Here is a 57,671-nt window from a genome sequence, read left to right on the forward strand (position 1 = left end):
CAAGCCTGTAGTGGACTTTCACCACCGAGTATTCGCCCATGCAGGGCGCACAAAGAAAAGGGAATAACAAAAGATGTTACTCCCTTTTTAATATTAAGATAGTAAAGCGCGGTCACTTGCCATTTTTGTACCTCTAATACGCTGGAATTCATTTAATAAATTTTCAATCGTTAAGTTATGTTTTTCTTCCTCGTCGACCTCTAATATGATTTGCCCTTTATCCATCATGATTAAGCGATTTCCAAGATCCAGAGCCTGTTGCATATTATGTGTCACCATTAAAGTTGTAAGGTTGTATTTTTCAACTATTTTCTTTGTTAAAGTTGTAATCAGTTCTGCACGTGCAGGGTCTAAAGCAGCTGTATGCTCATCAAGTAGCAATATCGCTGGTTCAGTAAAAGTTGCCATTAACAAAGACAATGCCTGCCTCTCCCCCCCAGATAGGAGACCAACCTTCGCGGATAACCGATTTTCTAGCCCTAAATGAAGAGATTCCAATACTTCCTTAAAATATTCTCTCCTTTTTTTAGTTACCCCTTTTCTTAAAGTTCTTCGTTTATTTCGAGAATACGCCATTGCAAGATTTTCTTCAATTGTCATATTTGGTGCAGTTCCAGCCATCGGATCCTGGAATACTCGACCAATAAACTTTGCCCGTCTATTTTCAGTCATATTGGTAACATCATTATCTTGAATGACAACTTTACCAACGTCAGGAGTAAGTACTCCTGAAATGACATTCATCAATGTAGATTTACCTGCCCCGTTACTTCCAATAATCGTTACAAAATCACCTTGCTTTAATGATAAATTAGTCCAATCTAATGCAACTTTCTCATCTTGTGTACCTTCATTAAAAATTTTATGAATCTGATTTAAGTGCAGCATTTGCCTCACCCTTTCTATCTGAAGGTACTGAAATCCGCTCCATATTCTCTATTAGTCGTTTTGAACGTCTCTTCTTTTCTTTTGATGCCTCGATAATCTTTGGCATCACAAGTGCTAAAATAACAATAGTTGCCGTTATTAATTTCATATCTCCTGGCTGGAGGAAATCAACCCTTAATGCAAGTGTTACAACAATGCGATAGATGATGGCTCCACCTATTACCGCAAGCGTTGTTCTTGCAATTGTTTTCGTACCAAATAGCGCTTCGCCAATAATGACAGATGCTAAACCAATAATGATCATTCCAATCCCCATAGCAACATCGGCAAATCCACCTTGTTGCGCAATCAGGGATCCAGAAAAAGCAACCATTGCATTTGAAAGACCAAGACCTACAATGACAGTCATATTGGTATTAGCAGATAGACTACGGATCATTCGTTTATTATCCCCCGTTGCCCGTATTGCAAGACCTACCTCAGTTTGAAGAAAGCGATCAGTTAAAAACTTGATAAGGAAGGTTACGAAAATCATAAAAAGTAAGATACCCCATGTCGTAGGAAGCATATCCTCCAACCCAATCGCAATCAAAAATCGATTGAAAAATGAGTCAATCCCGCTCGAACTCGACACATCACTTACCTTAGTAAAAGCAGTATCGATATTAAGAAGTGATACATTTGATCTACCCATAATCCTAAGATTAATCGAGTAAAGTGCAATCATCATCAAAATTCCAGAAAGCAACGCATTAATTTTACCAAATGTATGGATAAATCCAGTAATACATCCTGCCGCAAAACCTGCAAATAAAGCACAAACAGTTGCTATAAATGGGTTAACCCCGCTTGCGATCATGATTGCAGAAACAGCTGCACCGGTTACGAAGCTTCCGTCCACTGTTAAGTCTGGAAAATCAAGCACACGGAAGGACAGGTAAACTCCAATTGCCATAATTGCATAAATGATGCCTGATTCAAATGCCCCAAATATAGCTGTAAACAATGAGAACCATCCTCTCTTTATTCGCCTTCAAAAAACTCCGCAATCTCTTCCCATTCTGATTTGATTTCTACACCTTGTTCTTTCGCGGCTTTTTTATTTATTACTAGTTGTAAACTATCAGGAAGTTCTACTGGTATCTCAGAAGGTTTCTTCTCGCCTTTGAGAATTGCAGCCGCCATTAAACCAGATTGATAGCCAATATCAAAATAATCAAAACCACTTGCGGCAATTGCACCTTTTTTCATAGAATCAAGCTCACCCACAAAAAGCGGAATCTTTTTGCTATTTGCAACCCCTATGACTGATTCTAATGCTGTTACGACTGTATTATCAGTTGGAATATAAATTGCATCGACTCGACCAACTAAAGATTCAGCCGCTTGTTTTACTTCAGCTGTCGTTGAAACCGATACCTCTACTAATGAGGCACCATTTGCTTTCGCCAATTCATCAACTTGTTTGACCTGTACTTCTGAATTTTGTTCACCAGAGTTATAGATTACCCCTATATTTTTGGCACCGATCTCTTGTGTAATAAAGTCAATTGTCTTTTTCGTTGCATCGGGATGATTGTCAGTCGTTCCAGTAATATTTTCACCAGGCTTGTCAAATGCTTCTACTAAGCCAGCGCCAATTGGATCTGTAACAGATGTGAAAATAATTGGAATGTCTTCTGTTTCATTTAACGCTGCAACCGCACTCGGAGTAGCATTAGCGAAGATAAGGTCAACCTTGTCTCCTACGAAGTTTTTTGCGATCGTAGAAGTATTATTCATATCTCCTCCAGCATTTTCAATCGAAAATTCAACATTGTCTCCTTCTTTAAATCCTTCATCTTCAAGCGCCTTTATAAACCCTTCTGTTGCTGCATCTAATGATGGATGTGGAGCATATTGAGTAAGTCCAATCAGATATTGTTTCTCCTCTCCATCCTTTGAAGCATTATTTGAAGCATCCTTTCCACATCCAGCTAATACGATGAAGCTAGCCAATACTAGTGATAGAGCTTTTACAGATTTCTTCATGCAGATCCCCCTTTTAATATTTTTAATTGAAACCGGCAGATCATCTTTGATATGCCAGGTATAGAAACCAACCATATGTACTTTATATAATAAATACTATCTCCACCGTGAATATATCGTTATAGTATCACCTACCCAATAATAGAGTCAATAATATTCCAAAGATTTAATATATTTAGATAAATATTTGTCTATTATATTATTCTTTACAACAAAAAGCTACATAAAATAAGCAAGCAACATTTTATTATGCTGCTTGCTTATCCATTTGACGATTAAAAAGTACTTGCAATTTTAATCAATTGATTTTTTGCACTGTCCATCATTGCATCCAATAATTCTTTCACACTTGGTAAATCCTTTATCAGTCCGGAAATTTGACCTGCGTTCAGAAAGCCTTGATCACCTTTGCCCTCTAAAGCACCAATCCTATGAAAGTCTTCTGAAGTAAGCTGGGAAAATTCATCTATTGAAATGCCACTTTTTTCATACTTTAATAATGACTGAGCATACTCAGTATTCATTATCCTCCGTATTCTACCAACCGAACGACCCACAATAACCGTGTCGTGATCAAGTGCTGAAATAAGGGTACGTTTGTATTCATCATGAAATGGAGCTTCTTTCGTTACGATAAATCTTGTCCCCATTTGTACACCACTTGCACCTAAGGCAAGCACCGCAGCTAGTCCACGGCCATCACCAATCCCACCTGCTGCAACAACAGGGATTTGGACATTATCAACAATTTGTGGAATAAGTGTTAAGGTTGTTGTTTCTAAATTAGAAATAATACCTGCCGCTTCATAACCTTCAGCAACAATAATGTCTGCACCCACTTGTTCGCATTTTATTGCTTGTTTTACAGATGCAACAACTGTCATCACTTTTATCTTATTTTTATGAAGAATTGGGATATAAGGAGTTGGATTTCCAGCAGATAAAGATACTATTTTCACATCGTGTTTTATTATTAATTCAAGTAATTGTTCTACATTTTGGGAAACATTAATCGCAATATTAACCGCAAATGGTCCCTTCGTTCGTGTTTTTGTATCGATAATAATCTCTTCAACCTCATCAGGAGACATTGTTCCTGCACCAATTGTTCCAAGACCACCAGCATTTGAAATTGCCGATGTTAAAATTGAATTACTAATATTCCCCATACCGCCTTGAATAATTGGATATTTAATTTTTAGCATATTTGTTAATCGGTTCAGCTTATCCACCTCTTTACATATCAATCATAAATGGATGGTTCAAAACATTGTAATCATCATCTTTGTTCTTTATTTCATTTCCTTCTTTAAACACTTGCTCAAAAAAACTAGATGCAGGTTTGGCTAATTCCTTATAATAATCCGCAAAGAGAGTTGCAGCATGGCCTCCTAACCAGTGGCTAGGTAAAAGCTCTTCTGGTAATCCAGGATCTACAAATAAAAATTTACGGTATTCATGAACTAGCTTAGCCCGTTCAACAAAACATTCAGCCTCTGTCATCTGTCCCTTTTGGATTTTATTTTTAGCAATGATGTATTTCTGACTATAATCACTAATGAAATTCTGATATTTTGCATTAATCTCCTGTAAATCCCAACTTTTCTGAACTAATTTCGAATTTTCATGTGGGCCGCTATATTCAGCGACAAAAAAATCGACATACTGTGCGATATCATATTTTTCGATTAAATCATACACTTGTTTATCCAGATTATTTGCAGACACCCAACAGCTATTTGAAATAGTTCCAAAGCCACTCCAAACTAGTTCTTTTCGTAATTCGTCTCTTACATTACGAATTTCTTCTGGAATTGTATACAAGAGAATTCTCCATTTGCCATCCCATTTTTCTGGCTTAAGCTTGAAAATACGATTTGCAGCTTCATCTATTCTCTTCTGGCCTCGTTCTGTTAATGAATAGTAGCTTTTATTCCCATTTTTTTCTGCTTGGACCCAACCTTGTTTATTCATTCTTGAAATTGCTGCCCTTACAGATTGATCATTATGACCAAATTCATTTAATAACCGTATTAAGCTCCCAATCCATATTTTACTTCCATAATGGGAGATGTAGTCGCCATATAAAGTAAAAATCATTGATCTAGTATTCACTTTAGCAATCCTCATTTCACTATATATCTATTTCGAGAAAAAAACGTTATATATATTCTACTAGAGAATGCTAAACTTTCAAAATACTTTTTCGACAACATTACATATTTTTAATTATCGTTGCAATTCCTTGCCCAACACCAACGCACATTGTGGCAAGACCAAAGTGAACTTTTTGTCTCTTCATTGCATGAATGAGCGTTGTTAATATTCTTGCTCCACTTGCCCCTAATGGATGACCTAATGCGATTGAACCACCATTAATATTGACTCTCTCGATATCTAAATCTAGTTCACGAATACACGCAATAGATTGTGAAGCAAAGGCTTCGTTTAATTCGATTAAGCCAATATCTGTTAAAGATACCCTTGTTCGTTCCAGCACTTTTCTCGTTGCAAATATTGGACCAATTCCCATCATTGAAGGTTCAACACCTGCTACAGCAGATCCAACATATTCGACAAGTGGCTCAACACCAAGCTGAATAGCCTTTTCTTCGCTCATAATTAATAATGCAGAAGCTCCATCATTCACACCTGAAGCATTTCCAGCTGTAACTGTTCCATTTGCAAAAATAGGTTTCAATTTTGTGAGTTTCTCCAGTGTAGTATCAGGTCGAACATGTTCGTCCTTAACCACTGTCGTTACATTTCCATTCCGATCTAAGTAAGTAACTGGTACAATTTCAGTCTCAAAAAAACCCGATTCAATTGCCTTTTTTGCACGCATTTGACTTAAGAGTGCAAATTCATCTTGTTCATTCCTACTTATCTGATAAAAGTTTGCGACATTTTCAGCTGTTTCTGGCATACCATCCGTCCCATACATTTCTTCTATTCTATCATTTATAAATCGCCAGCCAATTGTTGTGTCATACATTTGCATATTTCCTCTTGGGAATTCTGAACTTGGTTTCCCCATTACTAACGGCGCTCTTGTCATACTTTCTGTTCCACCTGCAATGAAGATATCCCCTTCACCAGCTATGATACATCTTGCAGCATAATTAACTGCATCCAATCCTGATCCACATAGTCGATTAATTGTTGTTCCAGACACTTCAACTGGTAGTCCAGCCAATAAGCTAGACATACGTGCCACATTTCGATTATCCTCACCAGCCTGGTTTGCATTGCCAAAGACTACATCTTCTATATCAGCGCCCTTTATCAAAGGGTTTCGCCTTATCAAAGCCTTGATTACCATCGAACCTAAATCATCTGGACGGATATTTTTCAAGACTCCATTATATTTACCTATTGGTGTTCTTACCGCATCGACAATTACTACTTTCTTCATATTTTAAATACCCCACTTTACTCTTACTTGGAATAATCATAAACTCCTCTACCGGTTTTTCTACCTAACCGACCTGCTTTGACATATTGTTCTAATAGTGGGGCGGGTCGAAATTTTTCCCCTAGCTTTTCATGAAGATATTTTAAATTATTCAGTCTTGTGTCCAACCCAACCAAATCCCCTAGTTCAAAAGGTCCCATCGGATAATTCAATCCAAGCTTAATTGCCTTATCTATATCTTCCGCGGTAGCGACACCCTCCTGTAGCATATAGAATGCCTCATTGCCAACAAGGGCACTTATTCGACTCGTAACAAATCCCGGAAATTCATTAACAAGCACTGTTTCTTTCCCCATGTTTTCCGCTACTTTTTTTACAATTTCTACGGTTTCTTGACTTGTTTCAAGGCCGCGAATTATTTCGACTAGAGGCATTTTATGAACAGGATTAAAAAAGTGCATAGCGATTACTTTATCAGGTCTTTTTGTAAAGGAACCAATTTCCGTTGGACTCATTGTCGAGGTATTAGTTGCAAAGACACAGTCAGTTGGAGCATGTTGTTCAATAATTTGAAATATATTTTTTTTCGTTTCGATGACTTCTGGAACTGCCTCGATAATTAATTGAGCGTCATCGATGTTTTGTGCAAGAAAATTTGAGTATAATAATCGATTTCTGGCTTTTTCCATACCCATAGTTGTTAGCTTTGTCTTAGTAACAGCTTTGTCGAAAAGACTCTCTATTTCTATTCTTGCATGATTTAATTGTTTTTCATTAATATCAATGAGAGTTGTCATGTACCCACCAATAGCACTTACATAGGCAATGCCTCTTCCCATTACTCCAGAACCAATTACAACTATTTTTTCGATCAAACAATCCCCTCCTAAATTTGAAATGGAATGAGGGTTGACATTGAAGTCAACCCTAATAAACAACATATTTTCTACAACACTAATACCCCTTAAATACCGGTTTCCTTTTTTCCATAAATGCCTGAATTCCTTCTTTATGATCATTAGTGAGACCCGCAAGTCGTTGGCCTTCTGCATCTTTTTCAAGAAATTCTTCAAAGGTTACATCCCAGCTTGCTTTTAAATTTCTCTTAATTAATCCAATAGCCTTTGTTGGCATATTTGCAAGTTTACTTGCGAATGCTTCAACACCTTCGCTCCATTCAGTAGCAGGGATTATCTTCGTGACAAGTCCTAGATCAAATGCTTCTTGTGCTGTTATCTTATCTCCAAACACTGCTAGTTCAAGTGCTTTTGCATGTCCAACCATCTTCGTCAAATAATATAGATTACCAGCATCAGGAATAAGTCCAACATGAACAAACGACTGAACAAAGCTTGCATGATCAGAAGCGATTCGAAAGTCACACGCTAGTGAAAGACTCATACCAGCGCCTGCTGCAACTCCATTTACTGCTGCGACAATTGGCTTTTCACAATGATCCAGTTCCTTAAGCATGGGATTATATCTCTGCCTTAGAACATCTCCAAGATCCATATCATCTGTTACCCCAGCCAAATCCTCACCTGAGCAAAATGCGCGACCTTGTCCTGTGATAACGAGTGTTCTGACTGTTTCATCTTTACTAGATTGTTTTATCGCAAATTTTACTTCTCTATTTAACTGTTCAGTAAATGCATTTAATCGTTCTGGTCTATTAAGAGTTATCCAGGCAATCTTGTTTTTGACCTCATACTTTATCGTTTCAAACAAGTAATTAACCTCCCCAATTAACTGCTTTACTCTTCAATTTCTTCACCAATCATTAAAGTAATGATATCTCCAGCAAATGACATCACATCTTTACCTGATGCTTTCCCTTCATCCGTTCTCATTGCTGCTTGCAATGCTTTATGACTGTCATAATACATTTCACACATTAAATAATACTCACCCTCACCACCCATTGGACTACCTAAAATCTTTGTTACTTCCATTTTCCTTAGACCAGGTATTTTCGCTGTAATAGGCGCATGTGTATTAAAATAATGTTCATTAAATGCCTCTTTATCTTCAGGATGTTTATACAACGCGATTAGTTTTACCATTAACTCAATCTCCTTTTACTTTGTTATTTTTCACATCATTGTTGATACTGGTTTCATTGCTTCAAATGGATTTTTGCACGTTTTACAATACAAAATACTTCTGCAAGCAGTTGGCCCAAAGATATTCTCCATTGTTGTATAACTTGAATTACAGTAGGGGCAATCCACCTGCCACCTTCCAGATTCATTCACTAGCTTAGGGGGTGGCGCAATTCCGAACTCTTTTAATCGTTCCCTTCCCTCTTCAGTAACACGTTCTGAAGTCCATGGAGGAGAAAAATCAAATTGAACATTAAATTGCTTCGTTCGGTCTAGATGATCAATCGATTTCAAAATATTCTTCTTAATAATATCTAGTGCTGGGCAACCAAGAAACGTCGGTAATAAATGTATGTCAACACGATCATTAGTAATTACAAGCTTTTCAAGCATACCAAGCTCTATAATTGAGATTGAATCGATTTCAGGATCCTTCACATTTTGAAGCTCTATCATGATTTTTTCCTTTAAAATCTCATTTGACATAAAAATCCTTCCTTATTGAAAATTCACCAAACCGCATTTGGGTCAATCTGATATACTTCGCTAAGCGTTTCGAGGGCATTTTTCAAATCAACGGTATGCTCACCATTTCTCCCGTTGCCATTTTTTAATCCAAACTTTTTTGGAAATACAAGATTCATACTTTCAAAGATTGGTTTAATAGAATTAATCCATCTTTTCTTCAATACCTCCTCTGATTCGATTAATCCCAATTCAACCATTTCCCTTTCTTTTGGACCTAAACTTAACATCCCGCCAAAGTCATCGGTTACAATCTTAATTGCCGCTTCCATTCTTGTTCGTGCTTCTCCACTTGCTGATATTAATTGCGTAAACCAAGTCCTCCAATGAAGTAGATGATAATAAAGCTCCATCTTTACCTTTATAGCAATATCAGAAAGTGGTTTATAGCATGATGTTTTAAGCGAATCTATCCGAATTTTCTTAGCTTCTGTATAAAAAAAATTCCGCACTACTGCAAATGCCCAGTCATATTGTGGTTCAACCAGATAATGACCAGGTCCATTTACTAATTCCAAAACAACCGCATTACGTCTTTCCTCATATGGACGTCCATGAGCAAGATCATCCATTTTGCCTACTCCTAAGTCTTCTAATAATTGATAATACATCGCTGCATGCCCCATTAAATCTTGGCTAATTGATGAAAAAGCAACATCTTCTTCTATATGTGGTGCAAGCCCAAGCCATTCTGAACCTCGATATGAAAGAATGAAATCATCATCTGCTAATTGGAATAATAACTCTGTTAACACAGTATGAAATCTATTTTGACTTATGAAGCTAGTGTTATTGCTACTAGTCATTGCTTGGCTTTCCTCCCCATGATAGAATTTCCTTCTCATCTAACATTTCTTGTTCGTACTTTCGCCATTTCTTCTTTAAATAGCCATAGCCCTTTGTATTACGATAATCTTTATTATCAAGCCTCTTTAAGGATTGTCGTTCCTCTACACTCATCTTTCGAATATCACTTCGCTTTACAACCCATAAGTCGGCAACTGGTTCCCGCCTCATAAAATTTTCTTGGGCCATAATCAATGCCAATTCTTGATTTGGTGCCAATAAAGAAAATTGATATTGTAGAGGAGAAGTGTCGCTTCTTTTACTAAATACCTCAAATTCCTGAAAAAATCCGCTATCCTTCAATAAACTCCCCCCCATTATTAACTTAAAGCTTCATGCACCCATTTATTCGTTTCATAAGTAATTTGTCGTAACCGTAATCTCTGTTTTGATTTAGGCCCATTATTTTTAATGATTTGCTTAAATTTGCCCCAATCAGGCTGTTGATAAATCCACTGCCTTTTTTCGTTATCAAAATACATCGTTTTATCTGGCAATTTCAACCCAAGTGAGAGCAACCTCGGTATATATTTCGTAAAAAAGTCCTGGCGCAGCTGTTCATTAGTCTTTGAGCGGATGTTATATTTTATCGTAATATCTTGTTTTGATGTCCCTGTTGTTGATGCATCACCTGGACCGAAAAACATTAGTAATGATTCCCACCAACGATCTATTGATTGTTGCAGCATTTCCTTTTGTGCTGCTGTTCCTTCCACTAATGTCATAATAATTGATTCCCCATGCTGGGCATGGAACACTTCCTCAGCACAAATTCGTTTTAACGCTCTTGCATATGGCCCATATGAAGCATGTAACATATTTGTCTGCGTAATAATAGCTGCCCCGTCTACAAGCCAACCAATAATACCTGCATCAGCCCACGATGGTGCCTCCATGTGGAAGACATTATGAAACTTCAAATCCCCATTGAATAAATCTTGAAAAATATCTTCCCTCGTTTTACCAAGTGGTTTCATTAAGTCCTCTGTAACCCGCAGTAGTAATTGGCCATGCCCCATCTCGTCCTGTACTTTTGCCATAATCCCAAGCTTTCTCTTTAAGCTTGGGGCTTTTGGTACCCACTCTTTTTCTGGCAGCGCTCCCATAATTTCACTAATTCCATGCATTGAAATTAACTTAATTAATGTGAATCGATATTCATCAGGCATCCAGTCATCGGCTTCAATTTTTTCACCGTTCTCAATACGTTTCATAAAATGCAGATGCTTTTCATGTTCAGTTAATAAATCAAACGAAAATACCTCAGACAATATATCCACCCCTCTATCCATATAACGTTTATTTTTCGTCCAACTTATTTCGAGTCATATATTTAAAACAAAGATAACGTGTTAATAGTAAAAAGTCAATTCATTTTCTGAAATTTTTTTATTTTCTTTTAAGAAAATAGTACATCTATAATTTTCGTGCTACAAAAAAAATTAGCAAAATATGCTGAAAAATGTTAATATAACATTTTAAAATAATTGTAATTCATAATTAATGAGGTGTATTTATTGAAGCAGGTCGATCAGTGGTCATCAAAGATTAGTTTTATTTTAGCAGCAGCGGGATCTGCGATAGGGTTAGGTGCAATTTGGAAATTCCCCTATGTAACGGGTACGAGTGGTGGAGGAATATTTTTTCTTATTTTTCTATTATTTACAGTATTAGTAGGATTACCACTCTTATTAGCTGAGTTCGTAATTGGAAGAAACACTCAGAAAGATGCTATTCAAGCATATAAAGAATTAGCACCAAACTCCTCTTGGCATTTAATAGGGCGTCTTGGAATTATTACTTGCTTTATTTTATTGTCATTTTATAGTGTTGTTGGAGGATGGATACTAATCTATCTAGTGAATGGGATAACAGGAAAACTTAGTGGACTGACTGAAGGGGAATATGTTCAGCTTTTCGAGGATACCATATCCAACCCATTTCTTGTCATTGGTGCACAACTAATTTTCTTAATGATTACAATCATTGTAGTAGGTAAAGGTGTAAAGGCAGGGATTGAACGAGCAAGTAAAATAATGATGCCAGCACTTTTTATACTCTTCATTATTTTAATCATCCGTTCAGTCACTCTTGATGGTTCACTTACGGGAATTAGCTTTTTTCTAAAGCCAGATTTTTCGAAGCTCACATCAGAAACGATTCTGTTTGCAATGGGTCAATCCTTTTTTGCTTTAAGTGTTGGAGTTTCAGTTATGGTCACATATAGCTCGTATCTCTCAAAAAAGGAAAATCTAGTTCAATCAGCAGTTTCAATCGTATCATTAAACATCCTAGTTGCTTTTCTCGCTGGTTTAGCTATTTTCCCTGCGGTATTCTCATTTGGCCTTAAGCCGGATGCTGGACCTGTATTGTTATTTAATGTTTTACCTACAGTATTTGATCAAATGCCACTAGGAATTTTGTTTTTTATCGCCTTTTTAGTACTATTCCTTTTTGCGACATTAACATCGGCATTTTCAATGTTGGAAATCATTGTTGCTCCCCTAGCAAAAGGAAGTGAACAAGGGCGCAAGAAGTTCTCTTGGATGTTCGGATTATTAATATTTCTAGTCGGTATTCCTTCTACTCTCTCATATGGGGTTCTGAGTGATATAACAATATTTGGAAAATCAATCTTTGATGCAGCAGATTTTCTTGTCAGTAATATTTTAATGCCTCTAGGCGCATTTTTAATTGCCATTTTCGTTCCATTAAAAATTTCCAAAGAAAAACTCCTGTCTGAGTTAAAATCAGGAAGTAATCTTTCAACAAAATTGTTTATTATCTGGTTTTTATTAATTCGTTTCTTTGTACCATTTATAATTTTTGTCGTCTTTCTAGATAGTTTAGGATTAATTTAAACAAAAAGAAGAGCCAGCAAGTTATTTTGCTGGCTTTTCCCTATTCATTCTCTTTTTGTAATTCATTAATCGTTGCCAAAATTCTTGTAATCCGTTTGTCATTTAATTCTTCGACTTTAAATGTAACATTTTTATATTCGATCGTTGGTTTTAAATCATCAGTAGGAATATATCCTACTTGTCCGATAACAAAGCCACTTAAAGTGTCATACTCCTCAGTAGGTAATTCAATATCAAGAATTACCTCGACATCATGTAAATTAGTAGTACCATCAATTGAATACGTATTTTCTTTGATTTCAATAATTTCTTCATCTTCTAGCTCATGCTCATCATATTCATCAAAAATATTCCCTACTATTTCTTCAATTAAATCTTCAATTGTAATAATTCCGTCTGTTCCGCCATATTCATCAAGTACGATTGCCATATGAATATTATTTTTTTGCAGCTCTTTGAACAATTCATCCGTTGGTTTTGATTCAAGTACAAAATATGGATCGCGTAGTAATTCCTTTAGGTTGAAAGAATTTTCATCACAGTTTTCAATAAATTGAATTAATTCCTTCGTATGTAAGATACCAACGATTCGATCAATATTTTCTTCATATACAGGAAATCTCGTATATTTTTCAATATTTACTAGCCTTACTGTATCTTTCAATGTGTAATTTATTGGGATCGCAACTATATTCGTACGATGGGTCATGATCTCCGATACAGTCTTATTGTCAAATTCAAATATATTATTGATCATAATCTTTTCAGCTTCTTGGATCGTTCCTTTTTCTTTCCCAACATCCACCATCATCCGAATTTCTTCTTCTGTTACATTTTCTTCTTCAGCATTTGGATCAATACCAAATAGACGTACAATTAGATTTGTTGACAATGTTAACAACTTAACAAATGGATATGTGATTTTTGATAAATACGTAAGTGGTGCAGCCGCAAACATCGAAATGGCCTCGGCTTTCTGAAGTGCGAGACGTTTTGGAACAAGTTCTCCGATGACTAACGTAAAATAAGATAAGATTAATGTAATAATGACGACAGAAATCGTCTCTAAAATATCCTTTGCAAGCGGTAATCCTAAGTTATACAAGGCATTTGCTAATTGACCAGCAAAACTACCTGCAGCAAAAGCACTAGCTAAAAAGCCTGCAAGTGTTATTCCAATTTGGATCGTAGCTAAAAATTGACTAGGCTCATTTAAAAGTTGATATAACATTTTCGCCTTTTTATTACCAGCATCCGCCATCATTTTAATTTTATTATCATTAAGTGAAACCATAGCCATTTCTGATGCAGCAAAAAATGCATTTAACACTAACAACAAAATAAGTATTACTATTTCTATTCCCACAAATTCCTACCTCCAATTGTAGAGGGCTATATCAATATCCTTCATAAAATCCCCTTTACAAACGGTTATTATACCATACCAAATCAGGTAAAAGTATTCTACATTTAATGATTGACATAAATGAATTTGCATTTTATAATTTATCTCAAAGCCAATTATCTTGATTTTAAGATTATTATTTTCAAATATTATTTATTGGAGGAGATTTTTAATGGTAAAAACAAAATGGACAGTAGATGCTTCACACAGTAGTATTGATTTTTCAGTAAAACATATGATGATTGCAAATGTAAAAGGAACATTTCACAACTTCGATGCAGTCATTGAAGCAGATCCTACAGATTTAACATCTGCTAATATCAAATTTTCAGTTGATCTAGCAAGTATCGATACCCGGAATGAGGATCGTGACGGACACTTACGTTCAGCTGACTTCTTTGATGTAGAAAACCATCCAACAATGACTTTCACATCAACCTCAATCGGCAAAACTGATGATGAAGAATATAATGTGACTGGTGATTTAACCATTCACGGTACTACAAAACAAGAAACGTTCAAAGTTACATTTGAAGGCCAAGGAAAAGATCCTTGGGGAAATGAAAAGGTTGGCTTCAGTGCTGAAGGATCAATTAGCCGTGGGGATTACGGTTTAGTTTGGAACTCTGCACTTGAAACTGGTGGAGTCTTAGTTGGAGATAAAGTTAAAATTTCACTTCAAATTGAAGCTCAAAAAGCATAAAAAAATAAAAATGGGAGTTGTTCATTGTGAACATGCTCCCATTATCTTATTTACGCAAACTTCTTTATCACATTATCAATTACCATTTGATCTTGTTTTGTTAATTTCTTTTGTATGATTGGAGAAGCAGGATTACATTTTGAAAGCTCCGAAGATAAGATTTCAAGATAAAATGGATTTGATTTTCGATTTCCGCCCAGATATCCTCTCAATATTTTTAATCTCTTGCTGTCACCAGTCATTTGACCCTCATAATCCCATTGGATTTGATTCTCATACAAGTTATCAAGTCTTGCCTTTAAACTAATCGCTTCTGATGCTGCTTCTTCTGGTGTACTGAAATAAGTATCTGCCCTTCTCATACCTTTTTTTCTGACACCGTCCCCAGCTTTTGCTTGATAAAAAACGACTTTCATAAAATCATCCTCCCACGTTCCTCCATTAGGTGAGTATAAACACCGGAAGACAAAGATTTTAACTCCTATATAGTAGTATACCCTTAATTACCAACTACTACCACTCTATTTTGGAATAGCTGCGATTACTTATTCTATGGGCCTTCTTTTTCATTTTACAAATGACTCCACTCTTGCTATTTATACGTTAGAATGGTAGAGTTAGAACTTAAGGATAAAAAATGACAAGTGAGTTGATAAAATTGAAAAGTAAATTTCAAGTTAACGACAAAGTAATCATAAAAACTTCGGGTGAAACTGTAACAATAACAAAATCAAGTTATATTACAAATATGAAAAGATATTCATATACTGTTAAGGAATATCCAAGTACTTTTTATTTTGAGGATGAAATTAAACCGTCAAATTAATTAAATAATATATTTACGATTTTATCTTCAATGGCTTTGCCGTCTGAACCATCGATTAAGTTATTGAGGATAATTGAAAATACTAAGACATCCCCATTACGGGTCGTAATATAGCCCGATAATGAGCTTACTGTCCGAATACTGCCTGTTTTTGCAAGTACTTTTCCGTTCATTTCACTAGACTTAAGTCGATTCCTCATGGTTCCGCCTATGTTCTTATCCCCATTACCGGCTATTGGCATGGACTTCAAATAAGAGGGAAACCACTCTTCTTTCTGAATTGTATATAATAAATATGAAATATCATTTGCTGATATTAAATTAACATGGGAGATTCCTGAACCATCTCTAATAACCATTTGATCAGGATTAACCCCTAATTTTGAAAGCTCATTCTTCATCACCTCTATACCTTTATCCCAGCTTCCTTCTCCTTTATTAACTTTACCCATTTCCTTCACCAATGTTTCCCCATGTCCATTATTACTTAGCTTCATGAACGGAATCATAAGCTCAGAAAGTGTAATCGAGTGATGTGATACAAGTGACTCTGCACTTTCTGGTGTTTTTCCACTTCCTTCTTCCCCTATTAAAATAATTCCTTCATCTATTAGCGATTGTTTAAATAAATCCAACGCATAGCCAGTTGGTTCCCATACAGATATCCATTCAGAGGTGCGATTGGAATTAATAGGAATAGTTCCCATGATTGTAATCGTATTTGATCCATGTTCCCGATATATTTCGAGCTCTTTAACACCTTCTGAGGAAATTGTTTTTGCTTGATTAATTATTTTTACATAATTATTTTTTGGTTGAATCGTAATGGTAGGTTCCTTGTTGATTTCATTACCAGGAGATATAGTGATGATAACCGTCCCAGAATCATAGTCCTTATTTGGTGATGCCGTTAATGCTGAGACCGCCGAACCGTAATACGTCGTCTCATCTACCCATGTTAAATCAATTGAATATCGTTCATCATCATACCATGTATCATCAGCAATTAAATTTCCAATGATCATTTCAATCCCGCTATCCTTTATTTTTTTCGCTAACTGTTCAAAATCTGATATTAACAAAGTAGGATCACCTTTACCTTTTAAATATAGATTACCCTCTAGTTTTTTATCATTTACATTTCCGTCTGTTAATACCTCTGTTTCAAAGGTGTATGTCTCTCCTAATGAAGAAAGCGCTGTTGCAGCAGTAAGTAATTTCAAATTCGAAGCTGGTCGTAGTCTTGTATGACCATTATGTTCGAACAATAGCTCTCCAGTAGTTGCCGATCTAATACTTATACCCGCTATTGCTCCCTCTAATGCTGGTTCACTTCTTATTAATTGATTTAACTTTTGAAATACTTCTTTTCCCTCACCTATTGCAAGTACCGTATTTCTCTCAACATGTATGTAAGGAATAAATGCAAACATAAATAGAATAGTTATTCCAATGAATGCTTTAACAATCTTAGTAATTTCTTGTACCCTCCTCTATTAATAGTAAATGGAAAAATTGAACCATTATCATATTGTATACAGAGGATATTAGGAATATTATCCCTTTTAATAAAAAGAAAAAAGCATCCGAAAGAATGCTTTTCACTTTAATTAAAAATAAACGATATAAATTATAACTGCTAATAGAATTCGATAAATTGCAAATGGTAGAAGTTTCACTTTATCAATAAGCTTCAAGAAAAAGCGAATACAGATTAGTGCAAATACAAAGGCACTAATAAAACCAGCAATAAAAAATGGCAAAGCATCCATAGTAAAGTACTCTAAATTTTTAATAAAAGAAATTCCACTTGCACCAGCCATAATTGGAACTGCCATAATAAATGTAAAATCAGCTGCAGCTCTATGACTAAGGCCGACTAATACCCCACCAGAAATAGTTGCACCAGATCTTGAGAATCCTGGCCATAAAGAAAAACATTGAATAAGGCCAACTGTGAATGCTTGTTTGTATGTAATCTCATCAACTGCTTGAGCATGATCATTTTTGGCACTATATCGATCAGCAATAATCATTAAGATAGCCCCTACAACTAACCCGATTAAAACATATTTCGTATCAAATAAGTATTCATCAATTGTATCCTCAAATAATACTCCTAAAACACCTGCCGGAAGTAATCCAACGATAATATGTGTTAATTTCAGTCGCTTTTTACCGACAGGTACAATTTTATTTCGACGCAAGCCTAATAAATCAATAAAACGATCTTTGAATACAACAACTACCGCTAATATAGACCCAAGCTGAATCATAACCATGAACGTATTTGCTACGTATTTACTACCTAAGAACTTTTCGGAATGGAGCCAAATATCATCTACAATAATCATATGACCAGTAGATGATACAGGAGCAAATTCTGTTAACCCCTCAACCATTCCTAAAATAATCGCCTTAATAATTGTTAATAGTTCCATCTATTTGATAAACTCCTTCTATTTCGAATTATGCTTTTTTTCTTTTACTTTTATAAAATAAAACGATGAAAATAATTACTGCCGCTGCGATTATTGCATAGGTGATATTCGAATAAATATCCATATAATGAACAATTGTCGTCCAATTCTCTCCAACTGCTGCCCCTACTACAACAAGAATGATATTCCATATCAAAGTTCCTATTGTTGTAAATAATAGAAAGAGACCAAAATTCATATTTGACATACCAGCAGGGATTGAGATCAGACTTCTAATGAGCGGAATCATTCGGCAAAAGAATACAGTCCAATAACCATATTTGTCAAACCAAGCATCTGCTTTATGGATGTCTTCCTTCGTCACCCTTAAAATATGACCCCAGCGGTCAATGATCTTCTCTAATCTTTCTACATCAAGGAGCCTCCCAATTCCGTATAAAATAATGGCACCAACAACCGATCCGAAAGTTGCAGCAATGATTACACCAGGAATTGTTAAATTTGTAGTTGTTGTCATAACCCCACCGAATGTCAGAATAACTTCAGATGGGATAGGTGGGAACACATTTTCTAAGGCAATCATTAAGAAGATCCCGAAATAGCCAAATTGCTCCATAAAGTCCGTAATCCAATTATCCATTATTTACCTCCAAGATCCTTTAGCTAACTTGTTAGCAGCATCCTTATTGTAATCTATGTTTGTCCTACTTAAAAGTATTCCATTAAAAAACTGTACTTACAATTTTGTAAGATTATCATTAAGACTGATTTCTAAACAAATCGGACAATGATCACTACCCATCATATGTGAGTGGATAGTTGAATCTTTTACATGTTTTTTAATTCGTTCAGAAACTATAAAATAATCAATTCTCCAACCGATATTTTTCTCACGTACATTCCTCATATATGACCACCACGTATATTTGTCTTTCAAATCGGGATATAAATATCGGAATGAATCCACAAAACCTGATGAGAGTAATTCTGTCATTTTCTCTCGTTCCTCATCCGTGAAGCCCGAGTTCCCTTTATTAGATTTGAAATTTTTCAAGTCAATCTCACGGTGAGCAACATTCAAATCTCCGCAGTAGATGACAGGCTTTATTTGATCTAAATCTTTTAAATAGGTTCGAATTTTATCTTCCCAGCTTAAGCGAAATTCAAGCCTCGCTAAGTCCCTTTGAGAATTTGGAGTATATACATTCACTAAGAAGAATTGTTCATATTCTAAAGTTAAGATCCTACCTTCTGCTTCATCCATTTCATCTCCGACACCATATGTAACCGAGAGTGGTTCTTCCTTTGTAAAAACAGCAGTCCCTGAGTATCCCTTCTTCAAAGCATAATTCCAGTATTGATGGTATCCAGCTAATTCTAAATCTATTTGACCTTCTTGACATTTCGTCTCCTGAATACAGACTATATCCGCATCCACCTCATTAAAATAATCCAAAAAACCTTTATTCACACACGCTCTTATACCATTCACATTCCAAGAAATAAGTTTCATTTTTTTAACTCCCTTTTTTCACTTTCCTAAATATATCATATTTACTTTCTCATAGAAAACCAGAATGGCAAATATTAAGCAAATAAACTATTAATATTCCATGCTAAAATAGGTGCTAAGGAAGTGAATAATTTATAATGATGAAAAAGATAATCATCCCATTACTTTTCATTTTAACCTTACCTACTCTTCTTAGCCTAGACCCTAAAACATATGATTCTAGATATTACGCAAAATTCACATCTCCTGAAGGCATACAATTTTTAAGTTATTCAAAAGTGTGGGAAGAGGATGGATTAAGAGAATTATATAATGAATTATTAAAAAACAAACATGGTGCTGAATTAAGTCAATTACAAGAAGTAAGAGTTATTGGTAGTGCTAGCAAAACAAATGCTGCGATCCGTGGTCGTTACAATATATTAACAAACTCGATTACCTTATATGATGGTGATAAATATACGAATCCATCTTTACTGAGGGAAACGCTCTCTCATGAGTATGGACATCATTTTGGTTACTTTTACTTTCAATTTCATCAGTTCCCATTTTCAAAATGGGCAAAGCTGCGCAGTTTAGCAAATGAACCAATTCGTTGGGACTCCTTCTGGAATTATTCAATAAGCTCCCATGAATGGAATCCACAAGAAATTTTTGCAGAGGATTACGTTTTATTATATGGTGCTACAAAAAAAGTAGATAGTAAGGATGTTTATAGTAATGAAGCTTTTTATGTAAGAACTGAACATGAAAATCAAGAACTATCAAATGTGCTTGAAAATAAGGAACTACAACAGTACCTTGAAACACATACTGGTATTACGATCGATGATAACAGACTATTAAAAACTCCCAAGCTCCAATTCATACATGATAATAGGCTATCATTTTCTATAACAGAACGAAAAGATGTTGCCTACAGATTAAATCTTACTTTCTATGAAAAAGTTGCGGGTGAATTTACTCAAATCGATTATCAAGAAATGTTAAACGTAACTCTTGAAAAACGAAAATCCATTATCTTTTTAATCGATATCCCTTCTTCTGCAAACTATATTAAAGCAAATGTTGATATCGTTGATTTGAATACCTCTATCGGATTAACAACAGATTATTTTAACTTAATGATCGAAGAAGATGAATTTAAAAAAACAATTTCAATACTTGAATAGAAAAATCTGTTCCTTTCGTTATATAATATGTTTAATGAGTTCATTGAAAGGCGGTAATCAAGATACCAACACCTAGTATGGAAGATTATTTAGAAAAAATATACTTATCTATTCAACAAAAAGGCTATGCCCGAAGTGTTGATATCGCTTCTTCATTAAGTGTATTGCCCTCATCAGTAACAAAAATGATGCAAAAGCTAGATGAGGAAGGCTTTGGTGTTTATGAAAGGTATAGAGGATTTATCCTTACTGATAAAGGAAATAAAATAGCAAAAAAACTCGTTGAAAAGCACGAGATGTTAGAAGAATTTTTATTAATGATTGGTGTTCAACAGCAGAATATTTATGAAGAAGTAGAAAAGCTCGAGCATTATATTAGTAAGGAAACGGCATTTTGTATTACAACTTTAATGGAGTTTTTTGATGAAAATCCTGAAGCTAAAAAAGACTATGTATCATTTCGTAAAACAAAGCTTTAAAAAAGTTCCCTTATAATGAGGGAACTTTTTTATTATATTACATAACCTTCTTTTTTAATTGGCTATTAAATAGGGTATGATAATATCCTTTTTGCTGTAAAAGTGATTCATGAGTGCCTTTTTCTATCATTTTACCTTCATCAAGTACAAGAATTTGATCTGCTTGTTGGATTGTATTTAGACGATGGGCAACAATAAAACTAGTTCTTCCATTCATTAATCTTTGTAAAGCCTCTTGAATCTTCACTTCTGTTACTGTGTCAATACTACTTGTTGCTTCGTCTAATATTAAGATTGCTGGATTTGCTATGATCGCTCTTGCAATTGAAAGTAATTGTTTTTGCCCTTGGCTTATCCCATTACCATCCTGTTTGAGAATTGTGTCATATTTATTAGGTAATTTCATAATAAAAGAATGAGCGTTTGCCAATTTTGCAGCTTCAATGATTTCTTCATCTGTTGCATTCAATCTCCCATAGCGAATATTTTCCATTATCGACACTTGGAATAAATAGGAGTCTTGCAAAACAAAAGCCATATTTTTTCGTAAGCTTCCCCTCGTAATTTTAACAGAGTCAATTCCATCAATAAAAATCATTCCGCCATCTGGGTCATAAAATCTTGAAAGTAAATTGATTATCGTTGTCTTTCCTGCACCAGTTGGACCAACTAATGCGACTGATGTCCCACTGTCAACATGAAAACTAACATTATCAATTGTGTTTCCACCCTTTTCATATGAAAAAGATACATTCCGAAATTCAACTTCTCCATGAACTTTTTGTACAACTGTTGAATTTATCTCATCCCATGTTTCTAACTCTTCATCAAGAATGTCAAATACACGTTCAGCTCCAGCTATAGCCGAAAGAAGTGTATTAAACTGATTGGCAAGATCATTTAATGGTCTAGTAAATTGTCTAGCGTACTCCGTAAAAATAACAATTGTACCAATTGTAATCATTTTCTGTATCGCAAAAACACCACCGATACCAGCTATAATTGCAAAGCTTAAGTTATTAAGTACATTCATTAATTTTGGTATGAAGCCTGAATAGGTTTGTGCAAAATAGCCTGCTCTTTTAAGTTTCTCACTTTTATCCAAAAATTCTTGTATAACCTTCTCTTCTTGAGAAAAACTCTTTACAATTCTTTGACCAGAAATCGTTTCTTCGATATAACCATTCAAATCCCCTAAATAACGTTGCTGCTCCTTAAATAATTTTCCTGTCCGATTTGTAATCCATTTCAAGCCAAAAAACATGATTGGAACAATAAGCAATGTAATCAATGTTAATAGCGGACTTAGCCAAACCATGATCACAATTGTTCCGATTAATGTTAAAAGACTCGAAAATATTTGGATGACAGAACTATTTAAAGTTGAACTAACGTTTTCGATATCATTTGTCACTCGACTCATAAGCTCACCGTGCTGACGCTTATCAAAAAAGTGAATGGGCAATCTATGAAGTTGATTGAACAATTCGGTTCTCATCGTAAAAACTGTTTTTTGAGCAATCCCAACCATCCAATAATTTTGATACCATAACGCTACTGAATGAAGGATATATATCCCTACTAAAAGTAATATCGGAACAAAAATACCTGTATTTTCTTTCGTAACAATGTATTTATCAACTGTCACCCCAAGTAGATATGGTCCTAGTAATCCTAATAGTGAGCTTGCTAAAACCATTCCTAAAACAGCTAAAAGTAATTTAAAATTCGTTGATAAATAACTCCAAATTCGTTTGACAGTATTCAATTTTGGTTTCGATTTTTGGAAAGGTTTAGTTACTTGTGCTGGCATGATTTAATTTCCCTTCCCCAAATTGTGTTTTAAATACCTTTTGATAAAATGGTGATGTTTTCAATAATTCTTGATGATTCCCTTCAGCAATAAGTCCCCCATCCTCAAGGAGTAAAATGGAATCAGCTGCCATTGCAGTATAGATTTTTTGCGTAATTATTAATGTTGTACAAGTGTATTTTTTTAACGATTGTAATAATTGTGCTTCTGTTTTCAAATCTAAAGCACTTGTACTGTCATCTAGGAGAAGTATTTTTGGATTTCTTACAAGTGCTCTGGCAATGGAAATTCGTTGTTTTTGACCACCTGAGAGATTTACTCCTTTTTGACCAATAACTGTTTCATATTTTAATGGTAATTTTTCAATTGTATGATGTATTTGTGCACTTTTTGCGGCTTCAATAATTTCCCCCATTGTTGAATCTTCCTTGCCCCATGCAATATTTTCCTTAATTGTTCCTGTAAATAACAATGCTTCCTGGGGAACAAATCCAATTTGTTTTCGTAAATCATCAAGACCAACATTCTTCACATCATGTCCATCTATAATAATACTACCTCCAGATACATCATAAAGCCTTGGAATGAGTTGAAATAATGTTGACTTACCAGATCCTGTTGCCCCTAAAATAACAACAGTTGTTCCCGCTTTTATAGAGAACGAAAGATTATCCAATACGTGAGAAGAAGAACCTTCATAATTAAAGCGAACATCTTTAAAATCTATACGTCCAGATTGCATTGCGAATGATTGTTCTTTTTCAGGTAATTCTACTAAATCAACTTCTGTATCCAATACTTCTGTAACACGCCCAGCGGAAGCTCGTGCACGAGAAAAATGCATAATTATCCATGTAAATACAGATAGCGCACCCGTAATTCGTGTTGCATAATTGATGATTGCTACAACTTCACCAACTTTAGCATCACCAGTGTTCACATCCGCACTCCCAAACCATAAAATTGCTAAAATACTAGCATTCATTACAATTAATAAAACTGGCATCGACGTTTCAATAAGTCGTAATGTCGTAATTGTGCGATTACGTAATTCTTTATTCGCATCGTCAAATCGATTCATTTCATGCTTTCCTCTTACAAATGCCTTAATTAATTTCATATTAGAAAGATTTTCTCTCATTACTCCATTAACATGGTCTAACTTATCCTGAACAGTTTGAAAAAGCTTTCTTGCCCTAGTCATTACGAAGATAAGAAAACCCACTAATAATGGAATTGTAATTACTAAGAGCAGTGCAAGTCTGAAGTTAACAAGTAATGCCATAATGACTCCACCAATAATTAACAACGGAGCTCGAAGCATGATTCGCAAGCTCATGAACACTGTATTTTGCAGTTGGGTTACATCATTTGTCATTCTTGTAATTAATGTGGCCGTTTCGAATTTTTGCAAATTATTGAACGAAAAAGATTGTACCTTTACAAATAACGCCTTTCTAACATCATAGCCAAAGCTTTGACTTGAATGTGCTGCAAAAAATGAATTAATAATACCAGATAAAAAGGCTAGCAAAGATATTCCTACCATGAACCCGCCCCACTTCAAAACAACAGATAAATCTTTTTGAAGAATACCATCATCGATTACCTTTGCAATTAAAATTGGCTGTAATAATTCAACTGCTAACTCGACTAATGTTAAAATTAAAGCAACTACAATAGGTAACCGATATGGTTTTAAAAATGACAACACCTTTAACATACTAAGCCTCCAAACATCTTGCAAAGCTCATTTCTATTAATCTTTCGTTTTCCGAATAATTATTATATTGAATATCATACAACAATTATTTTGTTAATACATCAAAAAACATACAAAAAAATCATCAGAAGTAAATTTCTATCATTTAATCTTCATTAAGATTCAGAAAATACTATTAATAATTTGCTATTTTAGTATATAATAAATACTGTTAGGATCACGAAATAATATTTTAGATGATGAAGGGAGCATAACGATGAGTAAATTATTAACTCGTTCAGAAGTACCAGTAGAGTCAACATGGAAACTTGAGGATTTATTTACATCAGATGAGGCATGGGAATCTGAATTAACAGCAATTCAAAAGGATGTCCCTACAGTAACAAAATATAAAGGTGAACTTTCCAAAGGTGCAAAAAGCTTATTAAATTGTTTACTCGCACAGGAAGAATTATATAAGAGAATAATCTTAGTTGCTACATATGCAAATCTTCGCTTTTCTGAAGATGGATCAAATGCTGTGAATCAAGGTAATTCTGCACGTATGGCTGCAGCATTATCTGAGATTAGTGCTGCTCTTTCTTTCATAGATTCTGAAATTCTTGCCTTACCTGATGGAATGATTGAACAATACTTACAGGATGAAGTTGAACTATCAGCTTTTCAATTAAATTTACAAGAAATAATTGAGAAAAAACCCTATACTTTAACACCTGAAACTGAGGAAGCATTCGCAGCACTTGGGGAAGTTCATGCAGCACCTTATATGATCTATCAACGAAGTAAAACTTCTGATATGGCATTTTCATCATTTAAGGATGAAGATGGTCAGGAATCGCCATTGTCATTTGCATTATATGAAGACAGCTATGAACTATCACCTGACACAACAACAAGAAGAAATGCATATCATGCATTTTCTAATTCTTTGAAGCAATATCAACATACATTCGCTGCTACATACGCAACAGAAGTCAAAAAACAAGTCGCTATATCTAAATTAAGAAAGTATGAATCCGTAACACATATGCTGTTACATCCCCAAAAGGTTACATTAGAAATGTATCATAATCAACTTGATATTATTCAAGAAGAGCTTGCACCACATATGCGAAAATTAGCTAATCTTAGGAAAAGTGTTCTTGGTTTGGAAAAAATGCAATTTTGTGATTTAAAGGCACCGCTTGATCCAGAGTTCAATCCAAAAACTACTTATAAAGAGGCATCTGAAACAATTTTGGAAGCTTTAGAAGTAATGGGACCTGAATACATTACGATTATGAAGAAAGCTTTAACAGAACGTTGGGTAGATCTACCTCCAAATGTAGGGAAATCAACTGGTGCTTTTTGTTCAAGCCCTTATGGCTCCCATCCTTATATACTTATCTCTTGGACTGACACGATGAGAGGTGCATTTGTCTTAGCACATGAACTTGGTCATGCTGGCCACTTTTATTTGGCTAATAGACATCAAAGGGTTGGAAATACACGCCCTTCCACTTATTTTGTTGAGGCTCCTTCAACAATGAATGAGTTATTACTTGCTGAACATCTCCTCTCAAAAACAGAAGACAAGAGGATGCGACGCTGGATTATTACACAATTGTTAGGAACGTATTATCATAATTTTGTTACACATTTATTAGAAGGTGAATACCAACGCAGAGTGTATTCACATGCCGAACAGGGAAAGCCAATTACAGCACCTGTTCTAAATACAATTAAAGGGGATGTTCTACGTTCCTTCTGGGGTGACTCTGTTGAAATTGACGAAGCAGCTAGCTTAACATGGATGAGACAGCCACACTATTATATGGGCTTATATCCTTACACATATTCTGCAGGGCTTACTGCTTCAACCGCAGTTGCTGCTTTAATGAAGGAAGAAGGCCAACCTGCAGTTGACCGTTGGTTAGAAGTTTTAAAAGCAGGCGGTACGATGAACCCACTGGAATTAATGAAGTATGCTGGTGCGGATATGTTAGAACCAGAAACGATTCGCAAAGCGGTGGCATATGTAGGATCATTAGTCGATGAACTTGTAAAAAGCTATGAATAAATAATTCAAAACCTTAGCCAAGTGTATTGGCTAAGGTTTTACTTTTGATTATTGATCCAATTTAAGCTTTGCTAAAGCATCTGCCAGTGCTGTATTAATTGGTTCTTCTTTATCCTGATTCTTCAAGTATTTAGAAACATCTCGCTTAGAAACCTTACCTGATTTATCCTTTTGTCTTCTTTCATTAAATGTCGATAACTTCTCCCGATGACCACATTTACAAACAAAAATTTGACCGTCACCAGCTCCACGAAGCTCTAACCTCTTATGACAATTTGGACATCTTGCATTCGTTACCTTTGATATATTTTTTCGATGACCACATTCTCTATCCTGGCACACGAGCATTTTACCCTTTTTTCCATTTACTTCAAGCATTAATTTCCCACAGTCTGGACATTTCGTTCCCGTGATATTATCATGCTTAAATTTTGAGTCACTGTTTTTTATTTCATTCACAACTGCTTTTGTATATCCCTTAATTTCTGTAATGAAATCATTTTTCTTAAGATGCCCTTTTGATATTCTCTCCAGTTTTTGTTCCCATTCTGCAGATAATACAGGAGATTGTAGGTCTTCTGGAACTAGCTCTAATAATTGCTTTCCTTTATTCGTAATATGAATATCTTTACCTTTTCTTTCAATTAAGAAGGTGTTGAATAGCTTTTCAATAATATCGGCTCTTGTAGCGACTGTTCCGAGTCCACCTGTTTTTCCAATCGTTTCAATTAAGTCCTTATTTTCCCCTGCCATGTATTTCGATGGGTTTTCCATTGCAGATAATAAGCTTCCTTCATTGAATGGTTTTGGTGGTTCGGTATATTTGTTAACCTCATTAACATATTTCACATTTAATTCTACTCCAGAATGTATGGATGCAGGGATCTTGCTAGTTAATTCAAGATCTTCATCCTCATCATGGCTACTGTCATACACTTCTTTCCACCCGAGAGACAGGACAGTTTTTCCTTTGGCTGTAAATTTCTCTTGTCCAATTCGTGCATGGACAATCTTTTGCTCATACGTATATGCCGGAAAGAATACTGATAAAAATCTTTTTACAATTAAATCATATATTTTTACTTCTTTATCAGACAATGCACTTATATTTGCCCTTTCCTCTGTAGGAATAATCGCATGATGATCTGTCACCTTACTATTATCAACAAAAGACTTATTTGTTTTGATTCCAGTACTCGTAATTTTTGAAGCAAGCTTTGCATATCGTTGTATTTTACAAGCATCAATACGGTCCTTCAGCGTATCAACAATATCAGTTGACAAGTATTTAGAATCAGTTCGAGGATATGTGACCAACTTATGCTGTTCATATAATTTTTGGAGAATATTAAGTGTTTCCTTTGCTGAATATCCAAAAATTTTATTTGCATCTCTCTGCAACTCTGTTAGATCATATAGCTGTGGTGCGAAGCTCTTCTTCTCTGTTTTTTTAACATCGGTAATGATTGTTTTTTGATTCGAAATAGCACTAATAATCTGCTTGCATTTCTCTTTATTAAAAATTCGAGCATTATTTGTTTTCTCATCAATCCAGTGGAAAGTTAAATATTCTGTTACGGCGTTAATTTCATAATATGGCTGTGGTTTGAAGCTTTTAATTTCAGCTTCCCTTTTTGCCATAATTGCTAATGTTGGTGTTTGGACACGACCACATGATAATTGAGCATTATGCTTCGTAGTTAAAGCACGAGTGGCATTGATTCCAACTAACCAATCAGCTTCTGCTCTTGCAACTGCTGAGAAATATAAATTCTCATATTCTTTCCCACTCTTCAGATTTGCAAAGCCCTGCTTGATTGCTTTGTCTGTAACCGAAGAAATCCAAAGACGTTTTATTGGCTTTTGTATTCTTGTTTTATCAATAATCCATCTAGCAACCAATTCACCTTCCCGTCCAGCATCGGTGGCAATCACGATATCTTTAACATCCTTACGTTGTAATTGCGATTTGACAACACTATATTGTTTACCAGTTTGCTTTATAACAACTAAATCTAACCGTGATGGAATAATTGGTAAATCCTCAATTTTCCATGATTTATATTGATCACCGTATTTTTCAGGATCGGCAAGTGTGACAAGATGCCCTAGAGCCCAAGTTACAATATATTTATCATTTTCAAAAAATCCATTTCCTTTTTTAAGGCAGCCTAATACCCGGGCGATATCTCTTCCTACGGATGGCTTCTCTGCTAGTACAAGTGATTTCATTTTTATACCTCCAATTCACTCGTATTATTATACAGTAATTGCCACCATTACGCACTTAAACACTATTAAAATTACGCTTCAACAGCAATTCGAAGTGGCAATACAATCTTAAAAATCGTTTGACTGGAGTCTGAAACGCATGTAATGGTTCCCCCGTGCTTTTCAATTATTTTTTTGCAAACAAATAGACCTATTCCAGTACCAAACTCCTTTGTTGTATAAAATGGTTCAAAGATGGTATCCATAAATTCTTGTTGAATTTTCGGACCATTGTTTGAAATGGAAATCTCAATATTTCCATCAGTCATATTTGATTGAATCCAAATTCTCCGGTTTTCTTTTAATTGCTTAAGCGCATCAATTGAATTTAATAATATATTTAAAATAACCTGTCTTATTTCTTCTTTATTAACAAGGATTTCCAGTTTCATGTCAATATCATTAATGACCTCAACTTCCCCATCAAGTAAGCTAGCATATAGGAAATCAATAATATCAATAAACATTTCATACAATAAAACTGTTTTTTCGCTTTTCTCTATTAAATCCTTCTTTGAAACATGCAAAAATTGTGAAATTTTATAATTTAACTGGTTTAATTCATGACTAATGATGTCTAAGTATTTTATATCTGGGTAGTCATTGCTAATTAACTTGACGAAGCCAAGTATTGCAGTTAATGGATTACGAAATTCATGAACAAAGGTAGAGGCCATCTGTCCTAAGATTGTTAATCGCTCTTGGTGACTTTGATCTATATAATGAATCTTTTCCTGGAGAAGTTGATCCTTAAGTTCCGTATATTTTGTTACCCCATAGTATGTAAAATTATCAAATATTCGATTTACATCATTAAATACTGGCTCTAAACATTCGATACTTAATCCCGAGTTGTATATGTACTTAAAAATTTCACTTCTACATAAATTAACGTTGTATACAAATTCACCAATATTAATATTTGCTTGGGCTCTTTCTTCTGCAACTTTATCTGCAAGTTTTTTTATTGCTTTATTATCTATTGGATGAATTATTGAACTCTTCACCATCTCAAACATAGTTAACCCATTTAACGCTACTTCATCTTTATATAGATCATCTTCTGAATCAATAACATTTTTTTGCCATTCTTTTAGAAAAATTGATAAATTAGATTCTAAATAATAGATAAGTTCTCCTAAGACTGGATTCAATATATTCCACCCTTTCATTTCATCCTATTGAAATAATTTGCTTTATAAAAGTAACGACACATTATAGTATTCTACTTTAATTTCTGAATTACCTTTTAGAATATAAGTAATTTGTAGAATTTTCAAAATTAATATCGATTATCATAGAATAATTTTTTTTCATTTGTTAAAAAAAGAGACAAGTTTCCTTCTGTGTCTAGCATACATTAAAGAAAGACGAGCATTTGGGGGGTTATGTATGAAATTTATATTGATTAAAAAGAAATGGGTATTATTTATCATCGTTTCTTGTACAGTACTACTATGTGGATGGTTGTTGTTACAGCCACAAATCATACCGACAATCACTACTACTGCTGCTGAAGAAGAGGTTGTATATCATGTCACAACAGGAGAATTAAAAACAACAACTGATGATGGGAAAGAAATTGAAGCTTATTTTTGGAATCCGGGGACGATTGTCGTACCTCAAGGTAAAAATGTAACCTTTAATATTTATGGAGTAAACGGTAAAGAACATTCCTTTTACATCGAGGGAACAGACATTAAAGGGACTGTCAAAAAAGGGGAAGAGATAAAAATAGAAACTCGTTTTAACAAAGAAGGAACATATAGAATCATTTGTTTGAATCACGCTGATATCGCAAGTAATGGTCCAATGATTGGATATATTGTCGTTGACTAAGTAATAAGGAGTAGAAAAAACAGGGTTATCCCCTGTTCTTCTACTCCTTATATTTTTCTAACGACAATTACTGGTGTCATTTTTTTGATGATACAATCTTCGATATCATTTTGGCCGAGTAATCCTAGTGTAATTGCTGCTTCAATTTTTTGCTGATCTGGCATTTTTACCATTTGAACACAATCGTTTAATTGTAAATCTTCTAATCTCTTGACCATTTTTTCATCTTCGTAGTTCTCAGTTGATCGAACCTGCCTTTGAATTTTATAGCTGCCTATAATAGATTCAGCCTTCTCATTTTTACCAACCGCAGCATCAAAATAAACGTTAATTACTTTCTTCATTTCCTTTAATTCTTTTTCAATTTCTTTTGCCTTCTCATTTAATAAAACATATTTTGAAACTAGCTCTTCTGGTATTTCCGAGAATGTTTGATTCATAGATTAATCCTCCACTTAATAGTTTTAATTAATCATATGATGAACATTCAAAAAAAATTCATTGTTAATTGATAGTATGATAAGTAAAAACCATTCCCCACATGAAAGGAATGGCTTTTTGTTTGTTTAGCAGGGAATTATAAAATTTAAACTTGTGGATAACCCTTTAATAAAGTTTATCTACGTTCAGCTCCAGCGCCTAGGCCCTCGAGGTCAAATAACCTGATGCAAGAAAAGTCAAAGTGCGACTTTTTTGCATCAGGTTATTTGCTTGTCGGGCCTGGACAAGGCGCTTGCGCTTTTGTTCTTATATACTCTTATACAGCAGCTTCTTCAGTAGTGGAAACAGCACATCTGGTAATTCATCAATATCCGGAACTAATATACTATATTTTCCATATATGTTTTGAATGGTCTTTTTTTGTCCCTCTTCAATTTCACCGTTTGATAAGAATACATTAATGACTTCAATTCCATATTTTCGAGCATCTAGAACGGCTTCATATGTATCAATAATCCCATTTTGCTCATAATCGAATGCTGCAGGTTCTCCATCTGAAAATACTAATAGGAATTTTTGTTTTTCTGAACGTTCTAGAATTTTTTTCGTCAACATTCTTATCGCAAAACCGTCCCGATTATCTTCCTCAGGCTCAAGTTGCATAATTTCTGGGCCTTGTCTATGTGTTAGTGATGAAGAAAAATCAATAACCGTTTGTAAATAATTCGGTTGTTTTGTACTAGTCGCTTCATTCGTATCTTCCCAAAATCCTGTCACTTGATGGGGTACCCGAACTGATTTTAATGCCTCATGGAATAATGTAATTCCAAGCTTAGTTTGCTTCATCTTATCATACATTGAGGCCGAGCAATCAACTAGCAAAGAAAATACAGCATCAATTTGAGGAGACTCTTGATCTTTTTTATAAAACATTCTTGGATTATCTTCAGTAAATAACCGTACTAGTTTTTTGTTTAATCTACCAAAATGTAAATCACTTCTAGGAAGGTTCTTTTTATGCTCTAAAATTTTGATGATCATTTGCTTCATTTTTTTCTGATAAGGGGCGATAACAGCTTTATTTTCGTCATACTCTATAATTTCAGTATTTGTAGGCTTTCTCGCCTTAATAAATACCGGATAAGCAAATTTATTTTCTTTTCCATATTCGAACGCAGACTCGCCTTTATTAGGGGTATCGTTCATTTCCATTGCTTCCATTTTTGAATAGTCTTTATTACTACTTTTCTGAGAAGATCCTTGGACGATACCTAACGCTTGGTCGGCATCCTCACCTTCCCTCGCACCTTCACCAATCAAATTTGTTTTTGAACCTTGCTCAAGATCAAATTTTAAAAAACTTTTTGTTGTTTTACTTGTTTCTTGATGCCATGTTGGAAGCTTTTCTTCATGTACATCTTCATCACCCTTTTTAGCATCCTTTAACCTATCATTATTTTTTAATGGATCATTTCTCGTTAAATCATCAAATGTTAAACCGTCTTCAAGACTTTCATAATCAAGCTCTGGAAGATGAAAATACGTATTTAACATGTCATTGGATAGTACTTCATCAAGTACATCTACAATTCTCGAACAAATTTTAACGACATCTCCAGTTGTCTTCGTATCAAAAAAATTGGTTACTTCGTTTCGTAAAAATGGTAGGACCAGATCTATGTCACTATGAATGCTTGGAATTTCTTCAATCGGTGAATCTGAAGTAACTAACAAAAAGAGTGCGTTAAATAAAGCATCCGTATGAACACTTTTAACAATATTCACATGTAATTGATCTTTAAAATAATTCCTATAAATCCTTTTGCGATGATAAAATGCTTTTTTTGTACCAGGGCGAATCTTTTTACATAATTCTTCAAGTCGTAAATCTTCACAAACCATAAATAATTGTTTTGCGAAACTTGGTAAATTTGTATTATCACATAGCTTCATAAAAGCAGAGACCTCTTGAAAGTCCGTGAATTGCTTACTCCCAATTGCTCTTAGAAATATATCACTCGTTAGACCGTTCCTTTTATCCTTATCAGGTCGATTGTCCCAGAAATGGCTAATGATGATTTTATTTTCAATTGGATTAAAATATGATCGATATCCTAGTTCTACTTCAATTTCTGCTGATTTAGATAATGTCTTCGCTAAATCTGCAAGTTCCATAAAGAGGAATGAATCAATTTTTTTATCGTTAAATTGAATAAATCTCATCGTTAATCCTCACTCAAACAGAGTTTCTGCAATATTTTTTATAGCAGCTTTTTCTCGATCATCTTCAAGCTTTTGAATTATCCCTCTTGAGATAGCACGTAGTGGCGGCATATACAAAGCCAAGTCACATGTATCGATAAGTGCTCGTATCGAAGCTGCTTCCTCTGAAATTAATCCATTCCTAACTTGTGTAATTAAATCAGCTGACAAGGAAACAAATTTGTTAATCAGCTGCTCATCCTTAAGTAAGGATTGTTCTTGTAATACCTTTTTAAGCGTTTCACCTTGAATGTATGGGACATCAATAATAACAAAGCGATTCTTTAATGCTTCGTTTAATGGAACAGTTCCTACATATCCTTCATTTATAGCTGCAATGACTCCGAAACCGCTTTTAGCCTTGACAACTTCTGCAGTAAAAGGATTTGTAATCATTTTTCGATAATCCAACACTCCGTTTAAAATTGGCAATGTTTCTGGTTTCGCCATATTAATTTCATCGATATAAAGCAAATAACCTTTTCTCATTGCATTAATAACTGGGCCTTGAATGAATTCGATTGCCATTTTACCTTTTTGCTCTTGTATCGTCTTGTAACCAAGCAGCGCCTCCGCATCCAAATCTACAGAACAGTTAATGCTATACATCGGCTGCGAAAATAAAGCTGATATCGTTTCAGCTAATTTTGTTTTTCCTGAACCTGTAGGACCCTTTAACAAAACATTTTTTCCAAGACTTAAAGATATAATTGCATCCTGAATAATTGCGAGATCGGCAAAAGTATAGCCGTCTTTTCCTATTAGCACTTGATCCTCAGCGGTTAAAGGGACTGATTCTTTACGTTTTATAATTTCCTCATAAATTTTACTAGGTAATTTTAACTCTTCTATTTGATATGACATTTATTTTTCATTTCCTCTCTTTAATTCGTTACCTCACGATTCTACAGAAATTTGAACAATGAAGCAAAGTATAAACATTTTATTGAATTTTTATGATTTTTTTGTTTAAATTGTGGTATGATGAATTATATTAAGCAATAAAGAAAGACCGCAGATGTTGGTAGCATCTACGGCCTAGCAATAGAAGGTTCCCAATATGGGGATCGGCCTATGGGAAAAATAGACCTCGCCCTACTTAAGAGGATAAGGGAGGTCTATTTTTTGTTGTTCTTGTCAAATGACAATATGGCAACAACAAGGGACGCAAAAGAAAGCATAATAACTAGACTTTCATATATCGTCAAAGGCATCACCCCCAATCTTCAGGGACTAGCCGACCACCCTAATGGACAATCTATTGCATGCTTGTATTATAGCACAAATAAGTACCAGAACATACGTTTTATTGATTAAAATGATTCTTTGTACTCAGTAGACAATCTTGGATATTACGATTGATGTATTCTTCATCCTTCTTAAGAACGTCGCCTAAAAATGTAAGTAATTCATTATCAAACGCTAGACCACTCGCAAATTGCCTTTTAATAAATCGCTCTGCCTCATCATACTTATCAAAAGATTGTTCTAATAAACCTTTCTCATGATGGATTCTCCATTTTCCGTCTTGATTAAGGAAAACAAAAGATTTCTCTCCTTTTCGATTAACCAAAAGTGTGCCGTTTTCTGTCTCTTTCATATTTAGTATATTCTGTGGCGCATCATGCCGAATCGAATAGATTGAAAATGGATTTTTAACAAATAACTCAAATGCTGTATCACCCATTGAACATCCAGATGCTTTTGGATGACCTCCACCACCGTATCTTTTCGCAAATTCCGATACATCAACTTCATCATAGATCGTACGGAAACCAATTTTCTTTGTCCCAACATTCAGTAAAGAAATTAAGTCAAGATGTGGATTTAATTTTGCAAGTGCATTACCAAGCTCTGATAAATACTGCTCCGCGTGGATTACACCAACACAATATTCACCGATTGTAGTTTGAACAATTTGTCTATTTTTCGACTGGATGTATCGTTCAATTTTCTTCTCTTCCATGTTTAATAGAAATTCCTCTGAATCAGTTAACTTGAAGGTTGAAGAACTTTTTAAACGCTCAAGCATTTCGGATTCAAATTGTTCAATCCCCACAATATAAAATAAATCATTCAAACGCTTTGCCTCAACTTTTTCTTCAACTTCCCATTCCCATGTGTCATATAATCTTACTAATTCAATAAATTCTTCCAAAGCCGTATTTTGTTCCAACTTTCCATTCTCAAGAAGAAATTCATAAAAGAGTGATGTTGCACATGTTTTCTTACCTGTTTTGTATTCAGGAAGTACATACCCCCAATTATAATTATTAAAATGCATCGCTGTAATATGGTGATCAACAACCTGGATATGGTTACCAGCCTTTGAACGTTTATCAAGTTTTTTTTCAATTTTATCATTCACCGCTAGATCTGTTATGTAAATTTGTGCATTTAAATTATCTTGATCTTCAATAAATTTCTCTACTCGCTCATTTAAATTTCGATATGTGCAGTAGGAAACATCAACATCATCACCAAATGCTATTTTTGCAACGAGACCACAGCCAATCCCATCAAGGTCACTGTCTGAAAATAACTTTATCATGTAAATTCTCCTTTCTTTACCACAAAAATATGAATTATGTTTTCATACTGTCTTATGATAATATTACCACAATTAAAATGAAAGGTTTTTTAACACTTTATTTCATCTTGAATGTTAGGCTTCTCATTTGTAAAATTCACTATACAATGCCAATCTATTGGGCACGCTATTTATGAGGTGAGAAAATGAATAAAAATGGAATAAATAACTTAAGAGATAAATATCAAAATAAAACGGAAAAAGAACTTGAAGAGGAAATCGGATTTTATTTTATTTCAGGTCAAAAATACCTAAATGACAAGAACATGATTAATATGATTGAAGATGAGCATATCTAATATTTTTCTGAGGTGGATTCAAGATGAAGGATTCTCAAACTATTTCCTATAAAACGACCGCTTTACTAAAGTTTTTAATTCCATCAATTATTGGTATTTTTTTATTTATGATACCGATCTCGTATCAAGGAAGTACAACAATCCCTGTTGCACTTTTAGCATCATTTGTTCAAAACTTATTAAGTGATATTTTACCACAGATTATGACGGTGCTTATGATCATCACAGTAATAGGATCAATTCTATATAAACTTAAGAAAGCTACCATACTTAATCAAAGCCAATTTTTAAATACATTATTTAATATTAATCCATTTTGGTTTATAACTAGATTAATCGGGATGGTATTTGCAATTCTAACTTTATTCAAAATTGGCCCTAAGGCAATTTGGTCCAGCGACACCGGTGGTCTGTTATTAAATGATCTCCTACCTGTTTTATTTTCAGTATTTCTGTTTGCAGGTTTATTTTTACCACTTCTACTCGACTTTGGATTACTTGAATTATGTGGGGCATTATTTACAAAAATAATGAGACCCTTGTTCAAGCTGCCTGGACGTTCCTCTATAGACTGTTTAGCTTCTTGGTTGGGGGATGGTACGATTGGTGTATTATTAACCGCAAAGCAGTATGAGGATGGTTTTTATACGAAGAAAGAGGCTGCTATTATTGGGACAACCTTTTCAGTTGTGTCAATTACCTTCACTATCGTGATTTTATCATATTTACATTTAGAAGATTATTTTAAATCCTATTATTTTACGGTTGTTTTGGCTGGTCTTGTTGCAGCATTTATTATGCCAAGAATACCACCACTATCAATGAAAGCAGATACATATATTGCGAAACAAGAAAAAGCGTTAATTAATGAATCAATCCCTTCTGGCATCTCTCCATTTAGATGGGGATTATTTAAGGCAACTGAAAAAGCTGATGATAAAAATAACCATTTCTCAAATGTACTTATTGGTGGGGTCCAAAATATTCTTGATATGTGGCTTGCTGTAGTACCCGTCGTTATGGCGATTGGAACAATGGCACTGATTATCGCAAATTACACCCCAGTTTTTAAAATACTAGGGTACCCTTTTGTTCCAATACTAAGTATTATGCAAGTACCTGAAGCAACCGAGGCTGCTCAAACGATGGTTGTTGGATTTGCAGATATGTTTTTACCAGCAGTTATTGGAAGTTCGATTGAAAGTGACTTGACTAGGTTTGTAATTGCTTGTACTTCTGTAACCCAACTTATTTATATGTCTGAAGTCGGTGGGCTTCTTCTAGGATCAAAAATTCCAGTCTCATTTTTCGATCTCATAATCATTTTTATTTTACGAACACTCATCACTTTGCCCATTATTGTGATTATGGCACATATACTATTTTGAGCCAAAACAAAAAGAGCGAAAAAACATTCCGCTCTTTTGGCTCATAAATACGTACAGGTACTAATGGAAATATGATAAAATACTTGCCGCTCTCCAGAAAATGACAATGGAAAAAGCACTTAAACAAGTAGCACTGCAAATCTTTAAAATCCTTTTTCTTGTATCTTTAAAGATCGTAAGAGCAGTCGATAATCCAACAATTAAAAAAAGGATGACTGAAATATCCATATATACATTCATCTCCATAAAAATACCCCCCAACTAAACATTTTGCCTGAGATATTTATATGAGCCACTCTATGATAATAATTGATTATATATGAACTCCCAAAAATGTACAATGTATATAATGTCCTAAATTAATTACTGGTCAAAATTTATATGTCCAATAAACTTCTTTATTAATCCAATTCAATACTTCCTGATCTTGAGATTTTATTTTACCATCAATTCGAGATAGCATTCCTTCTGTTTGAGAACGATGCGCTTTGATCGCGGCTAATTTTATATCCTGAACTTCGCTTACATCAAATTCTATATCATGCTCACCTAATTTTTCGACACGGTCGTTAGTAATTGCCTTACAGTACACAGTAGGGCGCTGATTCTCCGGTAGTCTTGAAATGGCTCTAATCGTTGCTTCACCTGTTGCATCATGATCAGGATGTACACCATGCCCCGGATAAAATGTGATTACCAATGATGGATTTGTTTCCTTAATAATCACTTCAATTTTATCTGCAAGATCCTCTGGATCCTCAAACTCTAAAGTCTTATCACGTAAACCCAACATTCGTAAGTCTTGAATCCCCATTGCATGACATGCATCAATTAGCTCCTTTTTTCTAATCTGTGGTAATGTTTCTCGATTAGCAAAAAAAGGTTTTCCAAAATTTCTTCCCATTTCGCCTAGTGTCAAACATGCATAGGTCACAGGAACCCCTTTTTTCGTATTTAATCCAATCAATCCAGCAGTTCCAAACGCTTCATCGTCAGGATGTGGAAACACAACTAATATATGACGTTCCATTTTATAACCCCTTTTTCAAAAATTATAATCAAAAAAACTATTACTCAAATGGTGTAGGACTAAGTTGTAATGCTACGGCAAGCCTACCTTCTTCATCATGACCAGCTAGAAGTAAGCGTCCTTTCTCATCATATTCCCAGTCTGTAATCCCCTCAGCGTATATCCAGCCTAGTTCCATTTTTAGACCTACACGATAACTGCCATCCCCAGTTATTTTGCCTTGTGTAAATTTAATCAAGCCATTTCGTATATATGCACCTGCAGACATTTTAGCAGCACCAGAATGTACGGCATATGCTCCATTTGTCGTTTCAAGATGGATATATAAGTCTTTATTGACAAAACTATTTATTTTTTCCTGTACCTTATCTAATTCAACAGGTTTCAATGTTAATCCCCCAAACATCTTCATAATTTTTTATTATAATAGGATGTTCAAAAAGTCCGGTAAAAATGACACATCGAACTTCTCGGTCCTTTTTATCCTCCTTTTTGATCACGTACTATAAATAAATATTATCGATTTTATTAACAAAAAGCCAACATAGTGATTTGAAATCTAATAAAAACAAAAAAATTAGTAAATATTGTATGTTTTAATCAAATTAGGTAACATTAAAAATAAGAATTTTAAAAGGTGGTAATAAGTTTGAGATCGAAAGAAACGGTAGAATTGGCACTTAATATGGAATTTGATATTACTAATAAATTCATTCCTAATATGTGCGAGGCAAAAACATTAAGGGTAATTGATATAAACAGTTCATCTGTCAGAATTGAAATGGAGAATGCCCGTACAAGAGGGGTATTTCCACTTTCCCACTTTCAATCTTTAATTCGTCAAGGAGCATTAATCTTATCTACTGATAAATTAGAAAAGGAAGATACCGCTTAACAATAAAAACAACCATCATATTCGGATGGTTGTTTTTATTGGATTATTTTATTCCCCTAAACCTTCTGATTTTAATACTGATTCAATACCATTCAATGCATCATCTGCATCTGCACCTTCAGTTGAAACAACGATTTCAGAACCCTTCGGAATTCCCAAAGACATTACACCCATGATTGATTTTAAATTCACAGTCTTTCCATTAAATGTAAGATTAATATCTGATTGATATTGACCTGCTTTATTAACTAGTACAGTTGCAGGTCTTGCGTGTAAGCCAGATTCACTCGTAATTTTAAAGGATTTCTCTGCCATTATGATCCCTCTTTCTCAATTATATTCTCTATAAGAATAGCCATTAACCTCGATGAAAATCAAGTGAAAATTTTATTAAATTTATTTATTTCCTACTCTTGCTTGAATCATCCATTTTAGAACGATAAAATAGAATAATAGGGGGCGTTGCAAATGTTGTCAACAAGAGTCGAATGTCATAAAAATATTGATTTTCATTCATTTTTAAGTGATCACGGAATTACTCAAATTGGAACTAACACTTATTCAGTACATACAAAGGAAAATAAGCAAATTTCCACTGTCACTACTCATATAGATAAAAATATAATCGTTTTTACTTTTTTAGAATCTTTAAAATTAAGTGAGTATGAACAAATTCATCATTTAATTTGTTTACTTGCTGAAGAATTTGAAGGAGTTATCGATGACACTGAAAGCCAATTAGGTTATTTAGAAAATGGGGAGCCAGCCTTCATCATTAAAAACTGGGCACAATGGACTATGCTACTTAATGAAGCTAAATACAAAACTCTTGAAGGTAAAATGGTCGATATACTTAATGAAAATGGTGATGAATTAGGTTCGGGAATGCTCGTTGATTATAAATTTGACTTATCCATTGATCAAACTTCCATAATTACAGAATGTACAATTGTAACAATGCTAGGTGAAAGAACATACTCCGGCAATCCACTAGTAGTGAAGGCTGGAAATCAATGGTAATAAAAAAGCTACCTGATAGGTAGCTTTTTTACTTTTTATACTCTAGTTTTCGCCAATAGAGGTAAGTAACAAATGCTATCAATGATGACGCAACTGCTATGGCTGTATTTTGATAAACATGGTCATACTCTTTTCCGAAATATGCTTCAACAGTATGATGCAGCATAACGACATTCAATGCAATCGTAACAAAAATAATTGCCCAGCATATTTTCTTACCCATGGCGAATCTTCCTTCCAATTGCATAAACAATGCCACCCTTAACTTCAAGTTCAATTAATGGCAGTTCTCGTTGTGGAGGCCCGGCAATCGGATGTCCACTATTCACATCGAAAAACCCTTTATGACAAGGACATAGTAATACGTCCTCTTCCTTTTCATAAAAAACCGGGCATTGTAAATGTGTACATTTATTATTATAGGCTTTCAGTTCGCCATCTTTCGTATGAACTAAAATAGCAGGCTCCTCTTCAGTTGGATAATTGAAATTAAGAGACTCACCCTTCTTGATATCTGATAACTTAGCAATCTCATATCTTAAATCATCTTCCTCACCATCATTCATCATTGCTTTAATGGAAATAGGTAAGGTTGCCACGCCCAATGCAACTGAAGCACCTACAGCTGATTTTAAAAATGAACGGCGATTATATTTAAGGTCATTGTCCCTATTTAAATTGTCTACTAAGTTAATCATATCATCAGTTGTATCTTTTTGATTTCGACCTGTCTTATTTTGATCACTCATCACTATGTCCCCCTTCACATTCATTGGTAAATGAGCAAATACTCATTAATCTGAATATACTCCAAAGAAGTCAGGAACATATTCCCATTTATTTCCTTCTTTTGGTTTTTTACCTTCAACAAGATTCATTTGAGTTCTTTTACGACGTAATGCTTGCATTTCATCAAAATCAATGAATCGAATTGCATCACTAGGGCAAACAGAAGCACACATTGGTGCAATATCATGCTTTGAGCGATCATAACACATATCACATTTGTACATTTTATTTTCTTCAAAATCAAATTTAGGAATTCCAAATGGACAACCGAACGTACAATTTCGACAACCAATACATTTTTCTTCCATTGCCGATAGAACGACACCTTCTTCAGTTATTTGTATCGCATTTGCTGGACAGACCCTTGCACATGCCGGGTCTTTACATTGCATACAAAGCATTGGGTATGTTTGTCTACTTTCAAAAAAATCAACATATTCAACATAGTTACGTTCCTTCGCATCGTGATCGCCACATTCTCTACATGCTGCCTGACAGGAGCGGCAACCGATACATCTTTCAAATTCAAGGTACATGATTTTATTCATAAATCTTCAACTCCCTCTCTATGTCTAGGCCTTTTGTAATTTCACTGCACAAACCTTAAATTCCGGCATCCGTGAAACAGGATCTAAACATGGGTTTGTCAATTGGTTAACTGATAATTCTTTTCCCCAATGGTAAGGAATAAACACTGTGTCTTTTCTTATTGCTTTTGTTAGCCTCACTTCAACAGTCATATTAGATCTTCGAGTTGTTAATTTAACCTTATCTCCATTAAGCAGATTATATTGGCTTGCCAACTCTGGGTGCATTTCCGCATAAGGAAGCGGACATTGCTCCATTAAAAAGTCAACTCGTCTTGTTTGGTTACCTGATAAATAATGAAAGACTACTCGGCCGGTTGTTAAGATATGTGGGTACTCCGGTGTTGGATATTCACCAGGCTCCTTCCAATCACAAACAGCTAGGTTAGCTTTACCATCAGGTGTTTCGAATTTTTCTTTGAACATCGTAGGAGTTCCAGGATGATCTTCAGACGGACATGGCCAGAATACCCCATCCTCTCTATCAATTCGATCCCAAGTAATTCCATAATAATCAGCTTTTCCACCTTTTGATGCTATACGGAATTCTTCAAATATCTCGCTGGCATCTTTATATTGAAAATGCTTCCCTTTTCCTAACCGTTCAGCTATTAAACTCATAATCTCCCAATCTGATTTAGATTCACCCAGAGCTTCTCTTACTTTACGAATTCTGATAACACGACCTTCAGTATTTGTCGTAGTCCCATCATCTTCTGCCCAAGTTGTTGCAGGTAAAACGACATCAGCAAATTCTGCGGTTTCAGATAGGAAGAAATCACTAACAACTAAGAAGTCTAATTTTTTGAATCCGTCCCAAATGTATTCACCATTAGGTGCAGAAACTGCAGGATTACTACAAATAACATGCATCCCGCGAATATTGCCCTTTTGAATTTCATCGAACATCTCATATGCAGATACACCTGGCTGCGGCATTTCTTCCGGATCAATTCCCCATACACTTGATACATATTTAACCGCTTCAGGATCTGTAAGTTTTCGATAGCCAGGTAATAGATCAGCTTTTTGACCATGTTCACGTCCACCTTGACCATTTCCTTGACCAGTAAAGGTGGCAACACCTGATGCAAATTTACCAACCTGTCCACGTAGTAATGCCATTGAAGAATATAGGGCTACATTGTCAACACCTTTTGATTGTTGCTCTACACCACGCGCAAACATAACAACTGACCTCGGTGACATACCATAAATATGGGCTGCTTTTATTATTTTTTCTACTGACACGCCTGTAATTTGTGATGTATATTCAGGTGTCCAATTTTTTACCATTTCTTTTAGTTCTTCATAATTATTACAACGATTTTCAACATACTCTTCATCCACATATCCTTCTTTGATAAGTAAATGCATCATCCCATTTGCTAGTGCTGAATCAGTTCCAGGTTTCAAGTCCAAATGAACATCAGCGACACGAGCTGTCGGTGTTTCACGAGGGTCTGCTACGATTAACTTAGCACCTTTATCCTTTGCTTTCCAAAACCATTGAATACTCGTTGGATGACATTCAGCTGTATTCGATCCAGCTAAAAAGAAACAATCACTATGCTCTAATTCTGGCCAAGGTAGTGTTGAACCACGGTCAATCCCAAATGTTCTTATAAACCCACCAGCTGCAGAACTCATACAAAAACGTCCATTATAATCAATATATCGTGTTCCCAATGCAACTCGTGCATACTTCCCTACAAGATAACATTTTTCATTCGTCATCGAAACTCCACCAAACACAGAAAGAGAATCCTTCCCATGTTCAGCTTGTAATTTTTTGAAGTTCTTTTCGATTAAATCAAGTGCCTCTTCCCAGCTAGATTCAACGAATTGTCCATTTTTCTTAATTAATGGTTTTAAAATACGATCCTTATGTTCAACCGTTTGATAGGCAGTAACACCTTTTGGACACATTTTCCCCATTGTAACTGGCCAATCATAGCGGGGTTCAACGCCCATAACTTTACCTGTTTTTTCATTTACTCTTATATGCATACCACATTGCATACCACAGTAGCAGCAATGTGTAGTAATTAATTTCTCACCTGGTTTTATTAAGTTCTTAACCCCATCTTTAACTAAATACTTGCTCATACTTATTTCCTCCCAACTATTTCACTATTTCTTCTTCTTCTCTCTCTTCCTTTTGCTGCTCTTTTGGTAAGTGATAGAAATCATCGGAACGTTTTTTTCCAAACCCTGACATATGAATATCATTCATTGTTGAAATTGGATCGTAAGGATTTCCTTGTGGTGCTTCCATATTCATTTGTTTCATTACACGAATCCTTCTACGACAAGCTGGGCAATAATCAGCTAAATAACTGCCATCTGCAAGCTGTAAATCAAAGCTTTGTGCAGCAAGAATTTCTTTTACATCAGTAATTTGATCATCACTACTATAAGTAGTTCCACATTTTTTACATGCTCTCGTATCCACTTTTATAACTTCTTGATAGTTCATAGGTACTGCTGTAGCCAATGGTCGGATTGGCAAGTGGAATAGCTTTCCAAATGGAAAGTAAACTAATAAAATGACGACTGTTACTTGATGAATTAATGTTAAATAAGGATGCATCCAACCATCTAAAAATGCATATGACACTGTTAGGAGTAATCCGGTTAATGTCACACTTAGTAATAAATAAAGTGGAAATAAATCGAATTCTACTCGTTGCGCAACTTTAACATCTTGACTTTTCACCCTTCGAAAAAGTGCCATACAAACACCGATCATGACCATAATCGCGGTTATGTTCAATCCGTTATATACCAACTCTGCAATAAATCCATGTGCAGCTAATTTTATAGTGGGCATGTTAAAAACAATGATCTGATATGTATTTGGATCTATTAAATCAAAACGCATCCAACCGAAAGTTAGTCCAAATGTAATTGCAAACGAGCCAATACATCCCCAAGCAATCATGAAGTGTTGAACTCCCCGATAGATTCCTCGTTTAAATATAAACTTTTGTAAAATGATGTTATCGATTGCTGTTTTTAAAATTGAACGGAAATTTCTTTTTGTTCGATTTTTCGTTTTTAAGTTTTTTAAACTGCGTTTTACTACTTGATGTGTAGCTGGTCGAATCAGCCAGGAAGCCATTCTGATCGTAAGACCAATTGCAAAAATAAATGAAGAGATCATATATCCTAATAGCGCCATATCGATATCAGTAAATTGGTCAGTACTGATCCACATCGACATAAAAAGTAATAAAGTTACAAAAAAAGCATACATGCTTGTTTTTGAATAAAAGGATTTTTCAAGCTGTCTCATTGTAAAAGAATCACCTCTGTAGTTTTAATTTTTCATTGTTTCATAGTTTCCATCATGAGTAAGTTGTTTTTCTTACTCTATTGTATCGGAGGTATTGACAATAAAACTGTGAAGTTTATCACATTTATTTTGTCAATTTAGTGAAGCTTTGGATTGCAAAGTGATATTCTAAAAAAATAAAATGGACAAATCCAATTTTTAGGACTTGTCCATGTTGAAATTATACTTTTTTCACTTTGTTAAAATATTCTTCTAATGTCAGATCATTTTCATAGATGAGAGTTGCAATTTGCACACCAACATATCTCAAATGCCATGGTTCATAATTATATCCTGTTATAGTCTCTTTTCCCTTAGGGTATCTAATGATAAATCCAAATAGATGAGCATTATCTTTCACCCATTTCCCTTCTGTTGTAGCACCAAAGTCCTCTGTAAGGGTATAGTTAACACTACTACTTGTAATATCCATGGCTAGACCTGATTGATGCTCCGACTCACCTGGTGTAGCAACCAATTTTTCCGCATGTTCAAGTCCGTAATTTTTAACTTCATTATCAAATACTGACTTTTGTCTTATATATGAACGGTAGCCAGACACAGCAAATAAATGAATATTTTGTTTCTTTCCTAAGTCAAATAATTTTTCAAGTGCATCTCCAGCTTCTTTACGAATATAGCGTTTCTCTACCTTTGCATCTCCAAAGGAAAATATAACATTAGGATAAACTAAATCTGGAGGCACATAACTTGATGGTAAGCTTGTTTCTTTGTTTACAATTGATAGAATATTTTCAGGATTTAAGATAACTTGAATACCATCTATAAGTTCGGTTTTTGTGAAAAACTGTTCATTTAAAACCCATTCATCAGATGTATTTTCTCTATTTTGTTGTTCATTTCCTTTTTCATCTTGATTCTCTGTTTCATCATTCACAATTTCTTCATTTTTCAATTGTAGGTCGACTGATTCTTTATGTTCTTCATCCTTACTGAAATCAAATGGTAATTTAAAATTACTGCACCCAACTAATAGAATCATTACAATAAAAAATGTACTGATAAAAAGTAATTTTCGTGAAATCATTTTATCACCTCTCTACTCAAATGAAAAAAGCTTCACCACTAAAAAATAGGGTGAAGACTTACAATCCCCATATCCTACTATTTACTAACAGCTTCAAGGGCTACTTCTATCATTTCTTTAAAAGTAGTTTGACGTTCTTCTGAAGAAGTTTCTTCACCCGTTAAAATGTGGTCACTTACAGTAAGTACAGAAAGAGCGTTACGACCAAATTTTGCTGCCAAAGTATATAATGCGGCCGTTTCCATTTCAATACCTAAAATACCATATTGCGCCCATTTTTCTAATTCTGAATTGTCATTATAAAACATATCACTTGTAAAGACGTTACCTACTTTTAATTGTAAGCCTTTCTCAAGCCCACAATCATATGCTTTCTTCAATAAATCAAAGGATGCTGTTGGAGCATAATCAACCCCACCAAATGTTAGACGGTTCATTTGAGAATCTGTTGAAGCTGTCATTGCTAAAATGACATCCCTAACTTTTACATCTTTTTGAATTGCACCACATGTTCCAACTCTAATTAAGTTTTGTACATCGTAGCTTTGCATTAATTCATTAATATAGATAGAAATAGATGGAACTCCCATTCCTGTCCCTTGCACTGAAACTCTTTTACCTTTATATGTACCAGTAAAGCCTAACATTCCCCGCACATTATTATAGCATTGAGGGTTATCTAAAAATGTTTCAGCAATATATTTTGCACGTAATGGATCTCCTGGTAATAGGATTGTATCAGCAATTTCGCCTACCTTAGCATTAATATGAACACTCATGTTAAATCCTCCTGTATTTAAGATCTGATCTTGACAAGCATATCATATTTTTTCTTTTAATAAAACGACTCATGTTGGCAAATTATATGGGAAGGATAATATTAAATCTTTTAAAAAGGAGGAAAAAATATTGACAGATGAAAAGATGAGTAAAAAACTTAAGCAAGCCGTCCAGTATGCAAATGATACAAATACAACTAAAGGAGTTGGTAATCCTCCTAATACATCAAGGAAAGAAAAACAGGGATTCAAACAAGTGTAAATGCTGAAATTATTATGGAAGCAGGAGGAAGGAAAAAGTGGGAAAAAAACATCGTAATCGGATTAATGGACAAAAGAAAAATAACCATATCCCCCCTGAAGCTATTGAAGCAGAAGAGATTGCACATGGTAAAGAGTTCTCAGCCACTGGAAGAAAAAATGGACCAGGGCATAATAAATAATAATAAGAAATGCACAAAATTTTATATTTTCTTATGAAAAAGGCTTGAGCATATCAAATGCTCAAGCCTCATTCTTAACAATAAGAGTGAATTGTATTTGATAATTGTTGTTTAATATTTGGGATATCTCTAGATGTCACAGTAAAACGAATAATTGATTCATCCATTTCGAGTGCTTCCGAGAAAAGGCCAGCAAGTCCTCTTGCTCTTCTATCAACCTCCATAATTACTTCAACTGTATCTGATGATTTTTGAAAAAATACTAATTCCACCTCATCTAATTTCCCACGAAATGCGCCATTTGTCGGAACAAATTCAAATTCTTGAATAAACGGCAGACGACTTCTAAATTTATATGGTGCAACCTCACAATCTACCTTTCGAAGACTAAATCCTAAATCATATACTGCATTCAATATTGATGAAATAATAGGTGATGGTGCTATTCCAATATAGTCTTTATCAGAAGGATCTAACGCATTCTTTATATCTAATCCAGTTTGAATCCATACTTTCGTTTTTCCCATTGTGATTGGTGTATCATATGGCAATTTTAATGAGAACGGAATTTCTTTACGCTCATCCACACCTATGGTAAAGGACTCAACAATTCTTATTTTTTCAATTGTAGCTTGTTGGTTAAACTTTCTATCATTTGATTCCTTTACATAAGTAGTTAATAAGCTTAGATATATTTCATCAATCTTCTGCTCCGTATTTCCACCTATCACTTCTACAATTCCAGTAACTTCATGACCGGCTTCAAATTTTTCCTGGTACAGTTTTGTATCGACCTTTGCACTGCCAATCCCAATACTTGAAAATATCTTATTAAAAAGTGACATATTTTATACTCCTCCTGTTTTGCATTAGTTTTATCTCTCAAAAAAATATACGTTTAACATAGAAAAAGGTTTCCAAAAAAAAAGAAAACGGTGGTTTTATCGCCGTTTTCTGCTTTACCCTTATTTTTCCTCATCAATGATACATTTTGATAGTAAATATTCAAAAGCAATATCCGCTATTTCTTCAAGTTCTGTTTCATCTGGGGCATATCCACGTTTGAGTAACTCATTATAGAAGAAGTCTGCAATCTCTTCAGTATCTATTACTACCTCAATTTCTTTCATGATATCGCCTCCCTCAAAATAGATATATGTTTGTATAGGATTAATTATGTAATTAATTATTCTTGTATTTTTGTCATGAAACATCGATTCCAAACATAAGATTAAGTAAATTAAATGGGACAAGCCAATGGAGGGAGTTAAATGTTTAGTTTTAATAAATCAATTAATCTATTTTTAGAATTTCTCGACGGAGAGCAATTTGACAACTTTTTAGGAAAAATAACAAAAGAATTGTTTCGTATAATTTTATTTTTAGGGGTACCTTACTTTCTTTTTATTGTATTTCGACTATTAAATTAATTTTCAATCGTTACCTTTCCCTTTTTTTAATTTTTCTAGATTTTTTAATACTAAGTCCATGACATCCTTATATTTTTGATCATAAAACATTTCATATAATAGTCTATAGTCATTGTAAACATCTAATAATCCGTTAATTATTTCTTTTTTTTCTTTTTCAATTCGCATCCGTTCTTTCTCAGACTTTCGATGGATATCCATATTATTATACATCTCCATATAATGGTTTTCCCTTAACATATACTTTAGAACAACCTTTTGAAGGAATGTTTCTGCTTGATCATGGTCAGCTAGTAAGGTTAACTCATCTTCCCCAGCTTCTAGCCACTCACCATCAGAAACTCTCGATAATTCATAAATCACCTCTTCCCATGCACCTTCCTTATATCTCCAAATCTCAGTGTTGATGCCAATTATTTTAAAAATATCAGTATCAAAGCCTGATACTATCACAAGATCCCCAAAATAATATTTGTATTCGATTTCTAATTGCTCTATTTCAAATTGCTTCCCTTTATAATTGGATAGAAGTGACAATGTAGATTCTGAAAAGAAGCCTTCACCCTTATTAACCTTATATAAGAAATTACCGTCCAATTTTTTAATATCTGTAATTTGACCGACAGTTCCATACAGTGTTATGACTACAATATCTCCAATTTTATATTTTGGTTTTTTATTATTATTTTCCAAGTCAATCACTTCCCCCGTATGAACTAGTTAAAAGTTAGGATATGGAATATTGTATGCAGAACATTATAAAAACGCTATCAGGGGAAAATACCAAAAATAAAAAACGAACCAATTTTGGCTCGTTTTTTATTCTTCATTCTCAAACATTTCCCATGCTTTATCAAAAATAGACATGCTAGTTATGTAATGCCCATTTAACTCTAAATATGTACTTAATTCATGGTAATCCTTTGTGTATTTTGGAAAACTATGATCAAGGTAAACATGATTTGCTAGTATACTTATTTCATCTTTACTTTTCCCGCTTCGATATTTAACGATATAATGATAAAATGACTTCCCCATAATACCCCACTTTCCAAAAAATCCTTACAATTTTATTCGTCATTTTATCAAACTATTTCCGATAAGAAAAGCCTTATCGGAAATAGTTTTTCTTTAAAAGTCTTTGAATTGCCATTAATTCCTCGAATGAAATGCTATTTTCAATTTGATTTGTGTTGATTAACACTAATTGATCTTCAATTTCATTAATAATTGATTCCTCTTGGTATTCCATTCCGCAATTTTTACAGATTACACACGGTGTATTTAATATTTCAATAGACCTTGTTCCATCTGGAAGTTCCCAATATACAATATTTTGGTCATTATATGCATTGATGTCTTGACACCACATGCACTCCATCGCTACGCCTCCTTATCCCATTTATGCATCTTCACGTTTTTCCATTTTAGCTTTTTGTGCCAAATATTTCTTATCCTTTAATTCGTCACGTTTTTCACGCTTATCCTTTAATGAGGTATGTGTTGGATCTTCATAATAACTTTTTCTTCTTGATAAACGGCTAATACCTTCAGGAACTAGATTAAAGCCTTCCCCTAGTAACCCAGCAATACCAATTTTAGATTTTTTCTCTTCAATGTCTTGATAGATTTCTTTAAAATAATCATCTGCACGACCCGCAATATAGTTCTCCGGTTCTGGATAGGTTGTAATAACCCCTTCAAAATTACGAAGTACGACTTTTTCAGGACTTTGTGAGATTAAATAATTAGGTTGGAGTGAAATTTTCCCCCCTCCACCTGGAGCATCAACAACGAATGTAGGGACTGCATAACCTGATGTATGTCCACGCAACCCTTCGATTATCTCCAAGCCTTTCGTTACCGGCGCCCTAAAGTGGCCAATACCTTCAGACAAATCACATTGGTAAATATAATATGGTCGTACTCTAATTTTCACTAAATCATGCATGAGCTTCTTCATAATCTCAACACTGTCATTGATTCCTGCGAGAATGACAGATTGGTTACCGACTGGCACTCCTGAATTTGCTAGCATTTCACAAGCACGCTTTGATTCTTCTGTTATTTCTATCGAGGTATTAAAATGAGTATTTAGCCAAATAGGATGATACTTTTTTAATACATTACATAGATTTTCTGTAATTCTTTGTGGAAAAACAACTGGTGCCCGCGTTCCAATTCTTATTATTTCAACATGGGGAATCTTACGTAAGTTTTTCAAAATATATTCAAGGATCGTATCATTGATAAGTAATCCATCTCCTCCAGAGATTAAAACATCTCTAACTTCCTTTGTTTTAGAAATATATTCAATTGCACCATCTAATTGTTTCTTCGGAACACCCATGCCAATTTGGCCGGAAAAACGTCGCCTCGTACAGTAGCGGCAATACATTGAACATTGATTTGTGACAAGAAATAAAACTCTGTCTGGATAACGATGTGTAAGTCCAGGTACTGGTGAATCTTCATCTTCTTCCAGTGGATCTTCTAAATCATACTTTGTTTTGTATATCTCTTTACCAATTGGAACAGACTGCATGCGAATTGGACAGCGTGGATCGTCTGGATTCATTAATGAAGCATAATACGGTGTAATATTTAAGGGAATCGTTTTTGTTGAAATTAATACCCCTTCTTCTTCTTCTGGTGTTAAATGAATTACCTTACGTAAATCATCAATGGTTCTAATCGTATTTGTTAATTGCCAGATCCAGTCATTCCATTGTTCCTCAGTTACATCTTTCCATAATTCAATATCTTTCCAATGTCTCTTTGGTTTATATAAATTTGAAATCATTAAATCTCCTCCCTACTTGTTTAAATTTCATGCAAAAAGCATGCCATCTAATAACAAGTGGGAGGTAATTTTAAAAAAATTAGAAATTTACCTTTAGTTTATATTTTTGGATTTTATATTGTAATGTTTGACGAGGGATTTTCAGAAGTAATGCAGCTTGCTGTATATTTCCATCAGATTGTTGGAGTGCTGACTCAATTAGCATAATTTCTGTCTCTTTTACTGCCACTCGTAACGGTTTTATTGTCTCATTCTTTTTTAGTAGTGTATTACCAAATATTTGACTAGGCAGGTGCTCAATTTTAAGAATTTTATCCTCAACTATGTTCATTGAGTGCTCAATTATATGCATCAATTCACGAACATTTCCTGGCCACGAATATGCACTCAAACATTTAATAACTTCTGTATCTATTTGAGCTACTTCTTTTTGTAAACTTTGATTAAATTTACGAATAAAATGATCAATCAAATGAGGGATATCTTCTTTCCTATCCCTTAAAGGTGGGATTTCAAGTGAGAAGACATTCAAGCGATAATATAAATCGGGTCTAAGCTCTTGGTCTTCCAAACAAAGAATCGGCTTTTTATTAAGTGCAACAATTACGCGGACATCAACTTGAAATGCCTTTGCACCACCAATTCTACGCACCATCCCATCCTCAAGAACCCGCAAAAGTCTAGATTGCAACTCCAGGGGCATTGAATTTATCTCATCTAAAAATAAAGTTCCACCATGAGCAATTTCAAATAACCCAGCACGATCCACTGCCCCTGTATAGCTTCCTTTAACCGTTCCAAATAGAATACTCTCAAGTAAGCTTTCTGGTATTGCTCCACAATTTTGAGCGATAAAAGGTGCCTTATTTCTTATGGATGCATTATGGATAGACTGAACTAATAACTCTTTACCTGTACCAGTCTCCCCAAATATAAGGACGGTTGAGGACGAATTAGCAACTTTTTCTGCTTGATATTTCACTTTCTCAAATGCTTTATTTTTCGTAAGTATATCTTTGAAAGTATATATAGCTCCAATAACTTCATTTGGTTTCTTCATAATACCCTTTGCTCTTGATTGTAAATCTGTTAATTTATTAGATAATGCTTTTATTTTTGTGTAGTCCTTACCTATTTCTACAGCTCCAATTAGTTGATTATTCACTTTAATTGGTAGCGTGGTATTTATTGTATCGATAGGTTTGCCATGATTATTTTTATAAGTTTGAGGTAGATTAAATATCGGCTGCTTTGTTTTAATGACTTTTAGCAGTGTGCTTGTGGACTCCGACAGTGATGGGAATACTTCAAGAATATGCTTTCCAAGCACTTCTTCTTTTTGTAGGCCATCATGTTCAGCTGCAATTTGATTATAGAATATTGTAATTCCTTCTGCATTTACTATATGTATCGCTTCATCTATGCTGTCTAAAATTGCTATTACCATTTCGTCATTAATTTGCAATCGTACACCTCCAAATAATTGGTAGATTAAATATCGGCACTAAAATGCCTAATATTCGGCATCCACCTTTGTTAAGTCTTTAACCCAAACATTCATATCCTCTATTTTGTCATATATATTGCAGTTATTTATAAGTCTACCAGTGTAAGAGTACCCTAATTGATTAAAACAAGCATTCATTCCATATGAAAGTGCTCTTGCAATTGAATATGCACAATAAATACCCTTATTTATTAATTCTTTCTCTATTTCTACGATTAGTTCCTTCATTAGACCGTGTTTTCGATAAGATGGTAATGTTGCACAGTCCGTTATTTCAGCATTATTATACGTATCATTTATTTCTGCTGATGCAGCACTAATGATTGAATCCCCATCCTCCATCACAAAAAAGATTGTTAAATTATTTATTTCTTTCTCAATATATCCTGGATTATTCAGTGGAGTCGGGTAAATTTTAAAAATTTGCTGATATAATGATGCCAACTTTTTTGCATCTTGAACTGTGGCCTTACGAATAGTGAATATGGAAGCTTTTTGGGGTGCTTTGTCTCGCTGTTTTTTTAAGATCGCAGTTAAAATATTGTCTTCTTCTACCCATTTATCACTATTTTTTCGTTCCAACGTAAAGTATTTCACTAGAAAAAGTGCATCACTGCCATTAAAATATTGCTTAATAACAGCTTCTAACATAAAACCTGTCTCAAGGAAATCAAATAAATGTTCTTTTCGAGCTTTAATGATAAGTTTTTCAAAATCTTGTTCATTAACTAAATTTAGTACTGCATGATTAATAGAAGATAAGTTACCTCTGTAATCCTCTACCTTTAACCGTTTATTAAAATAATCTATTATTATATTTATTTGATAATCTTTCCCTGTAAGAAATTTTTGTTCACTATAGCTTTCATTCAACAACCGTCCCCCCCAATACTTTCTTGTACTACTATTATGACATGAAACGTTAATTTAAGCTGTCGACCTGTACTTCTGAAACCTCACACCACGAGAGAATTGTTAGGGCGATAATCTCTGCTGCTTCAAACATTCGATTTATCTCTATATACTCATTAGGATAATGGGCTACCTCTGTAGTACCTGGCCCAAATACAATTGTAGGAATATTACCAACAGCAGATAGAAGCCCACCATCTGTTCCCCATGGGGATGCCTCAATAATCGGAGGTTCGTTTTTCACTTCCATGTAGCTATGTTTAAGGGTTGTCATTAAATCATGATCAAGATCAATGGTTCCCGGTACCCATCTTGCACCAAACCATTCCAGTTTTACTGGATGTTTTTTGAACCATTGGTCGATTTCCTCTAATTTGTCTAACCACTTTAGCATTTCTTCTTTTGCATTTTCAATCGATTCATCCGGAGCAACACCCATTCTTCCTTCAATTGTAACTAAATCTGGAACTGATGATGGCCATGAGCCCCCACTTATTTTTCCGATATTAATAGGAACGGGAATTGGAGTATTTTTGTATAAAGAGTCTGAGATGGATGCATTACGTGTCATTTCTAATTTTAGAATTTCTTTTATCACAATCATGCTTTTTTCAATTGCACTTACCCCCTCATACCTGGTGCCCCCATGGGCAGATCTTCCATATACACTCACCTTAAACCATAGAGAGCCTTGCTGTTTTGGGAATATTTTCATATTTGTAGGTTCTGGAATGATTGCACCGTCAGCTTTGTAGCCCCTAAGTATCGATGCTAGTGTCCCTGAACCACCACTTTCTTCTTCAATTACACTTTGAAAAATAACATCCCCTTTTAATTTGATCTCACATTCTTTTATTGACTCAATTGCAAGAAGCAGCGAAACATTGCCACCTTTCATATCAGTAGAACCACGTCCATATAATTTTCCATCGATAATTTTGGCTGAAAATGGATCAGCCGTCCAATTTGAATCATCACCTTCTGGTACGACATCGATATGCCCATTTAAAATTAAAGAGCGGCCATTTCCAGTCCCCTTTAAAATACCCACTACATTAGGGCTATCTATGAAACTTGTTCTTGGGGATACAAAATAGGGATGATTAAATAATTTTGACCCATTTGGTTCCCAAATATCAATTTCAAGCCCTAATTCCCGGCATTTTTCAACAATAATTGCTTGAGACGTACCCTCACAACCTTGTTTACTAGGCTCTGTCACAAGCTTTTGTAATAATCGTATTCCTTTTGATTGGTTATTTTTTAACCATAATTTAATCTTTTGATTATTATCTTTCAAATATTTTCACCTCAATTTAGTATTAATCGGGCTAATAGATTTTGCTAATTGAATCGCTTAATTTTAATTCAACATTTGTATTATTAATTACATCCTTCGTGGTATATGGACTCATTACTTCTATTAAATAAAGTCCATCATTCTCAACTTTTATAACAGCCATATCCGTAATAATAAGATCAACACAGCCTTTTGATGTCAGTGGTAATGTGCATGTTTTAACGATTTTCGAGTTTCCGCTTTTATCAAGATGATTCATTAATACAATAACCTTTTTCGCCTTTTGGGCTAGCTCCATCGCCCCACCCATACCTGGAATGCGCTTACCAGGGACAATCCAATTTGCTAAATCCCCACTTTCACTTACTTGAAGTGAGCCAAGAATTGTAATATCAATATATCCTCTTCTAATCATTCCAAATGCAATTGAACTATCAAAATATGATGATCCTTTTATGATAGTTACTGGATATCCGGCTGCATTACATAGATTGGCATCTTCATTTTTTTTCATTGGGCTTGGACCAATCCCCAATACACCATTCTCAGCATGTATCATAACATGCAATTTTTCTGACAAATGATTTGGTACAAGAGACGGAATCCCAATTCCCAAATTAACAATCATTCCATTCTTTATTTCCTGTGCAGCACGTCTGGCGATTCGGTTTCTTACATCTATTCCCAAACCCATTTCCAATTCACCCCTTTACTTTGAACAATCATATCGACATAGATTCCAGGAGTTATGATTTGCTCTGGATCAAGTTCTGATAATGGTACAATTTCTTCTACCTCAGCAATTGTATATTTCCCTGCCATTGCTACTAATGGATTCATATTTCTAGCACTTTTATCAAAAATTAGATTACCGAATGGATCTGATTTTTTTGCATAAACTATTGAAACATCTGCTGTAAGTGGTAACTCAAGTAAATATTCCTTTCCGTCAACTACTATTTTTTCTTTACCATTTGATACAATATCATTATCTATTCCTACATCAATTAGAACTCCACCAAGTCCTACACCCCCAGCTCGAATTCTCTCAGCGAGAGTTCCTTGAGGAGAGAATTCAATCTGTAATTTACCTTCTGTCATTAGTTGACCAGCGACGGGATTAGAACCGATATGTGAAACGATTAATTTACTTGCATGTCCTCTACTTACAAGTTTACCTATGCCTATATTTGGAAATCCGGTATCATTACCTATCAAGGTTAAGTTTTGAACATTTTTATTTATCATACCTTCAATAATCGTTGGAGGGCTTCCAATTCCACCAAATCCACCAAACATAATTGTTGCTCCATCATTAATTTGCGAAAGTGCTTCATCAATGTTAGCAATCTTGTCAAATGAATTTTCAACCATTAATTAACACCTCTCTTTATGTAGATATTATTCCATCAGACTGTAAATCTTTTCCTATATCTACTAATGTTTGTTCAAATAATTGAATCAAGTCATCTATTTGCTTATTGGTAATCGTTAAAGGTGGAGCTATCAGTACTGCATCTCCCCCGATTCCTTCAATACCGGCTGACGCAGGGTATATTAGTAGCCCATTTTGTTGGGCTTTACTTATAATTAATGAAGTGAGATTTATTTCTTTGCTAAAAGGAAACTTTGTAATCATATCCGAAACGAACTCAACTCCTATCATAAGTCCCTTGCCTCGAATATCACCAATTATTGGATAACACAGTTGTAAGTCAATTAACTTTTCCTTCAAATAAGTACCCTTTACTAAAGCAGTGTCTACTAAATTATTTTTTTCTAAATAATGTATAACCGATAACGCGACTGCAGCAGATTGTGGATTTGCACTGAAAGTATGACCACTCATAATGGATTTTGAACCGTTTTTAATTGTTTCAATAATTTTTTCACTTACTA

The 57,671-nt window shown here is 34.5% G+C and carries 65 protein-coding genes (1 of these 65 running past the window's edge); 14 read left to right on the plus strand and 51 right to left on the minus strand.

Features of this window, described 5'->3' with window-relative positions:
• Window positions 1-93 precede the first annotated feature (93 nt).
• The 13 genes from MJG50_RS13210 to paaA form a co-directional block, all read right to left on the minus strand.
• On the minus strand, window positions 94-888 hold the full coding sequence (locus MJG50_RS13210; RefSeq protein WP_240256211.1) for an ABC transporter ATP-binding protein: 795 nt from the start codon (window positions 886-888) through the stop codon (window positions 94-96).
• Complete coding sequence (locus MJG50_RS13215) at window positions 863-1,894, minus strand: ABC transporter permease (RefSeq protein ID WP_240256212.1); 1,032 nt, start codon at window positions 1,892-1,894, stop codon at window positions 863-865. Before MJG50_RS13215 ends, MJG50_RS13210 begins: the two co-directional genes overlap by 26 nt.
• 17 nt (window positions 1,895-1,911) lie before the next feature.
• Entirely contained in the window at window positions 1,912-2,919 is a 1,008-nt protein-coding gene (locus MJG50_RS13220) for an ABC transporter substrate-binding protein (protein ID WP_240256213.1), read from the minus strand.
• A 275-nt stretch (window positions 2,920-3,194) separates the two neighbouring features.
• The gene (locus MJG50_RS13225) at window positions 3,195-4,142 is read right to left on the minus strand and encodes an NAD(P)H-dependent flavin oxidoreductase (RefSeq protein ID WP_240256295.1); all 948 of its coding nucleotides are present in this window, start codon (window positions 4,140-4,142) and stop codon (window positions 3,195-3,197) included.
• Window positions 4,143-4,155: 13 nt separating this feature from the next.
• A complete protein-coding gene (gene paaX / locus MJG50_RS13230) occupies window positions 4,156-5,034 on the minus strand; it encodes a phenylacetic acid degradation operon negative regulatory protein PaaX (protein ID WP_240256214.1) in 879 nt (292 codons plus the stop codon).
• A 100-nt stretch (window positions 5,035-5,134) separates the two neighbouring features.
• The gene (locus MJG50_RS13235; RefSeq protein ID WP_240256215.1) at window positions 5,135-6,334 is read right to left on the minus strand and encodes an acetyl-CoA C-acyltransferase; all 1,200 of its coding nucleotides are present in this window, start codon (window positions 6,332-6,334) and stop codon (window positions 5,135-5,137) included.
• 23 nt (window positions 6,335-6,357) lie between these two features.
• Window positions 6,358-7,209 (minus strand): 3-hydroxyacyl-CoA dehydrogenase, encoded by an 852-nt coding sequence (locus tag MJG50_RS13240; RefSeq protein WP_240256216.1) that lies wholly within the window; start codon window positions 7,207-7,209, stop codon window positions 6,358-6,360.
• Between the two features lie 79 nt (window positions 7,210-7,288).
• Entirely contained in the window at window positions 7,289-8,062 is a 774-nt protein-coding gene (locus tag MJG50_RS13245) for an enoyl-CoA hydratase-related protein (protein ID WP_240256217.1), read from the minus strand.
• A gap of 26 nt (window positions 8,063-8,088) precedes the next feature.
• Window positions 8,089-8,397, minus strand: a complete 309-nt coding sequence (locus MJG50_RS13250) for an EthD family reductase (RefSeq protein WP_240256218.1) — start codon at window positions 8,395-8,397, stop codon at window positions 8,089-8,091.
• Window positions 8,398-8,427: 30 nt separating this feature from the next.
• Entirely contained in the window at window positions 8,428-8,922 is a 495-nt protein-coding gene (gene paaD, locus MJG50_RS13255) for a 1,2-phenylacetyl-CoA epoxidase subunit PaaD (RefSeq protein WP_240256219.1), read from the minus strand.
• A 23-nt stretch (window positions 8,923-8,945) separates the two neighbouring features.
• Window positions 8,946-9,767 carry a 1,2-phenylacetyl-CoA epoxidase subunit PaaC gene (gene paaC / locus MJG50_RS13260; protein ID WP_240256220.1) on the minus strand — a complete coding sequence of 274 codons (822 nt, stop codon included), beginning with the start codon at window positions 9,765-9,767 and terminating at the stop codon, window positions 8,946-8,948.
• Window positions 9,760-10,125 carry a 1,2-phenylacetyl-CoA epoxidase subunit PaaB gene (gene paaB, locus MJG50_RS13265; protein ID WP_431307285.1) on the minus strand — a complete coding sequence of 122 codons (366 nt, stop codon included), beginning with the start codon at window positions 10,123-10,125 and terminating at the stop codon, window positions 9,760-9,762. Before paaB ends, paaC begins: the two co-directional genes overlap by 8 nt.
• A 2-nt stretch (window positions 10,126-10,127) precedes the next feature.
• On the minus strand, window positions 10,128-11,021 hold the full coding sequence (gene paaA / locus MJG50_RS13270; RefSeq protein ID WP_431307289.1) for a 1,2-phenylacetyl-CoA epoxidase subunit PaaA: 894 nt from the start codon (window positions 11,019-11,021) through the stop codon (window positions 10,128-10,130).
• Window positions 11,022-11,324: 303 nt separating this feature from the next.
• Here paaA and MJG50_RS13275 point away from each other — a divergent pair, with 303 nt between their 5' ends.
• On the plus strand, window positions 11,325-12,668 hold the full coding sequence (locus MJG50_RS13275) for a sodium-dependent transporter (protein ID WP_240256223.1): 1,344 nt from the start codon (window positions 11,325-11,327) through the stop codon (window positions 12,666-12,668).
• Between the two features lie 40 nt (window positions 12,669-12,708).
• Here the strand turns inward: MJG50_RS13275 and MJG50_RS13280 are convergent, their stop codons facing one another.
• Window positions 12,709-14,034, minus strand: coding sequence for a hemolysin family protein (locus MJG50_RS13280; RefSeq protein WP_240256224.1), 1,326 nt, complete (start codon window positions 14,032-14,034; stop codon window positions 12,709-12,711).
• 211 nt (window positions 14,035-14,245) lie between these two features.
• Between MJG50_RS13280 and MJG50_RS13285 the strand changes: the two genes are divergently transcribed.
• Complete coding sequence (locus tag MJG50_RS13285) at window positions 14,246-14,776, plus strand: YceI family protein (RefSeq protein ID WP_240256225.1); 531 nt, start codon at window positions 14,246-14,248, stop codon at window positions 14,774-14,776.
• 50 nt (window positions 14,777-14,826) lie between these two features.
• On the opposite strand, the gene MJG50_RS13290 is transcribed toward MJG50_RS13285, so the two are convergent.
• On the minus strand, window positions 14,827-15,192 hold the full coding sequence (locus MJG50_RS13290; RefSeq protein ID WP_240256226.1) for a hypothetical protein: 366 nt from the start codon (window positions 15,190-15,192) through the stop codon (window positions 14,827-14,829).
• A gap of 242 nt (window positions 15,193-15,434) precedes the next feature.
• Between MJG50_RS13290 and MJG50_RS13295 the strand changes: the two genes are divergently transcribed.
• Window positions 15,435-15,602: a hypothetical protein gene (locus MJG50_RS13295; protein WP_431307290.1), complete on the plus strand. Its 168-nt coding sequence runs from the start codon at window positions 15,435-15,437 to the stop codon at window positions 15,600-15,602.
• Here MJG50_RS13295 and dacB read toward each other — a convergent pair.
• The 4 genes from dacB to MJG50_RS13315 all read right to left on the minus strand — a co-directional run bounded on the left by dacB (window position 15,599) and on the right by MJG50_RS13315 (window position 19,556).
• On the minus strand, window positions 15,599-17,080 hold the full coding sequence (dacB, locus tag MJG50_RS13300; protein ID WP_240256296.1) for a D-alanyl-D-alanine carboxypeptidase/D-alanyl-D-alanine endopeptidase: 1,482 nt from the start codon (window positions 17,078-17,080) through the stop codon (window positions 15,599-15,601). The two genes, MJG50_RS13295 and dacB, sit on opposite strands and share 4 nt — an antisense overlap.
• A gap of 132 nt (window positions 17,081-17,212) precedes the next feature.
• Window positions 17,213-18,043, minus strand: a complete 831-nt coding sequence (locus MJG50_RS13305; RefSeq protein WP_240256228.1) for an undecaprenyl-diphosphate phosphatase — start codon at window positions 18,041-18,043, stop codon at window positions 17,213-17,215.
• Between the two features lie 28 nt (window positions 18,044-18,071).
• Window positions 18,072-18,683, minus strand: coding sequence for a DedA family protein (locus tag MJG50_RS13310; protein ID WP_240256229.1), 612 nt, complete (start codon window positions 18,681-18,683; stop codon window positions 18,072-18,074).
• A gap of 96 nt (window positions 18,684-18,779) precedes the next feature.
• Window positions 18,780-19,556, minus strand: coding sequence for an exodeoxyribonuclease III (locus MJG50_RS13315; RefSeq protein WP_240256230.1), 777 nt, complete (start codon window positions 19,554-19,556; stop codon window positions 18,780-18,782).
• 140 nt (window positions 19,557-19,696) lie between these two features.
• Here MJG50_RS13315 and MJG50_RS13320 point away from each other — a divergent pair, with 140 nt between their 5' ends.
• Complete coding sequence (locus MJG50_RS13320; RefSeq protein ID WP_240256231.1) at window positions 19,697-20,728, plus strand: hypothetical protein; 1,032 nt, start codon at window positions 19,697-19,699, stop codon at window positions 20,726-20,728.
• Between the two features lie 62 nt (window positions 20,729-20,790).
• Entirely contained in the window at window positions 20,791-21,207 is a 417-nt protein-coding gene (gene mntR, locus MJG50_RS13325; RefSeq protein ID WP_240256297.1) for a transcriptional regulator MntR, read from the plus strand.
• A gap of 37 nt (window positions 21,208-21,244) precedes the next feature.
• Here the strand turns inward: mntR and MJG50_RS13330 are convergent, their stop codons facing one another.
• Both MJG50_RS13330 and MJG50_RS13335 read right to left on the minus strand, forming a co-directional pair.
• On the minus strand, window positions 21,245-23,020 hold the full coding sequence (locus MJG50_RS13330) for an ABC transporter ATP-binding protein (RefSeq protein WP_240256232.1): 1,776 nt from the start codon (window positions 23,018-23,020) through the stop codon (window positions 21,245-21,247).
• A complete protein-coding gene (locus tag MJG50_RS13335) occupies window positions 23,001-24,743 on the minus strand; it encodes an ABC transporter ATP-binding protein (protein ID WP_240256233.1) in 1,743 nt (580 codons plus the stop codon). The genes MJG50_RS13330 and MJG50_RS13335 overlap by 20 nt, the downstream gene beginning before the upstream one ends.
• 256 nt (window positions 24,744-24,999) lie before the next feature.
• Here MJG50_RS13335 and pepF point away from each other — a divergent pair, with 256 nt between their 5' ends.
• Window positions 25,000-26,802 (plus strand): oligoendopeptidase F, encoded by a 1,803-nt coding sequence (gene pepF, locus MJG50_RS13340; protein WP_240256234.1) that lies wholly within the window; start codon window positions 25,000-25,002, stop codon window positions 26,800-26,802.
• A gap of 48 nt (window positions 26,803-26,850) precedes the next feature.
• Here the strand turns inward: pepF and MJG50_RS13345 are convergent, their stop codons facing one another.
• Both MJG50_RS13345 and MJG50_RS13350 read right to left on the minus strand, forming a co-directional pair.
• Entirely contained in the window at window positions 26,851-29,034 is a 2,184-nt protein-coding gene (locus tag MJG50_RS13345) for a DNA topoisomerase III (protein WP_240256235.1), read from the minus strand.
• A gap of 71 nt (window positions 29,035-29,105) precedes the next feature.
• The gene (locus tag MJG50_RS13350) at window positions 29,106-30,227 is read right to left on the minus strand and encodes a sensor histidine kinase (protein ID WP_240256236.1); all 1,122 of its coding nucleotides are present in this window, start codon (window positions 30,225-30,227) and stop codon (window positions 29,106-29,108) included.
• A 238-nt stretch (window positions 30,228-30,465) separates the two neighbouring features.
• Here MJG50_RS13350 and MJG50_RS13355 point away from each other — a divergent pair, with 238 nt between their 5' ends.
• Window positions 30,466-30,912 carry a cupredoxin domain-containing protein gene (locus MJG50_RS13355; protein WP_240256237.1) on the plus strand — a complete coding sequence of 149 codons (447 nt, stop codon included), beginning with the start codon at window positions 30,466-30,468 and terminating at the stop codon, window positions 30,910-30,912.
• A gap of 47 nt (window positions 30,913-30,959) precedes the next feature.
• Here MJG50_RS13355 and MJG50_RS13360 read toward each other — a convergent pair whose 3' ends face one another.
• The 5 genes from MJG50_RS13360 to MJG50_RS13380 all read right to left on the minus strand — a co-directional run bounded on the left by MJG50_RS13360 (window position 30,960) and on the right by MJG50_RS13380 (window position 36,166).
• A complete protein-coding gene (locus tag MJG50_RS13360; protein WP_240256238.1) occupies window positions 30,960-31,352 on the minus strand; it encodes a hypothetical protein in 393 nt (130 codons plus the stop codon).
• Between the two features lie 307 nt (window positions 31,353-31,659).
• Entirely contained in the window at window positions 31,660-33,576 is a 1,917-nt protein-coding gene (locus MJG50_RS13365; protein WP_240256239.1) for a vWA domain-containing protein, read from the minus strand.
• Between the two features lie 9 nt (window positions 33,577-33,585).
• The gene (locus MJG50_RS13370) at window positions 33,586-34,479 is read right to left on the minus strand and encodes an ATP-binding protein (RefSeq protein WP_240256240.1); all 894 of its coding nucleotides are present in this window, start codon (window positions 34,477-34,479) and stop codon (window positions 33,586-33,588) included.
• Between the two features lie 254 nt (window positions 34,480-34,733).
• On the minus strand, window positions 34,734-34,829 hold the full coding sequence (locus tag MJG50_RS22390; RefSeq protein ID WP_431307286.1) for a putative holin-like toxin: 96 nt from the start codon (window positions 34,827-34,829) through the stop codon (window positions 34,734-34,736).
• Window positions 34,830-34,921: 92 nt separating this feature from the next.
• Window positions 34,922-36,166 carry a DHH family phosphoesterase gene (locus MJG50_RS13380; protein WP_240256242.1) on the minus strand — a complete coding sequence of 415 codons (1,245 nt, stop codon included), beginning with the start codon at window positions 36,164-36,166 and terminating at the stop codon, window positions 34,922-34,924.
• 185 nt (window positions 36,167-36,351) lie between these two features.
• Between MJG50_RS13380 and MJG50_RS13385 the strand changes: the two genes are divergently transcribed.
• Together MJG50_RS13385 and MJG50_RS13390 are read left to right on the plus strand one after the other, a co-directional pair.
• Window positions 36,352-36,504, plus strand: a complete 153-nt coding sequence (locus MJG50_RS13385; protein WP_240256243.1) for a hypothetical protein — start codon at window positions 36,352-36,354, stop codon at window positions 36,502-36,504.
• Between the two features lie 23 nt (window positions 36,505-36,527).
• A complete protein-coding gene (locus tag MJG50_RS13390) occupies window positions 36,528-37,892 on the plus strand; it encodes a YjiH family protein (RefSeq protein WP_240256244.1) in 1,365 nt (454 codons plus the stop codon).
• Between the two features lie 60 nt (window positions 37,893-37,952).
• Here the strand turns inward: MJG50_RS13390 and MJG50_RS13395 are convergent, their stop codons facing one another.
• From MJG50_RS13395 to MJG50_RS13405, 3 genes are all read right to left on the minus strand, one after another.
• A complete protein-coding gene (locus tag MJG50_RS13395) occupies window positions 37,953-38,138 on the minus strand; it encodes a hypothetical protein (RefSeq protein WP_240256245.1) in 186 nt (61 codons plus the stop codon).
• A 124-nt stretch (window positions 38,139-38,262) separates the two neighbouring features.
• Window positions 38,263-38,922 (minus strand): bacillithiol biosynthesis deacetylase BshB2, encoded by a 660-nt coding sequence (gene bshB2 / locus MJG50_RS13400; protein WP_240256246.1) that lies wholly within the window; start codon window positions 38,920-38,922, stop codon window positions 38,263-38,265.
• A 40-nt stretch (window positions 38,923-38,962) separates the two neighbouring features.
• Window positions 38,963-39,310: a YojF family protein gene (locus MJG50_RS13405; protein WP_240256247.1), complete on the minus strand. Its 348-nt coding sequence runs from the start codon at window positions 39,308-39,310 to the stop codon at window positions 38,963-38,965.
• A 261-nt stretch (window positions 39,311-39,571) separates the two neighbouring features.
• On the opposite strand from MJG50_RS13405, the gene MJG50_RS13410 reads away from it, so the two are divergent.
• Window positions 39,572-39,817, plus strand: coding sequence for a hypothetical protein (locus tag MJG50_RS13410; protein ID WP_240256248.1), 246 nt, complete (start codon window positions 39,572-39,574; stop codon window positions 39,815-39,817).
• 48 nt (window positions 39,818-39,865) lie between these two features.
• On the opposite strand, the gene MJG50_RS13415 is transcribed toward MJG50_RS13410, so the two are convergent.
• A complete protein-coding gene (locus tag MJG50_RS13415; protein WP_240256249.1) occupies window positions 39,866-40,132 on the minus strand; it encodes a phosphocarrier protein HPr in 267 nt (88 codons plus the stop codon).
• Between the two features lie 153 nt (window positions 40,133-40,285).
• Between MJG50_RS13415 and MJG50_RS13420 the strand changes: the two genes are divergently transcribed.
• The gene (locus MJG50_RS13420; RefSeq protein ID WP_240256250.1) at window positions 40,286-40,837 is read left to right on the plus strand and encodes a hypothetical protein; all 552 of its coding nucleotides are present in this window, start codon (window positions 40,286-40,288) and stop codon (window positions 40,835-40,837) included.
• Window positions 40,838-40,865: 28 nt separating this feature from the next.
• Here the strand turns inward: MJG50_RS13420 and MJG50_RS13425 are convergent, their stop codons facing one another.
• From MJG50_RS13425 to deoD, 7 genes are all read right to left on the minus strand, one after another.
• Complete coding sequence (locus MJG50_RS13425; RefSeq protein WP_240256251.1) at window positions 40,866-41,060, minus strand: hypothetical protein; 195 nt, start codon at window positions 41,058-41,060, stop codon at window positions 40,866-40,868.
• A complete protein-coding gene (locus MJG50_RS13430; RefSeq protein WP_240256252.1) occupies window positions 41,053-41,586 on the minus strand; it encodes a QcrA and Rieske domain-containing protein in 534 nt (177 codons plus the stop codon). Before MJG50_RS13430 ends, MJG50_RS13425 begins: the two co-directional genes overlap by 8 nt.
• Window positions 41,587-41,631: 45 nt before the next feature.
• The gene (locus MJG50_RS13435) at window positions 41,632-42,174 is read right to left on the minus strand and encodes a 4Fe-4S dicluster domain-containing protein (protein ID WP_240256253.1); all 543 of its coding nucleotides are present in this window, start codon (window positions 42,172-42,174) and stop codon (window positions 41,632-41,634) included.
• Window positions 42,175-42,198: 24 nt separating this feature from the next.
• Window positions 42,199-44,322, minus strand: a complete 2,124-nt coding sequence (gene fdhF / locus MJG50_RS13440; RefSeq protein ID WP_240256254.1) for a formate dehydrogenase subunit alpha — start codon at window positions 44,320-44,322, stop codon at window positions 42,199-42,201.
• A 16-nt stretch (window positions 44,323-44,338) separates the two neighbouring features.
• Window positions 44,339-45,511, minus strand: a complete 1,173-nt coding sequence (locus MJG50_RS13445) for an MFS transporter (protein WP_240256255.1) — start codon at window positions 45,509-45,511, stop codon at window positions 44,339-44,341.
• A gap of 220 nt (window positions 45,512-45,731) precedes the next feature.
• Window positions 45,732-46,598, minus strand: a complete 867-nt coding sequence (locus MJG50_RS13450) for a M15 family metallopeptidase (protein ID WP_275695614.1) — start codon at window positions 46,596-46,598, stop codon at window positions 45,732-45,734.
• 77 nt (window positions 46,599-46,675) lie between these two features.
• Window positions 46,676-47,377 (minus strand): purine-nucleoside phosphorylase, encoded by a 702-nt coding sequence (gene deoD / locus MJG50_RS13455; RefSeq protein WP_240256256.1) that lies wholly within the window; start codon window positions 47,375-47,377, stop codon window positions 46,676-46,678.
• Between the two features lie 130 nt (window positions 47,378-47,507).
• Between deoD and MJG50_RS22195 the strand changes: the two genes are divergently transcribed.
• Window positions 47,508-47,639 (plus strand): hypothetical protein, encoded by a 132-nt coding sequence (locus MJG50_RS22195; protein WP_275695615.1) that lies wholly within the window; start codon window positions 47,508-47,510, stop codon window positions 47,637-47,639.
• Window positions 47,640-47,676: 37 nt separating this feature from the next.
• Entirely contained in the window at window positions 47,677-47,820 is a 144-nt protein-coding gene (locus tag MJG50_RS13460; RefSeq protein ID WP_240256257.1) for a hypothetical protein, read from the plus strand.
• Window positions 47,821-47,894: 74 nt separating this feature from the next.
• Here MJG50_RS13460 and MJG50_RS13465 read toward each other — a convergent pair whose 3' ends face one another.
• Window positions 47,895-48,665 (minus strand): sporulation protein, encoded by a 771-nt coding sequence (locus MJG50_RS13465; RefSeq protein ID WP_240256258.1) that lies wholly within the window; start codon window positions 48,663-48,665, stop codon window positions 47,895-47,897.
• Window positions 48,666-48,785: 120 nt separating this feature from the next.
• A complete protein-coding gene (locus tag MJG50_RS13470; RefSeq protein WP_240256259.1) occupies window positions 48,786-48,950 on the minus strand; it encodes a YozD family protein in 165 nt (54 codons plus the stop codon).
• A 141-nt stretch (window positions 48,951-49,091) separates the two neighbouring features.
• On the opposite strand from MJG50_RS13470, the gene MJG50_RS13475 reads away from it, so the two are divergent.
• Window positions 49,092-49,250, plus strand: a complete 159-nt coding sequence (locus tag MJG50_RS13475) for a hypothetical protein (RefSeq protein ID WP_240256260.1) — start codon at window positions 49,092-49,094, stop codon at window positions 49,248-49,250.
• A gap of 3 nt (window positions 49,251-49,253) precedes the next feature.
• Here MJG50_RS13475 and MJG50_RS13480 read toward each other — a convergent pair whose 3' ends face one another.
• The 10 genes from MJG50_RS13480 to MJG50_RS13525 all read right to left on the minus strand — a co-directional run.
• The gene (locus MJG50_RS13480) at window positions 49,254-49,952 is read right to left on the minus strand and encodes a germination protein YodN (RefSeq protein WP_345893235.1); all 699 of its coding nucleotides are present in this window, start codon (window positions 49,950-49,952) and stop codon (window positions 49,254-49,256) included.
• A 117-nt stretch (window positions 49,953-50,069) separates the two neighbouring features.
• A complete protein-coding gene (locus tag MJG50_RS13485) occupies window positions 50,070-50,288 on the minus strand; it encodes a YozE family protein (RefSeq protein WP_240256262.1) in 219 nt (72 codons plus the stop codon).
• A 73-nt stretch (window positions 50,289-50,361) separates the two neighbouring features.
• Window positions 50,362-50,631 (minus strand): YokU family protein, encoded by a 270-nt coding sequence (locus MJG50_RS13490; RefSeq protein ID WP_240256263.1) that lies wholly within the window; start codon window positions 50,629-50,631, stop codon window positions 50,362-50,364.
• 21 nt (window positions 50,632-50,652) lie between these two features.
• Window positions 50,653-52,053 carry a lysine 2,3-aminomutase gene (gene kamA / locus MJG50_RS13495; RefSeq protein WP_240256264.1) on the minus strand — a complete coding sequence of 467 codons (1,401 nt, stop codon included), beginning with the start codon at window positions 52,051-52,053 and terminating at the stop codon, window positions 50,653-50,655.
• Between the two features lie 79 nt (window positions 52,054-52,132).
• A complete protein-coding gene (locus tag MJG50_RS13500) occupies window positions 52,133-53,500 on the minus strand; it encodes a sigma-54 interaction domain-containing protein (protein ID WP_240256298.1) in 1,368 nt (455 codons plus the stop codon).
• Between the two features lie 66 nt (window positions 53,501-53,566).
• Window positions 53,567-54,433, minus strand: coding sequence for a putative beta-lysine N-acetyltransferase (ablB, locus tag MJG50_RS13505; protein ID WP_240256265.1), 867 nt, complete (start codon window positions 54,431-54,433; stop codon window positions 53,567-53,569).
• Between the two features lie 49 nt (window positions 54,434-54,482).
• Entirely contained in the window at window positions 54,483-55,772 is a 1,290-nt protein-coding gene (locus tag MJG50_RS13510; RefSeq protein ID WP_240256266.1) for a peptidase, read from the minus strand.
• Between the two features lie 31 nt (window positions 55,773-55,803).
• Entirely contained in the window at window positions 55,804-56,466 is a 663-nt protein-coding gene (locus MJG50_RS13515; RefSeq protein ID WP_240256267.1) for a 3-oxoacid CoA-transferase subunit B, read from the minus strand.
• Window positions 56,451-57,146: a CoA transferase subunit A gene (locus MJG50_RS13520; RefSeq protein WP_240256268.1), complete on the minus strand. Its 696-nt coding sequence runs from the start codon at window positions 57,144-57,146 to the stop codon at window positions 56,451-56,453. Before MJG50_RS13520 ends, MJG50_RS13515 begins: the two co-directional genes overlap by 16 nt.
• A gap of 16 nt (window positions 57,147-57,162) precedes the next feature.
• Window positions 57,163-57,671 carry the end of an aspartate aminotransferase family protein gene (locus tag MJG50_RS13525; protein WP_240256269.1) on the minus strand. 844 nt of this gene lie beyond the right edge of the window, so 509 of the gene's 1,353 nt are visible here — the last part of the coding sequence; its start codon lies beyond the right edge, outside the window; it ends in the stop codon at window positions 57,163-57,165.

Source organism: Fredinandcohnia quinoae (assembly GCF_022427965.1).
Lineage (GTDB): Bacteria > Bacillota > Bacilli > Bacillales > Bacillaceae_L > Ferdinandcohnia > Ferdinandcohnia quinoae.

Coding starts and splice junctions, on each gene's coding strand:
- MJG50_RS13210 (WP_240256211.1), bottom strand. CDS start 888: ATGCTGCACTTAAATCAGATTCATAAAATTTTTAATGAAGGTACACAA.
- MJG50_RS13220 (WP_240256213.1), bottom strand. CDS start 2,919: ATGAAGAAATCTGTAAAAGCTCTATCACTAGTATTGGCTAGCTTCATC.
- MJG50_RS13235 (WP_240256215.1), bottom strand. CDS start 6,334: ATGAAGAAAGTAGTAATTGTCGATGCGGTAAGAACACCAATAGGTAAA.
- MJG50_RS13250 (WP_240256218.1), bottom strand. CDS start 8,397: ATGGTAAAACTAATCGCGTTGTATAAACATCCTGAAGATAAAGAGGCA.
- paaD (WP_240256219.1), bottom strand. CDS start 8,922: ATGTCAAATGAGATTTTAAAGGAAAAAATCATGATAGAGCTTCAAAAT.
- paaC (WP_240256220.1), bottom strand. CDS start 9,767: ATGACTAGTAGCAATAACACTAGCTTCATAAGTCAAAATAGATTTCAT.
- paaB (WP_431307285.1), bottom strand. CDS start 10,125: ATGGGGGGGAGTTTATTGAAGGATAGCGGATTTTTTCAGGAATTTGAG.
- paaA (WP_431307289.1), bottom strand. CDS start 11,021: ATGAAACGTATTGAGAACGGTGAAAAAATTGAAGCCGATGACTGGATG.
- MJG50_RS13285 (WP_240256225.1), top strand. CDS start 14,246: ATGGTAAAAACAAAATGGACAGTAGATGCTTCACACAGTAGTATTGAT.
- MJG50_RS13290 (WP_240256226.1), bottom strand. CDS start 15,192: ATGAAAGTCGTTTTTTATCAAGCAAAAGCTGGGGACGGTGTCAGAAAA.
- MJG50_RS13305 (WP_240256228.1), bottom strand. CDS start 18,043: ATGGAACTATTAACAATTATTAAGGCGATTATTTTAGGAATGGTTGAG.
- MJG50_RS13310 (WP_240256229.1), bottom strand. CDS start 18,683: ATGGATAATTGGATTACGGACTTTATGGAGCAATTTGGCTATTTCGGG.
- MJG50_RS13315 (WP_240256230.1), bottom strand. CDS start 19,556: ATGAAACTTATTTCTTGGAATGTGAATGGTATAAGAGCGTGTGTGAAT.
- MJG50_RS13320 (WP_240256231.1), top strand. CDS start 19,697: ATGAAAAAGATAATCATCCCATTACTTTTCATTTTAACCTTACCTACT.
- MJG50_RS13330 (WP_240256232.1), bottom strand. CDS start 23,020: ATGCCAGCACAAGTAACTAAACCTTTCCAAAAATCGAAACCAAAATTG.
- MJG50_RS13335 (WP_240256233.1), bottom strand. CDS start 24,743: ATGTTAAAGGTGTTGTCATTTTTAAAACCATATCGGTTACCTATTGTA.
- pepF (WP_240256234.1), top strand. CDS start 25,000: ATGAGTAAATTATTAACTCGTTCAGAAGTACCAGTAGAGTCAACATGG.
- MJG50_RS13345 (WP_240256235.1), bottom strand. CDS start 29,034: ATGAAATCACTTGTACTAGCAGAGAAGCCATCCGTAGGAAGAGATATC.
- MJG50_RS13355 (WP_240256237.1), top strand. CDS start 30,466: ATGAAATTTATATTGATTAAAAAGAAATGGGTATTATTTATCATCGTT.
- MJG50_RS13360 (WP_240256238.1), bottom strand. CDS start 31,352: ATGAATCAAACATTCTCGGAAATACCAGAAGAGCTAGTTTCAAAATAT.
- MJG50_RS13365 (WP_240256239.1), bottom strand. CDS start 33,576: ATGAGATTTATTCAATTTAACGATAAAAAAATTGATTCATTCCTCTTT.
- MJG50_RS13370 (WP_240256240.1), bottom strand. CDS start 34,479: ATGTCATATCAAATAGAAGAGTTAAAATTACCTAGTAAAATTTATGAG.
- MJG50_RS22390 (WP_431307286.1), bottom strand. CDS start 34,829: ATGCCTTTGACGATATATGAAAGTCTAGTTATTATGCTTTCTTTTGCG.
- MJG50_RS13380 (WP_240256242.1), bottom strand. CDS start 36,166: ATGATAAAGTTATTTTCAGACAGTGACCTTGATGGGATTGGCTGTGGT.
- MJG50_RS13385 (WP_240256243.1), top strand. CDS start 36,352: ATGAATAAAAATGGAATAAATAACTTAAGAGATAAATATCAAAATAAA.
- MJG50_RS13390 (WP_240256244.1), top strand. CDS start 36,528: ATGAAGGATTCTCAAACTATTTCCTATAAAACGACCGCTTTACTAAAG.
- MJG50_RS13395 (WP_240256245.1), bottom strand. CDS start 38,138: ATGGAGATGAATGTATATATGGATATTTCAGTCATCCTTTTTTTAATT.
- bshB2 (WP_240256246.1), bottom strand. CDS start 38,922: ATGGAACGTCATATATTAGTTGTGTTTCCACATCCTGACGATGAAGCG.
- MJG50_RS13415 (WP_240256249.1), bottom strand. CDS start 40,132: ATGGCAGAGAAATCCTTTAAAATTACGAGTGAATCTGGCTTACACGCA.
- MJG50_RS13420 (WP_240256250.1), top strand. CDS start 40,286: ATGTTGTCAACAAGAGTCGAATGTCATAAAAATATTGATTTTCATTCA.
- MJG50_RS13425 (WP_240256251.1), bottom strand. CDS start 41,060: ATGGGTAAGAAAATATGCTGGGCAATTATTTTTGTTACGATTGCATTG.
- MJG50_RS13430 (WP_240256252.1), bottom strand. CDS start 41,586: ATGAGTGATCAAAATAAGACAGGTCGAAATCAAAAAGATACAACTGAT.
- MJG50_RS13435 (WP_240256253.1), bottom strand. CDS start 42,174: ATGAATAAAATCATGTACCTTGAATTTGAAAGATGTATCGGTTGCCGC.
- fdhF (WP_240256254.1), bottom strand. CDS start 44,322: ATGAGCAAGTATTTAGTTAAAGATGGGGTTAAGAACTTAATAAAACCA.
- MJG50_RS13445 (WP_240256255.1), bottom strand. CDS start 45,511: ATGAGACAGCTTGAAAAATCCTTTTATTCAAAAACAAGCATGTATGCT.
- MJG50_RS13450 (WP_275695614.1), bottom strand. CDS start 46,598: ATGATTTCACGAAAATTACTTTTTATCAGTACATTTTTTATTGTAATG.
- deoD (WP_240256256.1), bottom strand. CDS start 47,377: ATGAGTGTTCATATTAATGCTAAGGTAGGCGAAATTGCTGATACAATC.
- MJG50_RS13465 (WP_240256258.1), bottom strand. CDS start 48,665: ATGTCACTTTTTAATAAGATATTTTCAAGTATTGGGATTGGCAGTGCA.
- MJG50_RS13470 (WP_240256259.1), bottom strand. CDS start 48,950: ATGAAAGAAATTGAGGTAGTAATAGATACTGAAGAGATTGCAGACTTC.
- MJG50_RS13475 (WP_240256260.1), top strand. CDS start 49,092: ATGTTTAGTTTTAATAAATCAATTAATCTATTTTTAGAATTTCTCGAC.
- MJG50_RS13485 (WP_240256262.1), bottom strand. CDS start 50,288: ATGGGGAAGTCATTTTATCATTATATCGTTAAATATCGAAGCGGGAAA.
- MJG50_RS13490 (WP_240256263.1), bottom strand. CDS start 50,631: ATGGAGTGCATGTGGTGTCAAGACATCAATGCATATAATGACCAAAAT.
- kamA (WP_240256264.1), bottom strand. CDS start 52,053: ATGATTTCAAATTTATATAAACCAAAGAGACATTGGAAAGATATTGAA.
- MJG50_RS13500 (WP_240256298.1), bottom strand. CDS start 53,500: ATGGTAATAGCAATTTTAGACAGCATAGATGAAGCGATACATATAGTA.
- MJG50_RS13515 (WP_240256267.1), bottom strand. CDS start 56,466: ATGGGTTTGGGAATAGATGTAAGAAACCGAATCGCCAGACGTGCTGCA.
- MJG50_RS13520 (WP_240256268.1), bottom strand. CDS start 57,146: ATGGTTGAAAATTCATTTGACAAGATTGCTAACATTGATGAAGCACTT.